This window comes from Rhodococcus sp. MS13, assembly GCF_013277835.1.
In the GTDB taxonomy this organism is placed as follows: Bacteria; Actinomycetota; Actinomycetes; order Mycobacteriales; family Mycobacteriaceae; genus Rhodococcus_F; species Rhodococcus_F erythropolis.
The window spans coordinates 1-56,622 of sequence record NZ_VBTL01000014.1; the positions used below are offsets into that span (position 1 = coordinate 1).

Here is a 56,622-nt window from a genome sequence, read left to right on the forward strand (position 1 = left end):
CGCCGATATCGGCGGGGCACTTTGCATTTCGCGGAGTTGCGCGGGGTCAGTTGCCCTTGACATTCACGATCTGACGCAGCGTGTGTCGAATCTCGACCAAGTCCTTCGCGTCGTCCATCACGACGTCGATGTCCTTGTACGCACCCGGGATCTCGTCGAGGAACGCCGCGGAACGCTTGTATTCGATGCCGACCATCGCCTTGTCGAGATCTTCGATGGTAAAGGTCTTGCGTGCCTGGTTACGTCCGTACACCCGACCCGCGCCGTGGGGGCTGGACTTGAACGACGGCACGTTTCCCTTCCCGACGACGACGTAACTCGCCGTCCCCATCGAACCGGGGATGAGCCCGGGCGTGCCCTCGTCTGCCTTGATCGCACCCTTACGGCTCAGCCACACACCCCGGCCCATATGGAACTCCTTCTGGGTGAAGTTGTGGTGGCAGTTGATCCGCTCGACTTCGTCGATGATCGCGGGCTTGCCGTCACCCATGAAGTGCGCGAAGTCGTTCACCACGCGGTCCATCATCTCTTCGCGGTTGAGCAGAGCGAAGTGTTGAGCCCAGTTGAGATCGGTGATGTACGAGTCGAATTCGGGCGTCTTCTCGACCAGGTAGGCAAGATCCGGATCGGGAAGGTTGATGTACCACCGCTCGCACAAGTCCTTGGCGATCTTGATGTGATGCTGTGCGAGCTTGTTTCCGATACCGCGGCTGCCCGAGTGCAGGAACAGCCAGACGCCGTCGCTCTCGTCGAGCGTCACCTCGATGAAGTGGTTGCCAGAACCCAGCGTTCCGAGCTGAAACCTCCAGTTGTTCTTGAACTTGTCGTAGAAGGCCAGGCGATCGCCCGCAATTGCCTCGAGTTCTGCGATGCGGATTTGCGCCGTGTCGCTCAGCGTCTTGTTGTAGACACCTGCCGAGAGCGGAACGGAGCGTTCGATGCTGTGGCGAAGAACGCTCAGGTCGCGGCCTTGAAGGTCGCGTGCGCTGAACTGGGTTTTGACCGCAATCATTCCGCAGCCGATATCGACTCCGACGGCGGCGGGCATGATTGCGCCTTCCGTCGGAATGACCGAACCCACCGTCGCTCCCGCACCGAGGTGCGCATCCGGCATAAGCGCCAGATGTGGACGGACAAAAGGCATCTGGGACGTACGCAGCGCTTGCTCGCGAGTGTTCTCGTCGAGTATCGATGCCCAGTTCCACAGCTTCTTGGTGATCTTCTCCATCAGATTTCTCCCACATAGTTCACAGCCGAACCGATCGGTCCGGTGTGTCGTGCAGGAATGACCATGCGCTCCGTCAGTGGTTGTGTGCAACCTCTTTTCAGGTGCGCAGACCGTCTGCGAGTTCGTAGATCCGTCCGACGTACTTTTCCTGGAAGGCTTTTCGAGCAGCATCTGCCTGTTGCCGTGCGCCCATCCTGGCGTAGAGGTACTCGAGTTGAACCAAGCTCTCGCCGATGTCGACGCGTCGCTGGTCGAGAACCGTCAACTCGTCGACCAGCCGAGCCAGATCGAGTCGTGCAAGATCTAGCGCTGTCTCCGGTACCTCGTCCATGGTGATCCTCGATGTCCGTGAGTGCTTCCTGAGTTTGAGGCTAGCATCATTCGAACATATTTTCGATACCTGGAATTGTTGGTTACTTCGACAATGTGGCGGTCAGTTGGTCGATGGCGTACGGAATGCTCAGGACGGTATTGCCGGACATCGCCGCGCCGACGGGTGGATCTGCGGTGTATCGCACGACTATCGCATTTCCGTTTTTCACGGCAGGTAGCCGCTGGTAGAGAGTGTTTCCGGCGAGGGCCTTGTCTCCCTCCGGATCGGCCATCACGATCAAACGATCAACGGGTTCGAGGATGTCGTATCGCTCGTTCGGCAGCCAGTTGCCGAACTGGTCGCCGACGAATGCGTCGACCGTCAGGGGGAGGGTGAACCCGAGTGACGAGAGGAAGATGCCGCGTGGGTCGTGCGAAGAGAACACGTATCCCTCGGGAGTGTCGAGGTTGACGATCGTTGCGGTTTGCCCGGAAAACTCCGGGTGTGCAGCGCGAGCGGTGGCAAACGCGTTTTCGGTATCCGTAATCAGTTGCTGAGCTTGTGGTTCTTTGCCGAGGGCGCGCCCGGCTGTGAGTGTCATGTCGGTCCACGGCGTTGTGTATGCGTCGTAGTCCTTGCTCTGCGCGACAGTCGGCGCAATCGAGGTCAGCTTCTTGTAGGTCTCCGCGTCGATGTCGGCGTACAGCGCTAGGATCAGATCTGGTGCGAGGGAGGCGATTTGCTCGAAGTTGAATTCTCCGCCGCTGTTGATGTAGGTCGGAGTTTTCCCCTTCCAGTAGTCCTTCGTCCACGGCCAGCTTTCATCCATGCCGGACCCCCACCATTCGGCCATGCCGACGGGTTCGACTCCCAAGGCGAGCAGTGGTTCGTGATCGGTGTATCCGAGTGTCACTACCCGCCGCGGTTCGGCATCGATGGTCGTCGAACCCTGTGCGTGCTCGATCGTCACGGGGAATGCGTCGTTGCTCTGGGTCGCTGATGCGGTGTCGACGCCTTGCGAGGTTCCACAGGCGGTCGAGAACCCGATGATCGCGGCCGTCGTGAATAAGGCGGCGAGGATTCGGGTGCTACGTGAGGGCACGTGCATGCTCCTTCGAAGTGGTGGGCGAAGTGATCTGAGTTCCGCGTGAAGTGCTGAACTGGTCGCGTCAGCAATAAAGTGAGGCTAACCTTTGCAGGATCGTCGGTCCATCCTTCAGGATGGACTCGGATACGCCCAGAAAGACGCAAAATGTCCACTATCGAGTACTCGACTCGTCCAAAGTCCTTGCTAGCGCTGCCCGATAGTCGCGGACGGACATTCAAAGATTTTCAGGTCTACACCAACGTCGTCGACGGAGTGACTGCGTACGGAGCTCATCGACACCCCGAGCATCAGATCGCCTGGATGAGTGAAGGGACGATGCAGATCGCTGCCGGAGGCAATGTGTGGCACCTGCACAGCGAGCACTTGGTCTGGTTGCCGGGCACCGTTCTCCACGACATGACACTTCTGACGGAGGGGTGCATGATTGCGGCCTATGCGCGTCCGGATCTACGCCCTGCCGGGCCGCGGTGGACTCAGCCACTTGTTCTCGAAGTCGATGCTCTGTCCGCTCAATTGCTGCGTCATCTCGCCGACCGGATCATCGACGATGCTCGGCGGTTGATGAGTCAGGAGTTGCTCTACGACATTCTTGCTGCCGCGCCCGAACGGCACGACGTCCTCGCGGTTCCTCGCAATGCTGCGGCGAGTTCGGTTTCTGCCCGCATCCTTGCCGATCCGGCAGACTCACGGACGCTGGGGGAGTGGGCGGGCGAACTCGGGGTCAGTTCCAAGACCTTGATGCGAGCCTTTGTCGCCGATACCGGGATTACCTTCGGGCAGTGGAGAACTCGAGCACGCATGTACGCATCACTCGAGATGCTCGCGCGGGGTGAGGGTGTCAATGACGTTGCCCCGCAGGTTGGTTACCGCACCAGCAGTGGGTTCATCGCCGCATTTCGGGAAACCTTCGGTACGACGCCGGCCCGGTACGGAGGAAAGCTGATGCGGTGATTTGCTGATGATTTCTTGAACTCGGTTGACGGCAAAGCTTTGTTCGGCAACGTAGAAATGGGCCGAGCTACCAGCATCTGCTGGTAGCTCGGCCGACTTACTAATCTGAACTGAGTCAGCTCATGTTGCCGAGCACATTGCCCAAGACACCGCTGATGACATTGGTCATCGACCCCTGCGGGTCGGTCAGTGAGCCGAATACCTGGCCTGATCCGGAGTTGAGTGAGCCGAAGCCCATGTCCTCGAGGCTTCCGGCGCCTGCCTCGACGGGGTTCGGCTGCCGGATGGTGACGCAGACGCCCATCGGATTGATGTTCCAGTCGCCCGCCGCCAGCACAATGTTGGTGCCGGCGCCGCTGTCGAGCTGCGTGCCTACAACTGCGTTATCGGGAACTTTGTAGGTGGTTTCCAAAGCGATGACGCCGCCGCCCGCAGTGGTCCATCCGCCGCCCTTTGCCACCACGGAGTTGTTGCCGACAACGACGGTCTTGGTGACGTCGTCCCACTTCTGGTCGCCGATAAGCCATTTGACGTTCAGGCGAGCCTTGACCAGCTGGAATCCTGCCGGGTGGAAATCGCGGATCTGATTGACGAGGGCTCCGGAACCGGAAACCTTGGTGATGTAGGTGACCGTCTGACCCGCGGCGACCTTGCCATCGCCGACAACCTCCTTGCTGACGGTGTACGGCGTCCCGAGGGAACCGGCCCAACTGTCGGTGACCGACTGGTTGAGCGCGCATGCCGGTGCTGCTTGCGCCACCGAGGCTCCAAGTCCAACAGTGACGCCGGCGGCGATGAGAACGAGGGATGTAGTGGTTGCTACTGCGTGGCGAAGTGAGCGGCGGGCCATGTAGAACTCCATTCAGCGGGGTGCGTGACGGTTTGAGCAAAACTGTAACTAGTTCTACTGGACTTTCGTCCAAATTGTGGGGATTTCAGAAAATTGTCACGGTTCGGGTCGCCGTTGGTGTGTCGCGCTGCCGAATTCCACAGCTTCTGAGTTGTCAACAGGTTGTTTTCGGGTGGCTTGGTTTTGTGGTGGTGGGTCGAGGGTGGTGGTTGGGACGCGTTTCGTATCGGCGGGCGCGCGGTCGTGTGAGTGGTGGGGGCTGCGATGGCGAGGAATATGGCGTTGGGGGCTCGGGGCGAGGATGTGGCTGTCGAGTTCCTGATCGATTCTGGTTTGGAGATTGTCCAGCGCAATTGGCGTTGTCGGTACGGCGAGTTGGATGTTGTTGCGACGTCCGGTGATCGGATTGTGTTCGTGGAGGTGAAGACTCGGTCGGGTGTCGGGTACGGGAGTCCGGCGGAGTCGGTGACGTTCGCGAAGCAGCGTCGGATTCGGGTGCTGGCGATGCAGTGGCTCACTGATTCGGGTCGGTCGTGGTCGAGGGTGCGTTTCGATGTGGTGGCGGTGTTGATCGGCCGCGACGGCGTGCCTTCGGTCGAGCATTTTGTGGATGCGTTCTGATGGCGTTGGGGCGGGCGCATTCTGTTGCGGTCAGTGGCGTGGACGGGCAGATCGTGGAGATCGAGGCGGATATCGGGCGCGGGTTGCCTGCGGTGCATTTGGTGGGGCTGCCGGATACTGCGTTGCACGAGTCGCGTGATCGGATTCGGGCCGCGGTGACCAATTCTGGTGAGGAGTGGCCGGACAGCAAGGTGATTTTGGCGTTGTCGCCGGCGACGTTGCCGAAGGTGGGCAGCGTTTACGATTTGGCTCTGTCGTTGTCGGTTCTCGACGCGGCGAAGAAATTACCGCGGAAGTTGTTGCGGGAGACTGTCTTTTTGGGGGAGTTGGCACTCGACGGTCGTTTGCGGACGGTGCGTGGTGTGTTGCCTGCGGTGCTTGCGGCGAAGCGGGCGGGGTGGGGGACTGTGGTGGTTCCAGCTCGGGCGTTGGCTGAGGCGGGCCTGGTGAAGGGGATCGAAGTGCTGGGCGCTGACGATCTGTCCGCGGTGATCGGGTGGTTGCGTGGTGAGTTGGCGCTGGCTGTTCCTGATGTTTTCGAGCGCGCTGATGTGGTGACGGTGCGGGATCTGAGTGAGGTTGTCGGGCAGACGGATGCTCGGTGGGCGATCGAGGTTGCTGCGGCGGGTGCGCATCATTTGATGTTGACGGGTCCGCCGGGGATCGGGAAAACGATGTTGGCGCAGAGGCTTCCGGGGATTCTTCCGCCGTTGACGGAGGGGGAGTCGTTGGAGGTGACGGCGATTCATTCGGTGGCGGGGGTGTTGCCGGAGGATCGGCCGTTGATCGATATGCCGCCTTTCATTGCGCCGCATCACAGTTCGTCGGTCAGTTCGCTGGTGGGTGGTGGTAGTGGGATGGCTCGTCCTGGTGCGGTCAGCCGGGCTCATCGCGGCGTGCTGTTTCTCGACGAATGTGCCGAGATCGGGGTGAAGGTGCTCGAAGCGCTACGCACGCCACTCGAAGACGGGGAAGTACGAATCGCCCGGCGGGACGGAGTTGCGCGGTACCCGGCGCGGTTCCAGCTGATCCTGGCCGCCAATCCCTGCCCATGCGCGCCGCCGCGAGACGCGGATTGTGTCTGTGCACCCGCGGCGCGTCGCCGTTACCTGGGGAAATTGTCCGGCCCGCTCTTGGACCGAGTCGACATCAGGGTTCGGATGCAGGCCGTTGCAACCGGAGCGCTGATCGACGAAGTAGGGGAAAGTACCGGCGATGTTCGTGCGCGCGTGGCGGCGGCTCGAGACACTGCAGCCCAGCGGTGGAGTGAGTACGGGTGGCGGACCAATGCGGAAGTACCAGGGCCCGCGTTGAGACAGAAGTTCAGACTCTCGCGTGCGGCGCTGGCGCCGGTGGAACGGGCGCTGCGTAAAGGTGTGATCACTGCTCGTGGGGCGGACCGAGCGTTGCGGGTTGCCTGGAGTGTCGCCGATCTGGCAGGTGAGGCGATGCCCGGACCAGACCAAGTTGTCACCGCACTCGACTTCCGAGACAGGGGATTCCAATGACTGCACACGATCCGCGACTACTCGCTTGGGCATATCTGTCCCGCGTCGTGCAGGGCCCAAGCGCGTATATGTCCATGTTGATCGACGAGCTCGGGGTCGAAGAAACTGCGAGGGCGGTCCGCAACGGCGATCTGCCACCCGCGATCGAGGAGAAGACACGAGCCCGCGCTCACATCGACACAGCCCAACGAGACCTCGACCTGATGGAGGCGATGGGTGGCAGGCTCGTAACACCGAACTGCGCCGATTGGCCGGCGTGGCGAATGCTTTCCTTCGACGGACTCGATGCCTCCGGGGGTGAGACGGCGCCATTTGTGTTGTGGGTGTTGGGGTCCGGGGATTTGGTTGATCTGACCGAGAGATCGGTTGGGATTGTCGGCACGCGAGCATCTACTGCGTACGGCGAACACGTGACGGCAGAGATTGCCGGTGACCTCGCTGTCGACGGATGGACCGTGATTTCCGGGGCGGCCTTCGGTATCGACGGGGCCGCGCACCGCGCTGCATTGGGCGTAGGTGGAAACACACTGGCTGTCTTGGCCTGTGGGGTCGATCGAGCGTATCCGTCAGGGCATGCGCGACTACTCAAACAGATAGCGAGTTCGGGTGCAGTGATAAGTGAATATCCACCGGGCACAACACCTGCAAAGTTCCGGTTTCTGGCAAGGAATCGACTGGTAGCTGCGTTGTCGGACGGAGTAGTGGTGGTCGAGGCGGGTTGGCGCAGTGGTGCACGCAATACCGCCAATTGGGCCCGGAAATTGGGCCGCCCGGTAATGGCGGTGCCCGGGCCGGTTACTTCGGCATCGTCGACCGGATGTCACCGGATGATCCGCGAAGGTGAAGCGCAACTCGTTTCCAATGCCGTGGATGTAGTCGAAGCGTCAGGTCCATTTGGTGTCGGGGATTCCGCGGAGGATGCAGCCGCTACACGTGACATCGACGCATTGCGGGGCAATTCTCGATTGGTATACGAAGCATTGCCGGGAACAGGTTCACGTAGTACGCGTGAGCTGTCCGAGGAATCGGGATTGCTCATAACGCAGGTTCGTGCAACTCTTCCTCTGCTCGAACTCGAGGGGTTTGCGAGTTCTGATTCGAGTGGATGGTTTCGGACGCGGTAGCGCGTGAACTTGATTGTGCTCGTCCGGTGGGCGGGTGGCGATGCCCACTAACCGTTTCGGCGAGAACGAAACTCGAATACCCTCGCGATGCGGGTAATTGCACGTCAGGACTGCTTTTCGTGAACTCGATCGGCCTGTGTGCAGCGTTATTCTCGACCCAGCTTTGCAGACCTGGCCGTGAATTTAACGGGCCTCAGGAAAGTCTCAGGTCAATGTGCTTTGAAGTCTGATTAGTCTGGATCCCCTGAGTGCGGGTATTGATTGGTGCGTCGTTAACCCGCTGCTAATTCGGACCATTGAGTCTGTTCGGAAATGGCACAGGTTTCCGGACTTCTTTTGTTCATCAACGCTCTATCTGTGTATTGTGAAGGAGAATTGAATCGATCATTGAAAGAGGAGTGCAATGGCTGAGAAGCTGATTCGGCAACTCATCGACGACCTTGACGGCAAGCCGATTGACGATGGATTCGGTGATCGAATTGAGTTCTCTTACCAGGGAACGGATTACGTGATCGATCTGCGCGCCACCAATGCAGAGAAGTTCGACGCTGCGGTGAAGCCGTTCGTCGAGGCGGCGGCGAAGGTGAGCGGGAAGCGTGGCAAGAAGGCGCAGGCTGCATCTCCGCAGGCCACGTCGGGTTCTGGCCGCTCCAAGGAGACGCTCCAGGCCATTCGTGATTGGGCGGGTAAGAACGGTTACGAAGTTGCTCCGCGCGGGCGTATCAAAGCGGAAATCATCGACGCTTTCGACGCTGCACACTAGGTTGAATTAATATCTCCTCTGGCCCCTGGCGAACCTCGCCGGGGGCCAGAGGCGTATTTTACTATTGCTTTGCTGAATTTCTCCGATAGCGATGTGCTGCCTGATCATGCACGAGTCCTGATTCGGAAATTTGGCTGCCACCGACGAATTTACCCGGCAGAGTGGTCGGTTTATTTCGTTGAGCACCGTGGTCTGTCGCGCGCGGGGCGGATGTACCGGGGGAGGCATTTTGTCCATGCGCTGCAATTGTCGTGTACCTTAGTTAGGTAACACTAACTTTTGGAAGGATCTTTCTGTGGCCAAGCCGACAACTGCATTGACGGTTCTGCGGACCGAACAATTGACTCCCCATATGGTGCGAGTGTTTCTCGGGGGACCGGGCTTCGAGTCCTTCACTCCCAGCGAATACAGCGATTCCTATGTAAAGATCGAATTCGGCACTCCTGATCAGCCGATACTGCGCACCTACACGATTCGTTCGTACGATCTTGATGCCAAAGAGATTGCAATCGATTTTGTCGTCCACGGCGACATGGGAGTTGCAGGTCCGTGGGCCGCGTCCGTTCAGCCGGGCGCTGAGATTACCCTGCGTGGACCGGGTGGCGCGTTTTCGCCGTCACCATCCGCTGATTGGTATCTCTTCGTCGGAGACGAGACCGCAATACCTGCTATTACTGCTTCGATAGCGAGATTGGCGCCGGATGCGGTCGGCTACGCCGTCGTCGAAGTCGGGGGGCCGGAAGACGAAATCGCGCTCGATGCCCCAGAAGGTATTGCCGTGACCTGGCTGCATCGCGGAGCATCGTCCGATGCTGTCGGCGAAGAATTAGCTGGCGACAACGCTCCGGTTGTCGCCGCGGTCAAGGCACTCGAATGGTTGCCGGGCGAACCGCACGTGTTCATTCACGGTGAAGCACAAGCCGTCATGCACAACCTCCGGCCGTACATTCGCAAGGAACGAAATGTCCCGGCGTCAGCTGCTTCTATTTCCGGCTATTGGCGTCGTGGTCGCACCGAAGAAGGCTTCCGGGTCTGGAAGTCCGAACTCGCCGCGGCCGAAAACTAACTCGCGGTGGCCTTGCCGCGAGTCAGCAACACGAGCGCAACGGCCGCGAGAACTCCGAAGGTGGGAATTGCGATTGCCATCGGCACGGCAGTGTCTTCTCCCGCAATTCCCACCAACGGCGAAACCAGCGCTGCCAAGCCGAACTGGCCCGCTCCCATCAGGGCTGAACCAGTTCCGGCCGCGTTGGTGACCTCTCCTTGGGCGAGAGCGGTTGCATTGCCCATGATGAACCCGATGCTCGAAATCGCCACGAACAGCGGGACCAAGATCAACCACGTATTCGTGGAACTGAAAACCACGCTGGTACAGAACAATACGGCGCCGCCAATGAGGAGCAGGCACACCCCGAAACGCAGCAGCGTGCGAGCTCCGACGCGACCGAGCAGGCGAGTGGTGATCATCGCTGCCGTGACCATTCCGGTGGCGTTCACTGCGAACACGATCGAGAATTGTGACGGACTCAGCCCGAGAACATTCTGAACGACGAACGGTGACGCGGAGATGTACGCGAACAAGGCGCCGAATCCGAAGACGAATGCGAGCGCATATCCGAGGTAGTGCCGGTTTCGGACCACGTACTGCAGATTCGAGATCAGGGCCTTCAAACCACCGCCATGGCGTCGCTCGGGTGGAAGTGTCTCGGGAACGAGCAAAACGACACCAGCCACCATCACGGCGCCCGCGACAGCCAGGACCCAGAAGATTCCGCGCCATCCGACGGGGCCGAGAAGTGCGCCGCCGATCAGTGGCGCGACCACGGGAGCGATACCGCCGATGATCATCATGATGCTGAAGAGCTTCGCTGCGTCGTCGCCACGCGCTCGGTCGGCAATACAAGCGCGGGCAAGAACGATGGCAGCGCCTCCACTCAAGCCTTGGACGAGTCGTGCACCGATGAGAAACTCGATGTTCGGCGCCACAGCGCATGCCGCGCCGCTCAGTGCCGTGACGATTGTCGCGGCCAGCAGTATTCGTCGCCTGCCAAGTCCGTCGGAGATGGGACCGATGATCAGCTGGCCGATTCCGAGGCCTGCCATGAAGGTGGTCAGCGTGAGCTGAACGCTGGCCGCAGTAGTGTCGAGTGCATCCGCCATCAAAGGTAGGCCGGGCAGGTACATGTCGATGGACAGTGGAGCGATTGCGGAAATCAGTGCCAGTACACATAACATCTTCAGAGGAATTGCTCGATTCACCGATCAACCCTATCGGCGAGGGAGCTTGCGGTTTCAATCGCGGCGAGCGAGCGTGTGTTCATGACTGACGCATTGCCGGCGAGCTTGAGCGTTCACCTCGATGCGTATGCCGAGCACCTCCGACTGAGCCGAGGCCGGTCGGAACACACGATCCGCGCCTACGTCGGTGACGCGCGGGCATTGCTGGCCCATTTCTCCGCGGGTTCGGAGAATGCAGATCTCGACCGCCTCGACCTAAGTGTCATGCGTTCGTGGTTGGCCGCCCAGAATGCCGTAGGAACAGCCCGTACGACGGTAGCTCGACGGGCTTCTTCGGCGCGTGGTTTCACTGCGTGGCTCGCGCAGACCGGACGTATTTCCGTCGACCCGGGCACGCGCCTGGCGGCTCCACCTGCTCGTCGCACGCTGCCGACGGTGCTGCGTCAGAGCCAGGCCCTCGACGCAATGGATGCAGCGGAAAGCGGTGCGCAGCAACAAGAGCCGCTCGCCCTGCGAGACCGACTCATCGTGGAATTGTTGTACTCCACCGGAATTCGCGTCGGCGAGTTGTGTGGACTGGACGTCGAGTCCGTCGATGCTGATCGACGTTTGCTTCGTGTCCTCGGCAAGGGGAACAAGGAGCGATCGGTGCCATACGGCCTGCCTGCAGAATCGGCACTGAACGGGTGGCTGGAGCACGGACGACCCGCGCTGAGTTCGGATAGGTCCGGGCGAGCATTGCTCCTCGGAGTTCGAGGCGGCCGGCTCGATCAGCGTCAGGCGCGTTCGGTGGTCCACGAAACCATGGCTGCAATTCCAGGGGCTCCCGACATGGGTCCGCACGGGCTTCGGCACTCGGCTGCGACACATTTGCTGGAGGGTGGTGCAGACCTTCGTGTGGTCCAAGAACTCCTCGGGCATGCGAGTTTGGCGACCACTCAGCTGTACACGCACGTGTCGGTCGAACGCCTTCGATCGGTCCACGATCAGGCCCATCCACGCGCCTAGATTGTGAAGCGACGCGAGTTCTCGGCCGGTATTTGGTAGCGTCGCAGCTCAGAAGAGTGAACAATCGGCAAGTTCGATCGTCGTGTCGAGACACTCGATGACATGCGAAATCCGGGGGATTCGTGAACCGCCAAGATGTGAAGCACCTGCCGAACAGCGGCCAACCGGCCTGGCTGTCCGAAGCGCCGCAACCGGCTCCCGAGCCGGCGCCGACGCCGGAGCCTGTGGCACGACTGCAAGAGGTCTGGACCACGCCACCGCCACCGTCGAGCCAACAGCAGGTGACAAACCAGGATCTGGTTGCCGAAGCTTTACTGAAACGCCCTAAACGGACGCCGCGTGGCGGATGGCGTAGGGGATTGCATCGTGCGACCGGAGGTGTAGTCAATCTGGGGGATTCGACCAACGAACAGCGCAACCGTGCACTGGCCGCCCGAATCGAGCAGCCGATCCGTAACGACTACCGAGTCGCTTTGCTCTCGCTCAAAGGGGGCGTGGGCAAGACGACGGTCACGGTCGGACTCGGTGCGACATTTGCTTCGCTTCGTGGTGACTGCGTCGTGGCGGTTGACGCCAATCCCGATTTCGGAACTTTGGCGCAACGTGTTCCGCTGCAGACCAATTCGACGGTACGCGATCTGATTGCTGCTAGACCGGACATAAAGAGCTATTCGGACGTTCGAGTGCACACATCCCAGTCGTCGAGTCGTCTCGAGGTCCTGGCGAGTGAGCAGGATCCGGCGATTTCGGAGGCGTTCAGCGAGGCTGACTATCGCCAGGTCATCGACATCTTGCAGGTCTACTACAACATCATCCTCACTGATTGCGGTACCGGGATCATGCACTCGGCGATGAACGGCGTTCTCGATCTTGCCAATTCGTTGGTTCTCGTCAGTTCGCCGGCAATCGACGGAGCGAGCAGCGCAGCGGCAACGCTCGATTGGCTTCAGTTGCACGGATACGGCCATCTGGTCGAACGGACCGTCGTCGTCATCAGCGCCGCCCGACCAGGGTCGAGCGTGATCGACATGGACGCTTTGGTGGACTATTTCATGCGTCGATGCCGCGCCGTCGAGGTCATTCCTTTCGACGAGCATCTCGCGGAGGGGTCGGTGATGGACCTCGAGTTGATGCGACCGGCCACCAGACGAGCGTTCATGGAACTGGCAGCGATGGTGGCCGACGACTTCGCGGACGCTGTGGGTCGGCACGCCGTTTCCGAGTGGCACTGATTCTGCGACCGATTTCTGCGACCGATCAGCCTCCTTTCAATGGCTTGAGCCTGAGCGGTTGCGTCCGAACGAGTCCGAGTGGATCGAGATACTCGCGTCCACGGCGCAAGCCCCAGTGCAGACATGCTTCGACAGCACACCCTTCGTGCCCGGTTTCGAGGGTTCCGATCACGGACCTGGCGGCGACGCGTTCACCTGCGCGAACGACTGCCAAGACGGGTTCGTAGGTCGTGCGTAGGCCGCCGGAGTGATCTATCGACACCGTCGGCTTTCCGGCGACCACTCCCGCGAACACCACAATGCCGTCGCCGGCCGCGAGGACGGATTGGCCGGCACTGCCGCCGAGATCGACCCCGCGATGACCCGGCAGCCAATTCTTGGCCGGTTTGTCGAAAGCGCGTTCCACGTGCGGCCGGGGAGCGAGCGGCCAGTCGAAACGCGCGTCTGCCGACGCCGTGCCTACGGCCACACAGCAGGAGATCACGGCAACGACCACTCCTCGTCGAGCTCCGCGAAACATCGTCATTCCTTGATCTTGCGTGGAGTCGCACGCGCTTCAATGCAGATCAGACGGGTAATCCACAGGATGACCGCCGATCCACAACCGCCGGTTCGGTCTGTTGCTTCCGGGGTGGTTATGGCATCGGCGGACGAGGACGTACACTTGTCGAGCGGTCTGTGCTCGCACAGTCCGACTTCGCGCGCCCGCGCACGTTTTCCGGCCTCGGCTGGTCCTGGTTCTCACGAAACAGGTCCGACGGCCGTGCGGGTGCCAGGGCAGGGATCACCCGATCGCCTGCATCAACCGGATTGAAAGTTTGAGGTACACAGCCATGGCTGTCGTAACCATGAAGCAGATGCTCGATAGTGGAACCCACTTCGGACATCAGACCCGTCGCTGGAACCCGAAGATGAAGCGATTCATCTTGACCGACCGCAACGGCATCTACATCATCGACCTCCAGCAGACGCTGACGTACATCGACAAGGCGTACGAGTTCGTCAAGGAGACCGTTGCCCACGGCGGCACCGTCCTCTTCGTCGGCACCAAGAAGCAGGCGCAGGAGTCCATCGCTTCCGAAGCGACTCGCGTCGGAATGCCCTACGTCAACCAGCGTTGGCTCGGCGGCATGCTCACCAACTTCACTACCGTTCACAAGCGTCTGCTTCGCCTCAAGGAGCTCGAGGCAATGGAGCAGACCGGTGGATTCGAAGGTCGCACCAAGAAGGAAATCCTCATGCTCACGCGTGAGATGACCAAGCTGGATCGCACCCTCGGTGGTATCCGCGACATGGCCAAGGTTCCTTCCGCGGTGTGGATCGTCGACACCAACAAGGAGCACCTGGCAGTTGCCGAGGCTCGCAAGCTGAACATCCCGGTCATCGCGATCCTGGACACCAACTGCGACCCCGACCTCGTCGACTACCCGATCCCGGGCAACGACGACGCCATCCGTTCCGCAGCACTGCTGACCAAGGTTGTCGCTTCCGCGGTTGCCGAAGGTGTGCAGGCACGTGCAGGACTGAGCGCCGACAAGGACGCGAAGCCCGAAGCCGGCGCAGGCGAGCCCCTCGCCGAGTGGGAGCAGGAACTGCTCTCGCAGGCAGCTCCGGCTGCAGAGGCTGAGGCAGCTCCGGCTGCAGAGGCTGAGGCAGCCCCCGCCGCAGAGGCACCGGCCACCGAGGCCTGATTCGTTGAAACCGGCCCTGACCAAGAGTTCTTTTGGTCAGGGCCGTTTCACCGTTAGGCCCGAGCACCACCGTCAGGCCGTGCTTCACCGTTAGTCCTAGGTCCGAAACAGACACATGAGGAGGCTCGCTAATCATGGCGAACTACACCGCCGCTGACGTCAAGCGGCTCCGTGAGCTCACCGGCTCCGGAATGATGGCATGTAAGAACGCACTCGCAGATGCAGACGGCGATTTCGACAAGGCCGTCGAGCAGCTGCGCATCAAGGGCGCGAAGGATGTCGGAAAGCGCGCAGAGCGCACCACCGCTGAGGGTCTCGTCGTCGCCAAGGACGGCGTCATGATCGAGATCAACTGCGAGACCGACTTCGTCGCCAAGAACGACGAGTTCATCAAGCTGGCCGACGAGATCGTGACCGTCGCTGCTGCTGGCAAGCCTGCGGACCTCGACGCTCTCAAGGCGCTCGAGCTCGACGGCAAGACCATCGACACCGTCATTGCGGAGCAGTCCGCGAAGATCGGCGAGAAGCTCGAACTGAGCCGCGTCGCTTCCTTCGACGGCCCCGTTGCCGTTTACCTGCACAAGCGCAGCTCCGACTTGCCGCCCGCTGTCGGCGTTCTCATCGAGTACACCGGCGAAGGCGATGCTGCTGCTGAGGCCGCTCGCGGCGCTGCAATGCAGGTCGCAGCACTCAAGGCAAAGTACGTCACGCGTGACGAGGTTCCCGCTGAAATCGTCGCTTCCGAGCGTCACATCGCCGAGGAGACCGCCCGCGCAGAAGGCAAGCCCGAGCAGGCTCTGCCGAAGATCATCGAAGGCCGCGTCAACGGTTTCTTCAAGGACGTCGTTCTGACCGAGCAGTCTTCGGTCACGGACTCCAAGAAGACCGTCAAGGCGATCCTCGACGAGGCAGGCGTGACCATCAAGCGCTTCGTGCGTTTCGAGGTCGGCGCCTCCGCTTAATTCGGAGCCCGTACACATGGACCCCGCCTGAAGAGCATTGCTCTACCGGCGGGGTCTACGTGTACCTGGGGCCTCCGATGAGGCAGGATAAGAGTGCTTCGGGACGAGTCCCGGGGGCTTTCCTATGTCGCGGTGTCCGATTCGGCGGCAGAAGAAGAATGAAGGACCTACAAGGTCTTGTATCGAACTGAGGAGAACAATGTCCGAACCAGCCAACGAACGTCCAGGATTCAAGCGGGTCCTGCTCAAACTCGGCGGCGAAATGTTCGGAGGCGGCAAAGTCGGTCTCGATCCCGACGTGGTCACCAAGGTGGCTGAGCAGATCGCAGAGGTCGTTCGATCGGGCGTACAGGTTGCAGTGGTCATCGGCGGCGGAAACTTCTTCCGCGGAGCGGAACTGCAGCAGCGTGGCCTCGATCGCGCGCGCTCCGACTACATGGGCATGCTCGGCACCGTCATGAACTGCCTCGCTCTGCAGGATTTCCTGGAGAAGGCCGGCGTCGATTCTCGAGTGCAGACGGCAATCACCATGGGACAGGTCGCCGAGCCGTACCTTCCGCTTCGCGCACGTAGGCACCTCGAGAAGGGGCGCGTAGTCATCTTCGGTGCCGGGATGGGTATGCCCTACTTCTCCACCGACACCACTGCTGCGCAGCGCGCGCTGGAGATCGGTGCCGAGGTAGTGCTGATGGCCAAGGCCGTCGACGGCGTCTACTCGGCCGACCCGCGTATCGACCCGGACGCGACGATGTACGAACAGATCACGCACCGCGAGGTCATCGAACGTGAGCTCAAGGTCGCGGACGCGACGGCGTTCAGCCTGTGCATGGACAACTCGATGCCGATGATGGTGTTCAACCTCCTCACCGAAGGAAACATCGCTCGCGCGGTGTCCGGTGAGAAGATCGGCACCCTGATCAAGTCGTGAGTGACACCCAAAAAATGATGCAGAACAACATGGAGGAACAGCCGTGATCGATGAAGCGCTCTTCGAGGCAGAAGAGAAGATGGAAAAGGCTGTCACGGTAGCCAAGGACGATCTCGGCTCGGTTCGCACCGGACGCGCGAACCCCGGTATGTTCTCGCGCATCGTGATCGACTACTACGGTTCGATCACGCCGATCACGCAGCTCGCGAGCATCAACGTCCCCGAGGCCCGCATGGTCATCGTCAAGCCGTACGAGGCTTCGCAGCTCAACGCGATCGAGACGGCGATCCGCAACTCGGATCTCGGTGTGAACCCGTCCAACGACGGCAGCATCATCCGCATCTCGGTTCCGCAGCTCACTGAAGAGCGTCGTCGTGAACTGGTGAAGCAGGCCAAGTCCAAGGGCGAGGATTCGAAGGTCACGCTGCGCAACATCCGCCGCAAGGCGATGGACGAACTCGGCCGGATCCAGAAGGACGGTGAAGCCGGCGAGGACGAGGTCGGTCGCGCAGAGAAAGAACTCGACAAGACCACGGCGAAGTACGTGCACACGGTCGAGGAACTCGTCAAGCACAAGGAAGCAGAGTTGATGGAGGTATAGCCTCCTCATTTGCAGTGTTTGTCGTCGGGAGTAGATCAGGGAGTTTGGGTGCACGCACAAGAGGGAACCGCCGGTGGTCCCGTCACGGACGGGCCTACGGGCGGCGCTGAGGGCGCGCAACCGCCGAAGTCGAAGGCGGGCAGGAACCTACCTGCCGCCATCGGCGTCGGAGCTGGTCTCGGAGCCTTGGTCATCGGCACTTTGATCTTCCTGCCCCCGGGATGGATCGCTGTCGTCGCGATCGCGATGTTCATCGCGACGTGGGAGGTCACAACGCGGCTTCGTGAAGCCGACATCGAGGTGCCGCGAATTCCCCTTCTCGTCGGAGGGCAAGCCACGATCTGGCTCGGCTGGCCGTGGGGACCGGTCGGGGTGCTCAGCGGATTCACCGCAACCGTCCTGGTGTGCATGGTGTGGCGGTTGTTCGACCACGGGCTCAAGGCGACCCCGAAGAACTTCCTAAGAGACACCTCCATCACGGTGTTCGTTCTGGCGTGGATCCCGCTGTTGGCGTCATTCGGTGCGTTGATGGTGCTCGAAGACGACGGCCCGGGTCGCGTTTTCGTCCTGATGATCGGTGTCGTGTGCTCCGACATCGGCGGTTACGCGGCCGGAGTGCTGTTCGGGAAGCACCCGATGGTGCCGGCTGTGAGTCCGAAGAAGTCCTGGGAAGGATTCGTCGGCTCCCTCATTTTCTGCGTCATCGGCAGTCTGCTTTCGGTGACGTTGATCCTCGACGCGAACTCGATGATCGGCGTCCTGCTCGGTGTCGTCCTGGTGGTAGTCGCGACGGTCGGCGACCTGATCGAATCGCAGATCAAGCGTGAACTCGGCATCAAGGACATGGGAACCCTGCTTCCCGGCCACGGCGGAATCATGGATCGCCTGGATTCACTCCTGCCGTCGGCATTTGTCACCTGGCTGATTCTGTACGCACTCGTCTGATTTCGCGTGCGTGATTTCTTCTCCGGCCGTTCCAAGCCGATCCCCAGCCCGAACATCTGGCATTGGCCGGACGTGTACGAAATCGAGAACCGCGCGCAGGACGTCGACGGTTCCATTTGGGCCGCGATGCGAGCCCAGGTCGACTGGTCTGGACGCGACGTCGTCGATGTCGGCTGTGGGGCGGCGTTCCATCTACCGGAGTTCGCTCGTACTGCCCGTCGTGTTGTCGGAGTGGAGCCGCACGCACCGCTGGTGAAGGCCGCGCGGGAACGAACCCGCGATTCGGCGTCGATCGACGTAGTCCAGGGTTCAGCAGAGTCCACGGGTCTGGTGGATGCTTCAGTCGATCTCGTTCATGCCCGTACGGCGTACTTTTTCGGCAAAGGCTGCGGCCCGGGAATTCGTGAAGCCATGCGCATCCTGAGGCCCGGGGGAGCCCTGCTGATCGTGGATCTCGATGTGAGCGCCGGCCCGTATGGAGAGTGGATGAGGGCGGATCTGCCCAAATACGATCCCGCGGCGGTCGAAGGATTCTTCGAGGCTCAAGGGTTCTCGCTCACGCGTGTCGACGCCCGGTGGGAGTTCGAGAATCGAGACGACTTGCGGCGGGTACTCGGAATCGAGTTCACCGAGAAGACTGCCGAGCGTGCGTTCTCGCAAGTAACGGGATTGGGCTTCACGGTGAGATACCGGATCCATGTTCGGTCCAAACCACGATCACTCGAACTTGCGTGAAAGCGGACTCAAAAGACGAACGTCAGGCGCTCCGACTTGAGCGCCTGACGTTTTCTGCACCGATTCAGTAGTAAAAAAATCAGTGATCGGTGGGGATGTGGAACAGGGTGGCGAGCTTGTGAATCTTCTTCGCCTTGGCGAGCTTGGGCAGGTCGCTGCCATCGCGCACGCGTGAGCCGTCTTCGCCGAGATCGTCGATGACATTCTGAGCCCAGATCGCGTCGGCCACGGAGGGACTCAGTCCCGCGTTGACGGGGGCAGTCTGCGCGGTGGTCATGCAGAGTTTGCCGGCCATACCGAGTGACAAGGTGATCGCACAGTCTCGGGCGAGCAGATCCAGATCGGGGCCGAGCGTGGGACCGTCGATCGGCGGAGCGATGCGTGCCGCGCGGCTGGCGATGGTGAGCCGCGAACGCGGGTACGACATCGACGTGGGGGAGTCGTCCATCCCAGTGTCGCGCCGGAAGTCGCCGCTGCCGAATGCGAGACGGAAGATGCCGTCAGTGCGTGCGATCTCGGGCGCAGCCTCGAGTCCTACCGCGGATTCGACGAGAGCAAGAATCTTGGTGCCTTCGGGAAGTCGCTCGGCCGTGGCGTCGGCCTGCTGACCGCTTTCGGTCTTTGCGAGCATGACACCCTCGAGTCCGGGGAGGCCCGCGAGTGCGGCCAGATCCTCTTCCCAGAACGGTGTCGTGGCGTCGTTGATCCGAACCCAGGCGTGATTGTGTTCGCTCAGGAATGCGGCGACATCGCGGCGGGCCGCCGGTTTGTTGGGTGCGGTGACGGCATCCTCGAGGTCGAGAATGACGGCGTCGGCCGCACTCGCGAGTGCGGCGTCGAAGGTGTCCGGTTTGGACGCGGGGACGAGGAGCCAGGATCTTGCCTGCTGTGGGGCAATTCGCGAGGTCACAGGTCTCTCCATGTGAGTAGTCACATCAGGGCCTTTCCGGTGATTTCCACGACATCAATGATGCCTGCTGGCCCATCGATCGACCCAATTGCGTAACTAGATTTCAGTCACATCTGCCGCTTCGCTGCGCGCCGGATCTGAATGATGCGAACCCCGCCTGCCAACGCCATGATCAATGCGCCCGCGATCGCGGAGAGCAGGATCGTGATTCCGAGCGGAAAGTCGATCTGCCAGGCGAGGATCTTGACGGAGACGCTCTCGAGGTTCTGCAGGATGAACACCAGAAGTAAGATCAGCACAATTGCGCCTATGACCAGGCCAACCCAGGTCGTCGCAGCTCTGGTTCGGTCGGTGACCGACGTTCCGGTCGGCACCGGTTCAGGCGTCGGTGTCGGTTCCGGATCGTGTTTTTCCACTGCCTTGTCCTCGCCCACCTTCGGAAGTTCCGGATCGGGACCGAAACCGTCGGCGGGGCCGTACACGGGGGAGTTCGACGGATCCTCTGGTGTGGTTGACATGACATGATCATCACGCAACCTGCGCAAAGTTGCACGGGTAATCCGGCCACAATCGGGTGGCAGTGGGGTAGCACCCCAAAACAATGGGACAATGGTGTAACTATGGCTGCCTCTCTTCCCCTCGTTTTCACTGCACCCAAGCGCGGAATGCCTCCACGGCACCTCGCCGATCTCGATTCCGCCGAGCGCAAAGAAGCGGTGAAAGAGCTCGGCCTTCCGGCTTTCCGGGCCGATCAGCTCGCGCGTCAGTACTACGCGCGGCTCGAAGCCGATCCGGAGAAGATGACCGATCTCCCCGCATCGGTGCGCGAGAAGGTGGGGGAGTCGCTGTTCCCGACCTTGTTGACCCCGATCAAGCACCTCGCGTGCGATTCGGGCGACACTCGCAAGACCCTGTGGAAGGCGCATGACGGAACGCTGCTCGAAAGCGTCCTGATGCGCTATCCCGATCGGGCGACGCTCTGTATCTCGAGTCAGGCAGGCTGCGGAATGGCCTGCCCGTTCTGTGCGACGGGTCAGGGCGGCCTCGACCGCAACCTTTCGACCGCCGAGATCGTCGATCAGGTTCGCGAGGCAGCGGCCGCAATGCGCGACGGTGATGTTGCCGGCGGACCCGGGCGCCTCTCGAACGTCGTGTTCATGGGTATGGGCGAGCCTTTGGCGAACTACAAGCGCGTGGTGGCAGCGGTACGACGCATCACTTCGCCCGCACCCGACGGGCTCGGCCTGTCTCAGCGGTCCGTGACGGTCTCGACCGTCGGCCTAGCTCCCGCTATCCGCAAGCTCGCTGACGAAGGCCTGAGCGTCACGCTGGCGGTGTCGCTGCACACACCGGACGACGAACTGCGTGACACTCTTGTCCCGGTCAACAATCGCTGGTCAGTGTCGGAGGTACTTCAGGCTGCCCGGTACTACGCAGACAAGACCGGTCGTCGTGTGTCAATCGAGTACGCGATGATCAAGAACGTCAACGATCAGCCGTGGCGTGCGGACATGCTGGGCAAGAAGCTGAAGAAAGCACTCGGCGGGTTGGTGCACGTCAACCTGATTCCGCTCAACCCGACTCCGGGCAGCGAGTGGGACGCGAGCCCCAAGGACGTCGAGCGTGAGTTCGTGCGTCGGGTCATCGCCCAGGGCGTCTCGTGCACGGTGCGCGATACGCGCGGTCAGGAAATCGCCGCAGCCTGTGGCCAGCTGGCAGCCGAGAACTGAAGCGTTCCAGGCCTGAAACACGTAAAGAGAAGGCCTCCACGAACTTTCGTTCGTGGAGGCCTTCTCTTTGTCAGGTTTCTAGCGCGGGCGGCGACGGATGACGATGTCGCGGACCAGAATGAAGATCATCAATCCGGCGGTGCCGATGAGCCACAGATCCTCGACCTTGCCGTGATGGTTTCCGATCATCATCAGAAGCAGGAATATTGCGAAGAACCATCCGAGGAAACGGAAAAACTTGAGTCCTTCACCACTCCACCCCCATGCGGCAGAGGGAACCTCGGCCTCATCGACGTGCGAGACCACGACGGGGGCGCTGGACTTGACGTCCAACTGGGTATCGGCCACGGTCGATCCTCCTGCTCATTCGGTTGCACTACTGCCCAATATGGTGACATACGACTGCCTGTCGTACGTAGTTGGGCGTCGATAAGGTTGTTCTCAGGTGTTATCAGGAACAATGGGCGAGTGCAGGAAACCACACGTACCCGCGTCCTCCTCCTCGGCAGTACCGGTTCGATCGGTACCCAAGCGCTGGAGGTCATCGCTGCCAACCCCGACCGTTTCGAAGTAGTCGGTCTTGCAGCGGGCGGCAACAACGTCGAGTTGTTGGCCGAACAGATTCGTGCAACCGGCGTCACGGACGTCGCCGTCGCCGATCCTGCAGCGGCGTCGGCGCTGGAATCGGTAACCGCCCGTTCGGGACCGAGCGCCGTGACGGAACTGGTTCGGGACAGCGGTGCCGATGTTGTCCTCAATGCGCTCGTCGGTTCGTTGGGACTCGAACCGACACTGGCGGCTTTGAACTCGGGAGCGCGCCTGGCGCTGGCGAACAAGGAATCGCTTGTCGCCGGCGGAGCTCTGGTGACGAAAGCCGCCGCCCCCGGTCAGATCGTGCCGGTCGACTCGGAGCATTCGGCGCTTGCCCAGTGCCTACGTGGTGGAACAGGCGACGAGGTGGCCCGGTTGGTTCTCACCGCTTCGGGTGGGCCGTTCCGTGGCTGGAGCGCCGAGGATCTCGAAAGTGTGAATCCGGCTCAGGCAGGTGCGCACCCCACCTGGTCGATGGGCCCCATGAACACCCTCAACTCGGCAACTCTGGTCAACAAGGGCCTCGAGTTGATCGAGACGAACCTGCTGTTCGGGATCGACTACGACCGCATCGACGTCACCGTGCATCCGCAGTCGATCGTGCATTCCATGGTGACCTTCTTCGACGGATCGACGCTGGCACAGGCGAGTCCACCGGACATGAAGCTCCCGATTGCTCTCGCTCTCGGCTGGCCGGACCGCATCGAAGGTGCGGCGTCGGCATGCGACTTCACCACCGCCTCCACCTGGGAATTCGAGCCGCTCGATTCGTCGGTGTTCCCCGCCGTCGATCTGGCGCGAAGCGCAGGCAAATCCGGAGGTTGCTTCACCGCGATCTACAACGCGGCCAACGAAGTGGCGGCTCAGACATTCCTCGACGGTGTCATTTCCTTCCCGGCGATCGTCCGCACGGTGGCTGCTGTTCTCGACGATGCAGGTCAATGGTCCGCAGAACCGGTTACCGTGGACGACGTTCTGGCCGCAGACGGCTGGGCACGCACACGAGCGCGTCAGCTCGTGAAGCAGGAGGGCTAGAGCTTTCATGGTTTTTGCACTGGGCGTAGTGCTGTTTGCCCTCGGCATCGGCGTGTCCATCGCCCTGCACGAAGCCGGTCACATGTGGACGGCCAAGGCTTTGGGAATGAAGGTTCGCCGCTACTACATCGGCTTCGGACCGAAGATCTTCTCGTTCCGTCGAGGTGAGACCGAGTACGGCCTCAAGGCGCTGCCGCTGGGCGGATTCTGCGACATCGCGGGCATGACGGCCCTCGACGAGATGACGCCTGAAGAAGAGCCGCACGCGATGTACAAGAAGGCGGCGTGGAAGCGCGTCGTCGTCATGTCCGGCGGTATCGCGATGAACTTCATTCTCGGGTTCCTCCTGATCTACGCATTGCTTCTCGGCTGGGGCCGAACTGAGCCCGCTCAGCCAGTGGTCCAAGAGGTCACCTGTGTGGCCCCCGATCAGCTGGGCCAGGACGGCAACTTCGAGCTGACAGAGTGCTCGGGTGGGGGCCCCGCGGGAGATGCGGGCCTGCAATCGGGAGATCGGATCACCGCAGTCGACGGAAAGTCGACGAGCACCTTCCCTGAGGTGGCAGCAGCTATTCGAGGTGTGGATGGTCCGATCGTGTTGTCGGTTGATCGCGACGGAGAGGCCTTGTCGATCACGGTCGTGCCCGAACGAGTCCAGCGATATGTGAACTCGGCCAGTGGCGTTCCCGTGAAGCAGGAAGTATCCGCTGTCGGAATCGGTGGACCGGGCTCGGCGCTGGTCGAGTACAACGCTCTCACGGCTGTTCCGGCAGCCTTCGACTACACCGGCCAGATCATGGTCGACTCGGTGAAGGCATTGGCTGACATTCCGTCGAAGGTGGGGGCACTGTGGGAGTCGATCACGGGCGGCGAACGCGCCCAGGACACACCGATCAGCGTGGTCGGTGCCAGCGTGATCGGTGGCGAGGCCGCAGATCGAGCCGAGTGGCCGATGTTCGTCGGACTGCTCGCATCGATCAACTTCTTCCTCGGTGTTTTCAACATCCTGCCGCTGTTGCCGCTCGACGGCGGTCACATCGCGGTGGTCTTCTACGAGAAGATCCGTGATTGGTTCCGCGCCCGCCGAGGCTTGATTCCCGGCGGCCCGGTCGACTACACGCGACTCCTTCCGATTACTTACGTATTCATCGTGATCGGTGGCGCGTTCATGTTGCTGACACTCACGGCTGACATCGTCAATCCGATCAAGATCTTCTGACCGTGTGAGAAGGGTGACGGTTGCCGCGCGGTAGTGCGGCGATCGCCCGGCTAAACTTGCAGTGAAGCTATGAAAGAAGGCACAGACGTGACCATCCCTATCGGACTGGGAATGCCCTCGGCACCCGCAGCGATTCTTGCTCCTCGACGCAAGACACGGCAGCTGCAGGTCGGCACGGTAGGTGTGGGCAGCGATTTCCCCATCTCGGTGCAGTCCATGTGCACCACGAAGACGCACGACGTCAATGCAACGCTGCAGCAGATCGCGGAACTGACCGCGTCCGGTTGCGACATCGTCCGTGTCGCCTGCCCGCGTCAGGAAGACGCGGACGCGTTGTCGATCATTGCGAAGAAGAGCCAGATCCCGGTTATCGCCGACATCCACTTCCAGCCGCGCTACATCTTCGCGGCAATCGATGCGGGATGCGCTGCGGTGCGCGTCAATCCGGGCAACATCAAGGAATTCGACGGCCGTGTCAAAGAGGTGGCCAAGGCTGCCGGTGACGCAGGCATTCCGATCCGTATCGGTGTCAACGCGGGATCGCTCGATCCTCGGTTGATGGAGAAGTACGGCAAGGCGACGCCCGAAGCGTTGGTCGAGTCCGCGCTGTGGGAGGCCGGGTTGTTCGAAGAGCACGGCTTCGGTGACATCAAGATCTCCGTCAAGCACAACGATCCGGTGATCATGGTCGAGGCTTACCGCCAACTCGCCGCCAAATGCGATTACCCGTTGCACCTCGGCGTCACGGAGGCAGGGCCGGCGTTTCAGGGCACGATCAAGTCCGCGGTCGCCTTCGGTGCGCTGCTCGCGGAGGGTATCGGCGACACGATCCGGGTTTCGCTCTCGGCCCCGCCGGCCGAGGAAATCAAGGTCGGTAACCAGATTCTGCAGTCTCTGAACCTGCGTCCCCGCAAGCTCGAGATCGTCTCATGCCCCTCGTGTGGCCGTGCACAGGTCGATGTCTACACACTCGCCGACGAGGTCTCCGCCGGCCTCGAAGGCATGGAGATCCCGCTGCGCGTGGCAGTCATGGGTTGCGTCGTGAACGGACCGGGCGAAGCGCGTGAGGCCGACCTCGGTGTGGCGTCCGGCAACGGCAAGGGCCAGATCTTCGTCAAGGGCAAGGTCATCAAGACGGTGCCCGAGGCGCAGATCGTCGAGACGTTGATCGAAGAGGCGATGAAAATTGCCGAAAGCATGGAGGGTGACGCCTCGGAGGGTGCGCCGGTTGTCACCGTGAGTTGAGTGATTGCCGGATGAATCTTCCCCGTCGGTGTCAGGTTCGTGGCAATCTGAGTGCATCATGATCGGGTAGTGATATTCGTGGACGCGCAGTCGAGTCGAGGGGGTTGACGGATGCTCAAACTCCTCGGAGCCAAGCAGGTCGGAAGTCGAGATCTCGAAGACGTCCGACGGGTACTCGACGCCGATCCGGTGGCGGCCTGCATGATTGCCGCGCGCGTCGAAGAATGCGGCGTCGACCCACGAATGATTCACGGCGAGCTGTGGAGTCGAGGCGGGCCGTTGTCCTCACTGTGCTTTGCCGGGGCGAACCTGGTTCCGCTTCGAGGCGATCCGGATGACATTCGGGCATTCGCCGACCGTGCCTGTCGGATTCCGCGCATGTGCTCGTCGGTGGTCGGCCGCGCCGAATTGGCGTTGCCGCTGTGGGAGATGCTCGAGCTCGACTGGGGAACTGCGCGGGAGGTTCGCCCCGAACAGCCGTTGCTCGCGGTTTCCGAGCCGCTGGCGTGCCCGTCGGATCCACTGGTCCGGCAGGTTCGCTCGGACGAACTTGAGATCTATCTGCCTGCCGCGATCGCGATGTTCATCGAAGAGGTCGGAGTCGACCCGCGTGCCAACGACGGTGGGCGCGGATACCGGCACCGTGTCGCTAGCCTGATCGCCGCAGGTCGAGCGTGGGCGCACATCGAGGACGGCCAGGTCGTTTTCAAGGCGGAGGTCGGTTCGATGTCTGCTCGCTGTGGCCAGATCCAGGGTGTGTGGGTCAACCCGGAATTTCGTGGGCAGGGCTTCGGCGTGACCGGTACAGCGGCTGTAGCGGAGTCGATCATGGCGACCGGTCGCATTGCGAGCCTGTACGTCAACAGCTTCAATACGATTGCGCGGTCGACCTATTCGCGGGTGGGGTTCCGACAGGTCGCGACCTTCTCGACGGTGCTGCTCGACTGACCGTACAAGCTGCGTGCAATGGTCGCGCCTACGCTGGGTGGAGCATTTGTCGCCCTACTATGGGGCTCGATGAACACTCGGCATTTCTCTCGTAGTCGCTCGGCCCAACTGTTGGCCTCCTGCACCGTGATTTTCTTGGCGGTGGGGATCAGTTCGTGTACTCCGAAACCCGCCGGCCCCGAGCCCGTCGCGCAGCAGTTCCTGAGTGCGTTCGGTGACAGGGATATCGACGAGGCAGCAAAACTGACGGACCGGCCTGATTCCGCGGGTCCTGTATTGAGTGACACCTGGGATGCGCTCCAGGCCGAGTCGATGACTGCCGAGACCACGTCGGTGAAGATGAACGGTGACACTGCGACGGTCGGCTACACCTACGAGTGGCACCTTCCGAAAGACCGTGTGTGGACGTACGACGGCGAGCTGCAGATGGGACGCAAGGACGGCGACTGGTCCGTCCGGTGGAGTTCGACGGACGTTCACCCGCGCCTCGGTGACAAGCAGACGATGTCGTTGCGGGCAACCGCGGCGCCGCGAGCGCGGGTCAACGAGCATTCGGGCACGGATGTCCTGGTGCCGGGAATTGTCTACCGAGTGAAGTTCGATCGCTCCAAGAGCAACGACATCATTGGTTCCGCAAACAATCTCGCAAGTGTTCTCGGTCGGTTCGATTCTTCGCTGACGGGTCAATCGATCGCCGAATCCTCGACGGCCGTCAAGGGCGACTATCTGGTGACCCGCCTGCGCAGTGACGACTACGACCAGGTATCGGCGCAACTGGGAGCCATCTCGGGAGTCTCTGTCTCGGACGAATCGGATCTCGTCTCGACGGACCCGGAGTTCGCGCCCGACCTTCTCGGGCAGATCAAGAAGACGATCATCGACGAGGTCGACGGCAAAGCCGGCTGGAGTGTCGTCACGGTCAACCAGAACGGCGTCGACACCGATGTGCTGACCGAGACTGCGCCGCAACCTGTTCCGTCGTTCAGTATCAGTTTGGATCGCAACATTCAGATCGCTGCTCAGCGTGCCGTGAACGTGAACAAGGATCAGGCGATGATGGTGGTCATCGAACCGTCGAGTGGGGCGATCCTGGCTGTCGCACAGAACAAGGCAGCAGACCGCGACGGACCGGTCGCGACGATGGGTCAGTACCCGCCCGGTTCGACGTTCAAGATCATCACGGCAGGCGCCGCAATTTCGACCGGTCAGGCGACCCCCGACACGATGGTGCCCTGCCCGGGCCGGATCGAGATCGGTGAGCGCAGCGTCCCCAACTACAACGAGTTCTCACTCGGCACGGTGCCGATGGCAACGGCCTTCGCGCGTTCGTGCAACACGTCCTTCGCCAAGCTGGCCAGCGAGATGCAACCAGACACGTTGACCACTGCCGCAGCGCAGTTCGGCATCGGCCAGGACTACAACGTGGTGGGATTGCCGATCGATTCCGGTTCGGTGCCGCCGGCGTCGGACCTGGTGCAGCGGACCGAAGACGGGTTCGGTCAGGGAAAGGTCGTGGTCAGTCCGTTCGGAATGGCGATGGCAGCGGCGACGGTCGCGAACGGTTCGACTCCGGTGCCGCAACTGATTTCAGGGCGCGAAACCACCATCGACGGTGAGCGCCCGGCGATCTCGCCCGCCATGGTCGACGGCCTGCGCGGCATGATGCGACTCGTGGTCACCAGCGGTACTGCAGAACGCGTCGAAGATCAGGGTGAGGTGTACGGCAAGACCGGTGAAGCCGAGGTCGACGGGGGATCGCATGCGTGGTTCGTCGGCTATCGCGGCAACCTGGCCTTCGCCACTCTGGTTGTGCGGGGCGGAAGTTCGGACAACGCCGTCGCAGTCACCCGCGACATGCTCACCGCTCTGCCGGAGGGCTACTGACCCGTCAGGGGAGCAGTCCCAACCTGCGGGCGGTCACCACGGCTTCGTGGCGTGAGCTCGCGTCCAGCTTTCCCATCGCGCTTCGCAGATAGCTCTTGACTGTTTCAGGTCGAAGGGAAAGCCTTTGGCCGGCTTCGATGTTGGTGCAGCCGAGTGCGACTTGCGAGAGAACATCCACTTCACGTGGGGTGAGTGCGACGGCGGATTCGGCGTCGGTGGTAGGGCGCAGCAGGTTGGCCAAACGCTGGGAAAGTCCGCGGAGCTTGGTCTGCAAGTCGGTGTCGGTCACGGTCTGGGCGACACTGCGTAGTTCGGCGTGGACTCCGCGGATCTCTTCCGAAGACATACCGTCGGCGGTGGTCGCGGCGGCGGCCTGAAGTAGTTGCAGGCGACGATCGACCTCGTCGCGGATGGCGAACTCCATCCCGAGACGCCGGGATGCGCTGACCATGACGTCTGCTGTGCGATCGCCGAGGGGAGCGGAGTCGCGGATCGCGGCGTAGAGGACCGCGCGCGATTTGCCGGACACCATGACCGGAACGGCGATGATCGAATGCAGGCCCTCGCTCAGAACAGGCCGGTCGAAGTGATGAGTGATGGACTGCGAATTGCCGTAATCGTTGACGGTGATCGGTGAACCCTGGGCGACGACGCGTCCGCCCATACCCGAGCGCGGCGGGATGGCCAAGCCCTTGAGATTGTTGGTGCGGGTGCCGACGAATTCGCTCAGGTGCAGGGTTCCGTCCTGGACCTCGCCTCCGAACAGCACGGGAACAACGCCCTGAGCTGCAATTGTTCGGAGTTCACCTCGCATAGCGTCCCCGTCGCGGGGACGCAGAAGTGACGAAGCATGTCGATTCACGCAGGTACCCCTTTCTGGGGGTAGTGAAGTTCTCTTGTGAGCTAGATCATAGGGGGTGAACAGTACGTATGACGAGCCGCCAACGTAACCGGTCGGGCCAACCATACGACGATCGAGAAGGAGCAAGTTGATGAGCACCGATCCCACCGCACGGGTGCGCGAGCTGCTGGACCAGTACGACACCCCGCATGCCAGCGCCGCAGAATTGCTCTGCGATCGGCATCCCGCGGATGGCGTTGCATTCACCGTCGTCGAGGCAGACCTTAGCTCGGTGGACCTCACTTACGGTCATCTACGTGAGCAGTCCGCGCGTTTCGCGGCAGCTCTGACGGACCTCGGAGTCGAGCCGGGTGACAACGTCGCGACCTTGATGGGCAAGTCTGCGGACCTCGTGGTCGCGCTCCTCGGAATCTGGCGCCGCGGCGCGGTCCACGTGCCCTTGTTCACGGCGTTCGCTTCGCCGGCCATCGCTTTCCGCTTGACGGCCAGTGGCGCGAAGGTGGTCGTTTCCGACGCCAATCAGCTCGACAAGCTCGCGCCGGGCGAGGACATCCCCGCCGACGCAGCGTGGCAGGTCATCGTCGCGGGCGGCGCGGCCGGTGACGAGTTGGACTTCGATGCACTTGTCGCAGCTCAGGATGCAGGAGACCCGAAGGGCGCTGCTCAGGCAGTCGGCGGCAACGCACCGATGGTGCAGTTGTTCACCAGTGGCACCACGGGGACACCCAAGGGCGTGCCGGTTCCGGTGCGCGCGCTCGCGTCGTTCCACGCCTACCAGGAGTTCGGCCTCGACGTCCGTCAGGACGACGTGTTCTGGAACGCCGCAGACCCGGGCTGGGCGTACGGGCTGTACTACGCGTTGCTCGGTCCGCTTGCCGCGGGAACGCGAAGCATTCTGCTGCACGCCGGATTCTCCGCGCCGCTGACGTGGCAGATCATCGAGAAGTTCGGTGTCACCAATTTTGCCGCTGCTCCGACCGTGTACCGCAGTCTGCGTGCCGACAAGGCACCCGTTCCGGAAGGCATCTCGCTTCGCCGCGCGTCCTCGGCCGGTGAGCCCTTGACTCCGGATGTTGTTGCGTGGTCGAAGAACTCGTTGGGCGTCGAGGTTCGTGATCACTACGGCCAGACCGAGCACGGCATGTTCATCGTCAACGCCTGGGCCGACGGACTCCGCGAGGACGTCCGTCCAGGATCCATGGGTCGTCCGTTGCCGGGCTGGTCTGCCGCTGTGCTGGAGGACAATTCGGATGACATCGCACCGGCTCGCACTCAGGGACGCGTGGCGATCGATACTCACAACAGCCCGTTGATGTGGTTCACCGGATACGTCGATGCGCCGGAGAAGACGAAGCAGCGATTCAGCGAAGACGGTCGCTGGTACATCACCGGTGACGCCGGAATGACGGACGAGGACGGATTCTTCTTCTTCTCCTCGCGCGACGACGACGTCATCATCATGGCGGGCTACCGCATCGGTCCCTTCGACGTCGAGAGCGTGCTGGTCATGCACGAGCACGTCATCGAGGCGGCAGTGGTGGGCATGCCCGACGAGTTGCGCGGTGAGGTCCTCGAGGCGTTCGTCGTACTTCGCGAAGGTGTCGACGGCGACGACGAACTCGAGAAGGAACTGCAAACCCTGGTGAAGAAGAAGTTTGCAGCGCACGCGTACCCGCGCACAGTGCACTTTGTTCCGAACCTGCCCAAGACCCCGAGTGGCAAGGTTCAGCGGTACATCTTGCGGAAGGGATAAACCCCTTGCTGTGCGCCTTTATTAACCGCGGGCGGTTAATAAAGGCGCACAGCAAGGTCAGCGCCGACGGATTCTGCCAACCACCATGAGGGCGATCAGGGTAACTGCAAGCAGCAGTGTCGTATTTGCTGCGGCAAGAAATACCTGGCCGCGGTCGGTGAGTCCGAAGATACTGACCGGCAAGGTCTTCCATGTCGCCGGGTAGACCATGACCGTTGCGCCCAGCTCACCCATCGACAGTGCGATGGAAAGCCCGGCGGCCGCACCCAACGCTGGGAGCAGCAGCGGTAGCGTCACCCGCGTCAGCACCCGCACTGGGCCGGCGCCGAGTGATTCGGCAGCTTGACGGTAGGCGGGATCGAGCCGTTCGAGCGCGGCCGATACGGAACTGAAGGCAAAGGCAAGCACCAAAACCGTGTGAGCGAGAATCACGATCCATTTGGTGCCGCCGAGCAGTAATGGGCGCTCGTTGAAAGTGATGAGCAGACCCAAGCCGATCGCGACCGACGGAACCGCAATCGGTAAATGGAATACGGCATCGGTGATGCGCCGCAGCCACATCGGTGCCTCACGAGAGGCCAGCGCGGCCCACGTTCCGACGATCAATGCCAGTGCTCCCGAGATGAATGCAGTCTGCAAACTGACGATCAGGCTGGCGAAGTTCTCGTCGGACAGCGCCGTGGAGAAGTTCTTGCCGCCGAGATTCGACGGAAGTGGACCGGTCCACGATCCGGCCAAGGCAGCCGCGACGACGGTGGCGATGGGCGCGACAAAAACCACCGCGACGACCAGGGTGAAGAATCCGAGTACGAGAGCCCTAGAGCTTCGTGTCCACAGCAGCACGGCTGCCTCCCATCAATCTGTTGAAGGTGAATCGGTAGAGGCAGTACAGGCCGAGTGAGAGTGCGACCTGGACCGTCGCGATCACTGCCGCGCCGGGCAAGTCGAAGGTGACAATGCCGCGGGTGTAGATGAGGACCGGAAGAGTTACGACGTCTTTTGCTCCGGTGAAGAGCACAATGCCGAATTCATTCAGTGTCATCAGAAGTACGAGTGATCCACCGGCCAGGAGGGCTGGCCACGCTTCCGGCATCACCACCTGCCGCAGAACTCGGACGGGTGACGCGCCGAGACTGGCTGCAACGTCGAGCTGTTCACGCGGAATCTGGGTGAACGCGGCCAACAGCGGACGCACGACAAAGGGTGTGAAGAAGGTGATTTCGGCCGCGATGACTCCGAACGGAGTGTTCAGGAAGTTCAGCGGGCCGCTCGCGTCGCCGGTGATGCTGATGATCAAGGCGTTGACGGCGCCGGCCGTGCCGTACAGAAACGTGAACGCCAGCGTGATCAGGAATGACGGCAGGGCGAGCACGGTGTCGATCAATCGCCCCACCACCTTGGATCCGGCGAATGGAACGAAGGCAAGCACCAAGGCGAGGAAGGTTCCCAGGATCAGGCACCCCAGAGTCGACGCCACGGCGATCTGGATGGTCCGCCAGAGTGCGGTCCTGAACAGTTCCGAACCGAGCACGGAGGACCACGTGGACAACCCGGTGCCGCTTCCGGTGCTCAGCGATTCCGTGAGGACACGCGCAGTGGGGTAGACAGCAAACACGAGGACTAGAAGCAGTGGCGGTAGCGTCCACCCGATCCGGCGCCACGGGATCGGGTCTTTGTGCTGGGGCACAGCGGTTTCGGGGCGTTCCAAGGTTGTCGTCATGGGTGGCGATCCGCCGGAACCAGGACACTGCCGTCCGTGGGCAAGACGACGCCCACTTCGGTGTCGACCGGTCGTTCGTCGTGCCCTGGAACATCCGCGTCGACGCGGACGTCGTCGAGGCCACGGACAGCCAGCGTCAGACGCGTCGTGGAACCGCGCCAGACGCTCGAGACGATGCGCGCCGGGAATGATCCTCGTGCGCCGACGCCGGTTACGCCTACCGCGTGTGGACGAACACACAGGTAGGCGTCCATGTCGGACTCCCATTCGATGTGCCCGATCTCGGGCTGCGGGGCGTGAGCGGTGAACGGCGTGCCACCGATCGAGACCAGTGCGGAGGTGCCGATGACGCGTGTGACGGTGCAGGGCAGCAGGTTCGCACCCCCGAGGAAGGCCGCGGTGAAGCTGGACGGCGGGCGTTTCCACAAGGCCTCGGCGGTGTCGATGTCCGCGAGTCTGGCGTTGCGCATCACTGCGATTCGGTCTGCGAGCGCCAGGGCTTCACTCTGATCGTGCGTCACATAGAGCATGGCTGTGTCAGGTAGTGCGGCGCGCAGTCTCGCCAGTTCGCCGAGCATGCTCTCGCGAAGTTGCGCATCCAGGGCGGCCAGTGGTTCGTCGAGGAGGAGTACTCCAGGGCGAATTGCCAAGGCTCGGGCGATTGCGATTCGCTGCTGTTGACCGCCGGAAAGCTCACGGGGAAGGCGCTTTCCGTACGCCGACATCCCGACCATGTCGAGGGCTTCGGCTACGCGAGGGCCGATCTCCGAGCGCGGCACGCGATGGGCTCGGAGTCCGAAGGCTACGTTCTCGGAAACTCGCATGTGCGGGAAAAGAGCGTACGACTGAACGACGACGCCGATACCGCGTTGTGCGGGAGGCAGATTGGTGACGTCTCGGGTGCCGAGCTTGACGGAACCGGACGTGGGGCGGACAAATCCCGCGAGGGCCTTCAGGGCGGTCGACTTGCCGGATCCACTGGGCCCCAGCAGTGCCACAGTTTCACCCGGTGCCACTCGCAGATTGAAATCGACGAGTGCATGGGTTGCGGTCTTCCCGCGGCCGTAGGCGACGTTGACGCGATCGAAGGTGATGGCCGGAGCGGAATGTTCGATCGCTCCGTGAACACCGACGGTCTCGGGGAGCGTCCGCCCCAGTCTGGTTCTTGCCATGATCAGCTCCCGGTGGCTTTCTGGTAAGCGGCGATGTCGGCGTCGAGCGAGCTGAGGACGTCGTTCCAGTTCGGGGTCCACACGTTGACGCCCTGCAGAACTCCCGAAGGCGTGTTCTTGTCGGTCGATTCACCGGCACTGCTTCGGACGTCCTCGCGGACCGATACGCCGAGTGCATCGGTGGCGACGGTCTTCTGGGATTCTTCGGAGAGCAGGAACTCCATCAACTTCTTGGCTTGTTCGCTGCTCGGTGCGCTCTTGGCGAGGCCCATCACGTAGGGCAGTGCAATGGTGGTGCGAGTGCCGTCGGCTCCCGCGGGGAAGAAGATGTCGAACTTCGAGCCGTCGTCGGCGATGGAGGCGAGGTTCATCTGGACGTCACCGTTGGCGACCAGGAGTTCCCCGTTGCTGACCTTGGGCTGGAGCTTTCCGGTGGAGGACGAGGGACCGACGTTGTTGGCCTGGAGCTTTCCGAGGTAGTCGAGTGCGCCTTCCTTGCCCATCAGATGCTGGAGCAGCAACAACACCGCGGTACCGTCGCCGGCCTGGCCGGGCGTGGAGTACTGCAACTTGCCCTTGAACTGATCAGTGAGCAGGTCGTCCCAAGATTGTGGGGCGGGTGACGCAGTCGGATTGGCGATGAACGAGAGGTAATTCTCGACGACGGGTACGTATTTGCCGGCGTCGTCCTTCTCGTCCGCGGGAACGGCGGAGGTGTCGATTCCGCTGGGCTCGAGCAGACCTTGGGCGTCGGCCTTCTGGATGAACGGCGGCAGCGTGATGATCACGTCCGCCTGTGGGTTGGACTGTTCTTTCTCGACCCGCGAGACGACCTCGCCGGATCCGGCTTCCACGAGGTTGACGGCGATACCGGTCTGCGCGGTGAAGGCGTCGAATCTTCCCTTGTACCAACCGGACAGACCGTCGGCGCTGTAGACGGTGACGGTTTCGGTGTCTGATCCGGCAGCAGTGCCGGTGCCACCGCAGGCGGTGGTGAACGAAAGGACGGACACGGCGAGAGCGGCCGCAGCGATGCTCGGGCGTAGACGCATGACGATTCCTTTTTCGGAGGTGAGATCAGGAGTGGGTGAGGAGTTCGGCGAACTCCGTCACCGACGGGACGATGTGGGTGGCTCCGGCGTCGCGAAGCTGTTGCTCGTCGTGTGCGCCGGTCAGAGTTCCGGCGACGATGGATGCGCCGGAACGAATGCCGCTGAGCACGTCGTTGGACGTGTCGCCGAGTACGGCGATCTGGTGGACGTCGTCGATCGAAAGTTTGAGCAGGGCAGTCAGAATCAGGTCCGGGTACGGTCGACCGCGACCGGCCTCGGCGGGGGAGAGGGTGAGATCGGCGAGGGTTTCCCAGCCGAGCGCGACGAGGAGTTTGTCCTGCGTCGATCGGCTGAACCCGGTGGTCAAGGCAACTTTGATGCCGGCCTCGCGCAGTGTGGTGATCGCCTTCTCCGCGCCAGGGATCGGCTCGGCCAGCCCCTGGTCGATGAGGGAATCGTAAGTGGTTTCGAATGCGGCGTTCGCGGCCTGGGCGCGGTTCTCGTCACCGAAGATCGCCCGGAACACGACGATCTTCGACTGGCCCATGGTGTCGAGGACGTACTGGCGAGCGGCGTCGGCTTCCGGGCCTTCGGCAGGCAGTCCGCCGGCTTCGGCAGCGGCGGCGAACGCGCGAAGAACCAGTCCGTCGTCGGCGACGGTGGTGCCGGCCATGTCGAGAACGGCAAGGGTGATGGGAGACATGAGAAGTCTTTCTTGTCGGAAGGATTCAGAGACCGAGCTGGTCGGCGGTTTGTTCCGCCAGTGCCGGGCCGAGCGTCATGCCGCGGCCACCGGGACCGGCAACCACCCAGACGTTGTCGGCGGCTTGTGCGCGGTGAACAAGTTGTGAGGGGTCGAGGCACTGGCTGTAGACGCCCGCCCATCGCTTGACGATGGGCGGAAGATCGCGCCCCAGAAGTGTTTCCACCACTCCGGACAGATGGCGATAGGGCGCCTCGTCGACGTCGAAGTCGAAGGGCTCCTCGTATTCGTGGGTGTCACCGATGGTCAGACCGCCGTGCAAGCGCTGCACGCACAGGAGTTGCATGCGGTGCTCCTCGGCAGTCGGTTCCTGTGGCTGCACCGTGCGAAGGTGATCGAGGGCAGATCCGGCGAAACCGGGGTAGTAGCGGAAGCTGTCACCGTCAGCGATTGCGGTGGTGAGCTTTTCGCCGAGTGGGGCGGTCTGCATCATCTGCAGGCGCACACGTCGCAACGGGAGATCGCCGGCGAGATCGCGGGCCAATCCGCCGAGTGTTGCTCCGGGGCAGACGATCACGAGATCGGCGTCGAAGTTGCGACCGCGATCGTCGCGGATGTGTACGCCGGGGGTGTTCGTCGTGATCTCGCGGGCTTCCGTTCCGGCGTGGAAGGTGTAACGGCCGGTGGATTCGAGGTAAGAACGGATGGCGGGGAGCGCTTGCCGTGACTCGACAGCGGCGTCCAGGGTGCAGTGCAGTCCGCCGAGAAACTTGCCCCGGAGCGCGGGGTTGACGACGCGAACGGCGTCGGGATCGAGAAGTGCGAACCCTCGGTTGTCGGCGTCCGGCCGAGCGAATGCTTCCTGCGCGACTGCGACCTCCTCCTCGGTGCGCATGAGGGTGATGGAGCCGGCCGGGCGGTATCCGACGCCGGGGACACGGGCGGCAAGGTCCGCCCACAGCTCGCGCGAACGCAGCGCGGCTTCGAGTTCGTGCGGAGCGCGCCCGGATACCCAGACCAATCCGAAGTTCCGTACCGTTGCACCGCGGGCTTCGGGCTCGCGTTCGAGATGGATGACGTCGTGTCCCCGGCGGATTGCCTCGTCGGCGTGCGCCGTTCCGAGGATTCCTCCGCCCACAATCAAAATTCGCATGTAGAGATAGTGACGTTTGGTCTAGACCAATAGGGGGAATCGAGACGAACTCCAGGTTAACAATTGGTATAGACCGAATTCTTGTACGCTTGCGCCATGAATCAGCAGACGTCCACCGGGCCGGGGACCTCGAGCGTCGTGATCGAACCGGAGCTGAAGTACTACCGGGTGCGCACCGAGATCGAGACCATTCTCAGTGGGCTCGAGGAGGGCGACGCAGTCCCGTCCGAGCGGGAATTGGCGGCACGTTTCACTGTCGCTCGCGAGACGGTCCGTCAAGCGCTTCGTGATCTGCTTGTCGAAGGACGGATCGAGCGGCGGGGGCGGGGCACTGTCGTCGCGAGTCCGAAGTTGGTTCAGCCGCTCTCGATTCGTTCTTATACCGAAGGCGCACTGAGTGCTGGGCGAGTGCCCAGTCGTAAGGTTGTGACGTTCGAACGAATGTCGGCCGACGACGGTCTCGCCACGGAGTTGGGTATCGAGTTGGGCGACAGCGTCGTTCATCTCGAGCGTGTCCTCTTCGCCGACGGTGAGAAGATCGGACTCGAATCAACCTTCCTGCCGGACAGCAGGTTCGGTGAAATGCTCGACGCTTTCGACGCGACGACATCGCTCTACGCGGCCATTCGCTCGATCGGCGTGGTCTTCGCCTCCGCAACCGAACGGATCGAGACGGTACTTGCCTCACCGCGGGAGGCAACCCTCGTCGAGTCCACCACCTCGATGCCGATGCTTCTACTGCACCGCACGTCTGTCGACCCGGATGGTGTGCCGATCGAGCGGGTTCGCTCGCTCTACCGTGGTGACCGTATTGCCTTCTTGACGACTCTTCGCGAGTAGGAGGGGCGCCGAGGGGGTCTGCTGTTACCGGGAACGATAGGCACTCCCAGGCCCGTGGAATCTGTTCTGTACTGGACTCCATCAAACGGGAGGACAGTGAACATGGGTGACAAGAAAGTCTGGTTCGTAACCGGCGCAGGCCGGGGCATGGGAGTCGACATTGCTCAGGCGGCTCTTGCCGGCGGGCACGCGGTGGTGGCAACGGGGCGTGATGCGGACCGTGTTTCTGCAGCGATCGGTGAGCATGACGACCTGTTGGTGATTGCCTTGGACATCACCGACGAACAAGCCGCACATGCTGCGGTGGACACGGCAGTTGCGCGATTCGGTGGAATCGATGTGCTGGTGAACAACGCCGGAAACTTCTACGCCGGGTTCTTCGAGGTTGTCAGTCCGGCGCAACTTCGCGCTCAGATGGAGACCAACTTTTTCGGGCCGATCAATGTGACACGGGCGGTGTTGCCGGTGATGCGTAGGCAACGGAGTGGACATGTCGTGACTGTCAGTTCGCTTGCGGGCCTGGTTGGTCAGGAGTTTTGCGCAGCCTACGCCGCGTCGAAATTTGCGCTGGAGGGCTGGATGGAATCATTGCGATTCGACGTCGAACCGTACGGAATCGGGACGACGATCGTGGAGCCGGGATTCTTCCGGACCGAACTGCTTGTCGAGGGTGCGTCGTCGATCTGGCCTGAATTGTCGATAGACGATTACGACGCCCGGACTGGCAAGACCGTCGAAGCGTGGAAGAGCATGAACGGTGCCCAGGGTGGGGATCCGGTGAAACTTGCCGCGGCACTTGTGGCACTTGTCGATTCGCCGCTACCCCCGCGTCGGTGGGTCGCCGGCGCCGATGCACTGTCCGTGGTCGAGCAGAAAGCCCACCAACTGCTCGATGAAGTCGAAGCCCACCGTGGTTTGTCTTCGTCGCTTGCCCTCGAGGCATGACGACCTGATCCGAATTCGTCAGGTCACGGTTGTGAGTTGAACATGTCCAGGAGCCCCTGGGGTGCGTTCTCGCCGAAGCACATGTCCAGACCGTCAGCCGACTGTTGTGCCGATGCGGCGCTGCGTGGGAAGAGTCGTTCTTCGTAGGCAGCAAGTCCTTCCTCCGTGCCGCTATGTGACGCGATCGCCTGGCCGAGTTCGGCGCCGTCGAGCATTGCCAGGTTCGCGCCCTCTCCGGCAAACGGCGACATGACATGCGCTGCGTCCCCGAGCAGAGTGACCCCGGGAGTACGGCTCCAACTGTGCCCGATGGGAAGAGCATGGATGGGGCGAGGGGTCAGCGAGCTGTCCGCTTCGACGATCAGTGACCGCAGCGACTCGTCCCAGTCCGAGAAGTGTTCCAGCAGAATCTTCTTCGCAATATGATCGTCGGAGAAGTCGACACTCGCTGACCAGTTCTCGGGAACCCGCAGGGCGGCGTAGATGTGCAGACTGTTGTCGGTCTCACGGTGGGCAAGGAAGCCCTTGTCGGCACTGAGCGCGAACATCATTCCGCCGCCGACTGTTTCAGCGGCCTTCGCGTGCTGGTTGTCGGCGTCGTGAAGGTCGAACTCCACGAAAGATACTCCGGTATAGGCAGGAGTGGCGTTTGAAACCAGTGGGCGAATTTTCGACCACGCGCCGTCGGCGCCGACCAGGAGATCGGTGGTGAAGTGGGTGCCATCCACGAGGTGGACTTCATGCCGACCGTCCGGCAACGGATGGGCACTGCGGACCTTTGCTCCCCAGCGGATTGTTTCTTTCGGAATTGAGCTGAGCAGTAGGTCACGCAGCTGGCCGCGGTCGATTTCCGGGCGGTCGCCGTCTCCGGTGTCCTGCTCGCTCAGGTGCACGACGGCATTTCGATCGAGGACGCGTGTCTCTTCGCCGCCTTGATGAACGAGTGCGCGGAACTCGTCGTAGAGGCCTGCGGCACGAAGCGCGATCTGGCCCGAGTCTTCGTGGATGTCGAGCATCCCGCCTTGGGTCCGAGCTGTTGGTCCGGATTCGAAATCGAATACCGCCGAATCGATTCCGCGGAGATGGAGGACTCGGGCGAGGGTGAGGCCGCCGAGGCCGGCGCCGATGATTGCGATGGGGTAGTGGTTCATGGTGGGTTCCTAAGAAGTGAGTGGAGTGTTCTCGATGCCCGTGATGAGCGTGCGGAATCCCCAGGAGAGGCGCGCGGTGGGTTCACCGGCAAGTAGAGCTGTTGCATGGCCTGCGACGAGTGGGTGCGTCTGCGGGTTTGCGTTCCGGATTGCGTCGGTCAACGCGCTCCATTGGGCATCCGAGTCGGCAGAATTGTTCGGCGCCGAGTGTTCGGCAGCAGTGGACGTCGCGTACTGCAGCAGCAAGTCCACGCCCCACGCGGCTTGACCCGAAGGGACTTCGCCTTCGTCGAGCAATGCCAGCAGGCGCTCGAGCAGGCGTACGTAGTGAACTCCGCTGGGCCGGGAAACGAGAGCCGACTGGGCAAGGCCGGGATGATCGAACAGTATGGCCGTGTAGGACGTCAGCACCCGTTCGAGGCGCGCTTGCCAAGTGCCGGAGGAATTTTCGGCGAGGTCCACGACTCCGAGCAGTTCGTCCAGAACGGCGGCGTGCAATTCGGCGGTATTTTGAACGTACACGTACAGCGACGCCGGCCCGGTGTCGAGTTCGAGGGCGAGTCGACGCATGGTCAACTTCTGCAACCCCTCCGACCGCAAGATTTCCACCGCGGTACTGACGATGCCCTCGCGTGTCAGAGCGGGTTTGGCCGGACGATTGCGTCGGCTCGATGGACTTGCTGGCTGATTGGGCATATTTTCACGGTACACGAACATGTTCGTAACGAACATGTTCGTAACGAACATGTTCGTTGAGTCACGTGAAGATGTCACGAATCACATGCTGATGTGAATGGGCTACATGCCCGTACCGCCGGAGAGCATTGCGATCGTCAGCAGGATGCCGCCGACTATGCCCACGAGCGGGCTGTCGCTGTTGAGTAGCCAGTCGTTCAACGATCCCATGAGCGCCTCTTTCGGGTTTCGATCTGCCGACGGTCGAGCTTATCGACAGATCGAACCCGATATGTCACGTTTGTCGGAATTGTCGATCGGACCTGAAGTGATCAGCCGTAGACGTTGTCGGGGCTGATCAACTTGGTGATCGGTACCATCAACGCGCTGGTCAGATCAGTCTCGCCGTCGATGTCGGTGTTGATGAAGACAACCAGGGTGGTGTCCTTCTCGGGCAAGTAGACCGAGACTGTCTTGTAGCCGGGCAGGCTTCCGTTGTGACCGATCCAGCCACCGCTGTTGAACAATCCGAGTCCGTAGCCGGAGCTGTCGTCCCCTTCGCTCAAGTTCACGGTTTGCAGGCGCTGCTTCTGAGTGTCGTCGGTGAGGAGATCGCCCTTGGCCAGCGCCGGGACCCAGATGCGCATGTCGTCCAACGACGAGATCATTGCACCCGCGGCGCCGCCCCACGACGGATTCCAGTCCGTCGCCGCGGTCACGGATTCGTCGAGCGTTTGGTTGGTGTACCCCTGTGCGTGTGGTGTCGGGAACGCGTTGGTCGTGGGAAAGCTGGTGTGCTCCATGCCGAGTGGTGTCATGATCTTGGTGTCGATGACGTCCGACAGTTTTGAGCCGGAGACCTTTTCGATCACCATTCCCAGCAGAATAGTGTTGGTGTTCGAGTAGTCGACGGTGGTCCCTGGTCGAAGTTGGAGTGGGAGGTCCTTGACGTATCCGACGAGTTCCTCCGGTGTGAAAGTTCGGCGAGGATCCGAAAGATATTCCATCACAAACTGTTCAGACGTCGTGTAGTCCACGAGGCCGCTGCGCATCCCTGCCAGATGACGCAAGCTGATCGCATCACCTTCCATGACCCCGTCGACGTACTGGGAGATCGGATCGTCGAGACCGATCTTTCCCTCGTCGACCAATTGCAGCAGGGCGGTGACGGTAAATGTCTTGGTGACGCTACCGATCCGGTGGTAGAAGTCGGTCTCCATCGGTGCCTTGGTTGCAGTGTCGGCGACTCCTGCAACCTTCACATAGTTGCCGTCGGGTCCCCAAATGCCCACCATCGCACCGGGAATCCCCGTCGAATTCACCGCAGCGTCGATGATCGAATCGAGCTGGCCGGTGATGGCAGAGTCCATGACCTTGTCAGTGGTGGATGTGGGATTGTCTGCGGATTTGTCCGTGCTGCAGCTGATTACAGCGCCGGCAACCATGGCGCTGCACAGGCCGACAAGCATGATGCGTCTTGCTCCGGTTTTCATGAGTCGAACTCTGCCTGTCCGAGGGCACTCACACATCGACCCCGGGTACGGCAGACGCAGTCCCCAGGTACCTCCTCAGCCGGTACCGGGGGACTACGGAACCCTGGCCTGAACCCTTGACTTGGGTCAGAGCCCGCCGTCGAAGAACGCCGCCAGCGCCGGTGCGGGGTCTGCCGCGGTGCCCATATTTGCTACGCCGACAACGATCAATCCCAGCGTGAACAGTGCAGTGAGAAGGCCTATCGACCCCGACATGAATCTCGTCCGTCGCTCGGATCGTGCCGTTCTCGCGAAGCGTGCCCACACGACCACAGTCACGGCCAGTGATATTGCTGCCGCGATCAGCGCGATCACCGCCATGGCCAAGTGATACCGCGCGAAGTCGCTGATCATCAGTTCGAGGGCGGGACTTTGCTGATTTCCGGTGCCCGTCGACTGAGCGAGCTGTTGTCGGACCTGCCCGACAGTTTCGGAGAGTGCCCCATCCGTCTGGGCCACGGGCAACATCGAGATCAGCGAAGAGAAGGGTGCGACAACACCTTGGACATTTGCCATCACGAGTACCGAAGAGAACAGCGCGAGGAGCGTGACCAGGCCTCCCGCCGAGACGAATGCGAGTTTCTTTCCAGTCGTCAGAGGGCCGGCGTTCACGAACGACGCCTTGACCATGCGGCCGAGTGCGAGCAGAACCGTCAGCAGGATTACCGCAATCACAGCCTTGGCCACGTGGTAGCGCAGCCAGTAGTCGACAGCGGACTCCAAGCTCGGAGAGAAGGCTTGGACACCGGAACTCCAGTATTCGACGAACGCGGCGCGGACCGTCTCGACGAGTTCCCCCTGGCCTGCGTACCCATCGCCCGGCCTACTCGTCAGCATGCCCGGGGCGAGAACGAAGGCAGCGGAGAAACCGGCGACCAACGCGATCAACGCGGCGATCTTGCGACCGGAGTGCTGCGTCGAGCGCGACGGCCCCGCGGTGTTGTGCAGTGGAGAGTTGTGCAGTGGGATTCCTCCAGCGTGATGAGCGATCATCTGGTCACCGTCCACAAAGTCATGTCAACGAGTGTAGAAATCGGTACACCGGACTTCATCGTTCGAGAGGATGATATTTCCGGCGATGGCGTCCGCCCGCCGTCGCCGCTGCCGTCGACATCCCCTCAGCACTCGACGACATTGACGGCGAGTCCGCCTTCACTGGTTTCCTTGTAACGCACGGACATGTCGTTTCCGGTTTGGCGCATGGTTTCGATGACGGTATCGAGGCTCACCACATGCGTCCCGTCACCCAGGTATGCGAGCTGAGCTGCGGTGACTGCAGTCGAGGCGGCTACGGCATTTCGTTCGATGCAGGGGATTTGGACCAGGCCACCAACCGGATCGCAGGTCAGCCCCAGATGGTGTTCCATGGCAATCTCAGCTGCATTCTCGATTTGTCGTGGTGATCCGCCCATGACAGCGCACAAGCCGGCTGCCGCCATCGCGCAGGCAGCTCCGACTTCGCCTTGGCACCCCGCCTCCGCGCCCGAGATCGAGGCATTCGCCTTGATGATCGATCCGATTGCGGCAGCGGTGAGGAGAAAGGTTCGAACGTCGTGAGCGCCGGCGCCCGTCGCACGTATGTGGTGGTAGAGCACCGCCGGCACGATGCCTGCGGCACCGTTCGTCGGAGCCGTTACCACGCGGCCACCTGCTGCATTTTCTTCGTTGACCGCCATGGCGTAGACGGTCAACCACTCGCGTGAGGATGGTGCGCAGTTACGTTGTTCCAGTTGAATGTTCGCAGACCGTGCTCTTCGGCGAACTCCGAGACGCCCGGGCAATACACCTTCGGTCTGGGTGCCGCGTTCGATGCATGCGCGCATCGCGGACCAGATCGCGTCGATGCCGGCGAATGCCCGATCCTGGCCGTGTATCGCGATTTCGTCCGACAGTGCCAGCTCGGCGATAGTTCCGGAGTCGCATTCCGCCAGTAGTTCTTTCGCGGTTCGATAGTGTGAGTTGATCGAATGCGTGCTTGCTTGCGTCTCCGTTCCGGCGCGCAGTACGAATCCGCCACCGATCGACAGATATGTACTCGTACAGACGATTTCGTTACCCTTGAAGGCTGTCAGTGTCATCGAGTTGGGGTGCCCGTGACGGCGAACGAGTGGCTCGAACACCATGTCCTCGCGAGTGAACACAACATGTCCGAGTGAACCGCCGACTAGCATCACCGATCCGCCGTCCGACAGTTCGGCCCATCGCCCGTGAACGTCGGTCGGCTCGCACGTTTCAGGATCCAACCCACGAAGTCCCGCAATCACCGCGTCGGGAGTGCAGTGACCTATTCCGGTGGCGGCGAGAGAGCCGTGCAGGTTGCAGCGAATTCGGTCGACCGACGCGGTCAAGCCGGCGGCGGAGAGCTCGCCGCCGAAAGTGCGAGCGGCGCGCATCGGACCGACCGTGTGTGAACTGGAGGGTCCGATGCCGATGGAGAAGAATTCGAGAGCGGAAACATAGACGCCGGTGGTGCTCATTCGGCGCTCGTGACGGTGGTCGCTCCTGACTCGCGCTGGGCCGCAATCGTCAGGAGATTGGAGCGCGAGTCCGCGGTGGCGGCTCGGATCACTGTGCGCGCCATTGCGATTGCTCCGTGCAGAACAGCTTCGTCGCCCGCTGCGGAGCGGGCATCAGCGGCAAACTCGATAGTGTGAGGAACTCCGGTGACGCCGCGCAACGCGATCATCGGGTGGATCGAGGGGACCACCTTCGACACGTTGCCCATGTCCGTCGAGCCGCCGGTCAGGGGAGTTCGGGCGGCCGCGGTGCGGCCCAGGCTCGCGATCTCCTCGTCCCAGATCGTCGCCAGCACGCGATGTTGAACAAGCTCCTCGTAGCGCGGTTCGGCGCGTTCGGTCGACCAGGAGCAGTCGCTGGCCACAGCTGCGCCCTCGAAGCAGGAGAGCATGCGACGCTTGGCGTCCAACAGCACGTCGAGTTCTGCGGCCCGAACTTCCGCTCGCACCAACGTCGAGGCCGGAATGATGTTTGTTGCTTCGCCGCCGTGCTCGACATAGGCGTTGAGCCTGACGTCGGACGGAAGTTGTTGACGGAGAAGTCCGATGGCGACCAAGGCGATCGTGGCGGCGTCACCTGCGTTGATGCCCTTGTGTGGCGCAGCGGCCGCGTGTGCGGCTCGTCCGGTGTAGGTCACGTCGAACCGATCGACTGCCTGCGTTCCGGTGACTGTGCAACTGACGTCTTCACCTGCAGCGCCGTGGACCATGATCGACATCGCCGCGCCCTCCCATGCGCCACGTTCGAGCAGCAAGACTTTCCCGCCGCCATGTTCTTCGGCCGGCGTACCGAGAAGGACGACGGTCAGGCCGTGTTCCTCCGCGACCTCTCCGAGCGCGATAGCTGCTCCCAGTCCGGCAGCGGCGATGACATTGTGTCCACACGCATGACCGATGTCGGGAAGGGCGTCGTACTCGGCGCAGACTACGACGCGGAAGGGGCCGGAGCCTCGCACAGCTTCGAATGCCGTCTCGAGGCCGTAGGCGGCGCGAGTAACCGTGAAGCCGGCTTCCTGTGCGGCGTCCGCCAAGAGGGCGGACGCCCGATGCTCTTCGAATGCCAGCTCTGGGTGAGCATGGATCGTGTGGCTGACATCGATGAGGCGTGATGCCCACTTCTCGATCGTGCTCGAAACCGAGTCTGTGTGGGTGAGGGTGTCAGCGATGGACATGGGTATTGCTTCCTTTCAACATCTTTGGTTCTCTGTGTCTTCGGATCGCGGTGTCTTCAGTTCTCAGCGTCTTCGGGTGCAGTTCTAGTGCCAGAGGCCCAGCGCGAACTCCGCGACGACCACGGAAAGTAGGTAAGAGGCGAGGATCGCGACGATTCCGACGGGCACGATCTTCCAGCCGATCGTCTTGAGCAAGGGAAGGTCCTTGCCGAGGCTGAGACCTGCGACAGTCAAGGTGAGGGTGCAGATCGAGAGAAAGTCGACAGTCCCGACGGTGCTCGAGACGAAATCACCGATGGGGGACCACGGTGTTGTCGCCAAGGCGCCGATGGTGATGATTGCGATCATCGCCGCGATCTTGCCGCGCGTCAGGCGGGCCACGCCGACGCCCAGGAGCAACAATCCGGTGAGGATCAGGTAACCGACGATGATCGATCGAGATACGCCACCCGCTGCGATCGAGGAGACGATGACCCCACCGACGAACAGAATCGGAACGATGGTGGTCAGCGGCACGGTGACGCTCGGCGCAACCGCTCGTGGGGCAGTGTCGGCTTTCCGTTCGCTGGTCGTCTTCGAGCGCTTGGTGAGTGCGCCGTAGATTCGATCGGCAAGGGGGAGTGCGACATACATGCCGACATACACGCCGAGGAGGCCGGTGATGATGTTGGATGTTGCCGCTACGGCGAGTACCTGGTCGGCCATCTCGGGGTGCGCCGAAACGACGCTGGCGGCAGCGGCAGCCATCATCGAGCCGGATCCGACCCCAGCACCCATCGCCAATGCAAGGGGGTCGAAGATGTTGAAGGATGTCGCCAGCGACGCAATCAGGCTGATCAGCACGGCACCGAACAGAGTGCCGAAGACGTACATCGACAGGACACCACGGTACTGGTCGGAATCGGGACCGTAGCGTTCACTGACCATCGCGAAGGACCCCTCGCGGTCGATGGAGAAGGTGGCTCCGACGGTGGCCGGTCCCATCCGAAGGAGTACCGCCAACGGGAGTGCGAGAGCGATAGTGCCGAACAAGTGCCCCAGTTCCTGCAGTAGCAGGGCGGGGCCCGCCTCGAACAACAGTTGGATGTTCGGGCCGATGGTGAAAGACAGTCTCGCGCAAAGCAAGAGAACAGCCAACCCCATGATTGCCGAGGCTGCGGCCTGAAGATCGAGGCCGAGAGGTTTCCACTTCTGACTCGAGACGGCACCGCCGGCAATCAGTCCCCACACCATGGGCAAGATCGTGATGGCGGCAGCGCCGACAGGAATCACTGCGGGGCCGATCAGTTGGGCGCCTGCCGCAAGCGCGAGGAGCAGAATCGCCACGATCCACAGCCGTGGCGACCTCAAGGCGAAAACGATCTTTTGCGTCGGGGTTTGATCGCTGACCGGAGAATCGTCATGCGAGACAGGGAATGCTTCGGTCATGTCGGTGTCTTTCTCGAGGGGGCGAACGAACGCAAGAAGCAAGCGTTCTCGAGGTTCAGGATTTGGTGGACTATTGATGTGATGAAGTTAGGATCGATGCGTTTCGATCCTGTTTCGGTGCAGCATTCTTTTGAAAGTGAGGTCCTCGGTGCAGGATCAGGTGCTCAAGGACGAAGATCTTCGGCTGTTGAACGCACTGCAGATCAGGCCGCGAGCCTCGTGGTCCGAGCTTTCACGCGCGATCGGTTCCGACCCGGTCACCCTGACCAGGCGTTGGGAGCGTCTGCACTCGCAAGGGATAGCGTGGATCGCTGCGTACCGTGGGGGTCCCATCGTGTCGGCGACCGCACTGCTCGAGATCGAATGCGCACCGGCACAGACCTTGAGCGTGGCCGAACAGATCGCGCACGATCCCGAAGTTCTCACAGTCGATCTCACAACCGGCAATCGGGATCTACTCGTCACGCTCACCTGCACTGACCTCGATCAATTGTCCAGGTATGTCTTGGAACGAACACGATCGCTGCCGATGGTCACTGCGATGCGAACTCAGATCGTGTCCTCGGCGAATTCCGACGCACGAAACTGGCGTCTACGTGCTCTCGATGCGGAAGAAATTGCCGCGCTCGAGTCGGCCCCGGCGGCGAAGAGTCGTGGGGTACGCGCCAGCGAAGAGGAACAGTCGAAGCTGTTCGACATCCTTTCTCGCGAACCACGAATTACCGTCTCGGCCCTCGCTGCAGCCCTCGGCGTCACGCCGGCTCGCGCCGGGGCGCTCCTTTCTCACGAGCTGTCGACGGGGCGCCTGGTCGTCCGCACGGAGATTGCTCGGCCCTACTCCGGCTGGCCGGTCTACGCCTGGTATTTCTTACGTCTCGAGGGGCGAAAGGAAGCCATTGCTCAGCGCCTTTCCCTCCTGCGTGAGGCGAGGCTTGTTGCTTCGACGATCGGCAGCTACGACATCGCATTGGCGGTGTGGCTGCGCTCGATCGACGACGTGCAGCGTTTGGAAGGTTATCTCGCCGAGCAGTTTCCGGGCGTATCCGTGGTGGACCGGTCGATCGTCCTGCGTACGCCGCATCATCTACATCGAACAATCGATGTGTCGGGTCGAAGCATGCCGAAGCACGGGTGATCCGTAACGCGTTCGCGCGGATCGGGTGCTCTCCGACTACTGGGGGATCGCCACGTCGACGATCAAGCCGTAGTGATCGGAACCTTCGATCTCGATGCGCTCGAGAGACTTCGCCTGTGCACCCCGCAGAAGTACATGGTCGATGCCGACGATCGCGGGAAATTTTTTGTCCGCCGGGTAGGTGCGAACGATGCCGACTCCCAATTGGTCTGCGGTATCGGAGTAGCCGACGTCGAGAAGGTCACGGAATTGCTTGTGCGTGAAGGTCGTGTTGAAATCGCCACTGACGACGACGGTTCCCTCCGCGGCAGCGGCGTCGAGCGCGTTTCGCAAAGTGCTCAGCTCGGCAGTCCACACGTCGGGCGGGGTCACGTACGCCGGTCCGGGGTGAACCGCCAGAAGGGTGAACGGGGTTGAGAATCCCACTTCGGCAACAAGATTGGTAGGTCCGAAGCCGTTCAATTCCCGAGTTTCCGTCAGCGGATAACGACTGTAAATACCTGCGCCACCCCCGCCGGCCTCGTCCGGTACCAAGTAGTGATGCGGCAGCAGTTGCTCGAGCCCTTGATCTCTCAGAGAGCCTTCGAGTGATGTGGTCAGTTCCTGAACCGTCAGGACATCGACTGCCTTCTCACGCACCGTCGCAGTCAAACTGACGGGGTCTGCCTGCCCGAAGAGAAGGTTCGCTTGCATTACACGCAGAGACGGCCCGTCGATTTCGGAACTGTTTGCTACATACAATGGACTGATCACCGACGCGCCCACCGCTGTCAGTACCACCGAAATCGCCAGCAGGATCCAGCGGCGAAAAACCAGGCATATCAGGGACGCTGCGAGTGTGACTGCAAGCAGCATCGGGACAAAGGAGGCCACGGCGATCAACGGGTTGATCGGCTTGGTGGAGTACAACGAGATCAGCGCAATGACACCGACGGCAATCCCACCCACCCCGGCGACCTGAGCGATACGGCGAGCCGGAACGTTGTCCGTCGTGAATCCCATACCAAACGGTACCTAATGCAGCTTAGGCTCCCGATTGCCTGGCGTTGTCAGTCGCCGGTTCGGGTGCGGAATGCGTTCACGGCCGCTTCGATGGTCGGGTAGAAGTGCGTCGAATCGAACCTGTCGCCGACCCCGAATCGGATGAGTCGATCCTTGATCGGACCTTTCATCTCCGCGAATGCCAATCGAATTCCTTTGCCCTCCAAAAATGTATCCAGATCGACGAGTTCGTCGACGGCGGTCGTGTCGAGCCCGGTGATCGGCTCGGCGGCAATGACCACCCATTCGACCGGGTCGGGTGCCTTGGCGACGACGGAGCGAACGTACTCGTCGAAGATCTCGCCGTTCGCGAAAAACAGTGGTGCGTCAAATCTCACCAACACGAGGCCGGGGATGCGATGTCCGTCCGGGTGGCGTTCGACGTCGTGGAATCCCGCGGGTTCGCCCGTCTCGACGAGTTCGGTTCGATGTGGCTGCCATACCTGCGCGATGACCGCTACGAAGGAGAGTCCGATCGCAACAAGGATGCCTTGAAGCACCCCGACCAGGGCAACGCCCAGAAACGCCGCGACGGCGAGGCCGAATTCCACGGTGCTCATGCGCCACATGCGGACCATGCCGCCCACGTCGATCAGTGCACACGCGGCGACGATGACGACGGCGGCCAGTGTTGCATCGGGCAGATATGCCGTCAGTCCGGGAGCGACGAGGACAAACACCAGGACGGCGAGTGCTCCGACGACACCGGCCAATTGTGTATGCGCCCCACTCTGTTCGGCTACCGGCGTCCGTGATCCGCTCGCCGATATCGGAAATCCGCCGAACAGTCCGCCGGCCACGTTCGCGACACCGATCGCCTTCATCTCGGTACTGCCGTTCACGTCCTCGCCGTGGCGGGCGGCGAAGGTGCGCGAGAGAACGCCGGTGTCGGCGAAGGCAATCAGCGCGATACCGGCCGCCGGTCCGATCAGGTGCCCGACGTCCTGCCAGGTGACTCCACCGAGAGAGGGGAGGGGAAGTCCTTCCGGCAGTGCGCCGACCATGCCGATGTCATCGGTGAGACCGGCGGCGGCGGACAAGACTATTGCCGCGACGACGGCGACCAGCACACCGGGTACAACAGGTACCCAGAGCCGGAAGACCACAATGACAATGAGCGAACCCACGCCGATGACGGCAGCGAGGGGATCGACATCTCCACCGGCCAGAGCCTTTCCGATCTCACCGATTTCACCGAGGAGGCCGGACGCGTCGACGGAGAAACCGAGCAGCTTGGGAATCTGACCGATTACGACGACGAGCGCGATGGCGTTGAGGTAGCCGAGGCGGATCGGTTTCGAGAGGAGTTCGGTCACGAAACCCAGACGCAGGAATCCGCCGATCACCAGGATGAGCCCGACAAGAACGGCGAGAACTCCGGCTAGTGCAAGCGCGTTCTCCGAATCGCCGACCACCGCCAGCGGTATGACTGCGGCGGCGATGAGCGGTGCCAGCGACGAATCAGGCCCGAGTACAAGAATCTTCGACGGTCCGACTACCGCGTACGCGAGCAACGGCACGATGGTTGCGTACAGACCGGCGTACGCGGGCAATCCGGCGGCCTCGGCGTAGCCCATCCCCGCCGGGATCAGCAGGGCCGTCAAGACGAGCCCTGCTGTGATGTCGGTTCGCAGCCATTCGCGGCGGTACCCGCGGGCAGTCGCGATCCCCGGTAGCCGACCTAGACCCTCCGTCCACGTCATCGTGTGATTGTCCCTCCCTCTGCGGAGTGACGGGCGCGCTCGGGGGCAACTGCAGTGGTCGCGGTGATGGCGACAGGTGTCGGTGAGAGGCGGCGGCGTCGGATCGCCTTTTCCAACTCGACGACAACCGGGATGATCAGCGACCAGCCTAGGCAGACGAGCCACTGGGCGCCGGTCAGTGAGGTTGTCATGAGGAGATCCTGGAGAACACCCGCCTCGACGGCAAATACGGTCACGACCGTGGGGATGGTCAAGATCTTGATGGCACCGAGAACCGGCGGAACAAGGCCGGACTCGGGATCACGCCGCATGGTCAACCCAGCGAATATCGAACCGAGAGAGAGCACTACGAATGCGGTGGTCATGGGGACATTCGCCTCAGTAGTACTCATTTCGCCGGGCGCGAGAAGCATCGCTGCGAGTGTCACGGCAAATTGCAAGACGCCGTACGCGAGCCACTGAGCGACTGCGCTTCGATGTGCGATCGGCATCTTGGGATCGCGTGGCGGCTTGTTCATCAGATCCGGTGGCGGCGGGTCGAGCATGATCACGGCGACGGGGAACAGTGTGATGAAGAAGTGCTGGAACAGCACCATCAGCGGTGTCAGTGCCACACCCTCGTTGATGTTGAAGATGCTCGCGGCGAGGAAGAGGAGAACCAACGAAAAGAGTTTCGACATTTGGTAGCGGATGTACGAGACGATCTTCCCGTAGATGTTGCGGCCCAGGGTGATCGCGGTGATGAGGGTTCCGAAGTTGTCGTCGGTGAGCACCATCTTGCCCGCCTGTTTGGTTACCTCACTGCCCGAGCCCATGGCGACGCCGATATCGGCCTTCTTCAACGCGGCGGCGTCGTTGACAGCATCTCCGGTCATCGCGACCACGGCGCCACCGCTCTGCATGACATCGACCAAGCGAAGTTTGTCCTGCGGAGTGACTCGGCCGAACACGTGCAGGTTCGGCAACGCGGCCGAGAGTTCGTCATCGGTCATCGCTTGCAATGCGGCTCCGCCGACCGCGCCCGGGCCGAGTCCGAGTTCGGCACCGATCGCGGCGGCGGTGATGGCATGGTCGCCGGTGATCATGCGGACCTCGATACCGGCCCGGTGTGCGGTTCGCACCGAATCGACCGCCTCCGGACGCAGCGGGTCGATGATGCCTGCCATACCGACAAACGTCAGGTCCTCGACAAAAGACATAGGGTCCGCCACGACAGCGTCTTCCCGTCCGTCGAGGCGTCTGATCGCGAATGCCAGCACCCGAAGACCCTTCTCGGACATGGACTGATTTGCTGCCGTGAGTTCGTCTCGGACTTCCTCGATCGGTACCTGCCGGCGGCCGGGGAGAAAGGCCGAAGAACAACGAGCGAGGACGACATCGGGTCCGCCCTTGACCAATCCGACGAACTGACTTACGCCGTCGACTTCGAGATGGTGGTACGTGGCCATGAACTTGTACGCGGAATCGAACGGAACCGTCGCCACCCGCTGGTAGGTCCGTCTGGTGAGTGGGGCGTCGGCACCGATCTTTGCCGCGAGCACCACGAGTGCGGCCTCGGTCGGGTCGCCGACAACTTCCCCGGAATCGGAAACCGTTGCATCGCTGTCGAGACACAGTCCGTATGCGAGAAGGGTGAAGTCGGGCGGTGCCTCGCCGGCAACCTGCGTGATCCTTCCCGCTTTGGCGTAGCCTTCGCCGTCGACCGTGTACCAACGGCCGTGGACGTACAGCGATCGGACGGTCATCTGGTTCATGGTCAGCGTGCCGGTCTTGTCCGAGTTGATTGCACTGGTCGCGCCGAGAGTTTCGACGTCGGTCAGGTTCTTCACGACGGCCTTGGCGTCGGCCAGTTGACGGGCCCCGTAGGCCAGCATTGCCTGGACGAAGGTTGGCAAGCCGGTCGGAATCGCGGACACTCCCATCGCGATACCAAGCAGCAGAAGTGTTGTCAGGTCCTGACCACGAATGAGTCCGATGACGACGATGACGATCACTGCCGTCCACGCGATGATGCCGAGAAGTTTGGTGAGAGAGTCCAATTCTCGTTGCAGTGGCGACTTGCCAGGGGCGACGGCCGACAACATCGACGCGATCTGGCCGATCTGCGTCTGCATTCCGGTCTCGGTGACCACCATGGTCGCTGTGCCGCGGGTGACCGAGGTGTTCTGGAACACCAGATTGCTGCGGTCTCCGAGTGGAATATCCTCATTGCTCAGCGTTTTCGGGTCCTTCGGGATCGGCGCGCTCTCCCCGGTCAATGCGGCTTCCTGTGTCTCCAGGGTGGTCGAGGCGAGCAACCGCCCGTCGGCAGCGATGATGTCTCCTGCCTCGACTTGGACGACGTCACCCGGCACCAGTTCGGTAGCGTCGAGCTGAATCAGGTTCCCGTCACGAATGACACGTGCTTGGGGTGTCTGCATCTTGGCGAGCGCGTCGACGCTGGCCCGTGCCTTCAACTCCTGTCGAGTTCCGAGGACGATGTTGAGCACGACGAGCACCGCCACCACGATCGCTGTCGGCACTTCACCGATGGCGATGCTGACCGCGGCCACGGCGACGAGCATCAAGTTCATCGGATCTTTCAGTTGCAGCAGTGCGATCGACCACGTCGACGGCGGTGGCGTCGAGGTGATTTCGTTCGACCCGTAGCGTTGTCGACGTTGGTCGGCCTCACTCGATTGCAGTCCGCGCTGCTGGTCCGACTGCAGTACGGACACGACTGATTCGCCACTCTGCGCATGCCACGGCGTGGGGCTCATGACCGCACGTCCTTTCCTTGGCGATCGTCAATACCGGGTCGGAATCCAGTGAAGCGGTTGTTTGGGCGTCTGGTAGCCGTGGGCCTTCTGCCGTTTCGGCAGGGTGATGTCAGTGGACTGCACGGGCTCGTAGGGGATCTGACTCAAAATGTGACTGATGATGTTGAGTCGTCCGCGTTTCTTGTCGTCGTTGTTCGCGACATACCAGGGCGCCCAGCCGGTGTCGGTGAAGCGAAACATCTCATCGCGAGCACGCGAGTAGTCGTACCAATGACTGAACGACTTCAGATCGAGATTCGACAGCTTCCAGATCTTTCGAGGATCGTCGATCCGGCTTTGCAGACGTAAGAGCTGCTGTTCTTCGCTGACCTCGAGCCAGTACTTGAGCAGAATGACTCCCGATTCCACGATCGCGCGTTCGACGGTCGGAATGAGCTGGAGAAATTGATGAGCCTGTTCTTCGGTGCAAAAGCCCATCACTCGTTCGACTCCGGCACGGTTGTACCAACTTCGGTCGAAGATGACGATCTCGCCCGCCGCCGGGAGATGTGGGACGTAGCGCTGGACATACATCTGCGAATGCTCTCGCTCGGTCGGCGCCGGTAGAGCAACCACCCGGAACACTCGTGGACTCACGCGTTCGGTGATGGCTTTGATTACTCCGCCCTTCCCCGCGGTATCTCGGCCTTCGAACACGATGCAGACCTTGGCGCCAGACGATTTGACCCACTCCTGCAAAGCCACGAGCTCACCGTGCATCGGCTTGAGTTCGTGGCGGTATACCTTGTTCTTCATCGGTTTTTCTGCGACGAGTGCCGCGTCGTCGTGAAGAATCCGAGCGTTCTTTCCCACTTCCACTCCTTGGAGACGTGAGCGCGCGGGGCATCGTCCGCTCGTATGTGTATGCCCCGTATTCGGTCAACCTATTCTCTCCGGGAGCGACTCGAATCGTGTTGTTTTCGAGCCCGTTTCGAGTCTTGACGGTGTCAGCGATCGGCGCGAGTATTAATTGATGACTGGCGACGAAGAGTTGCTCCACGTCGAGCGGGTGATCACTCGCCTGATTTCCCGGTATCCGAATGTTCCTCCACCGGAGATCGAAAACAGAGTGCGAACAATTCACCAACGTTTTGCGGGGTGTCGGATACGTGATTTCGTGCCTCTCCTTGTCGAAAAGGCGGCCAGACACGAGATCTCGAACCGGATGATCGTGATTCCGATAATGGATGAACGGTCCGCAGTGCTGAACCCTCTCGAACTGTAGCCGGAACGGACGTCGTCGGCGCATACTGAAATGACCTTGGACCAGGGAGTTTTGGCCGACTGCAGATTTCAGGCGCGGAATGTCAGCCTCCCGAACTCCTTATGTGTAAACCGAGTACAGGGAGCGTTGACATGGAAGGTTTCTGGGAATTCTTCTGGTTCATCTTCGTCTGCTTTGCCTTTGTGGCGTATTTGAGCGTGTTGTTCTCGATCATCACCGACTTGTTCCGTGATCACGAGACTTCGGGTTGGGCCAAGGCGTTGTGGATGATTTTCCTCTTCGTCATTCCATTCTTGTCCGCGATGATCTACGTGGTTGTCAAGAATGACGGAATGACTCGGCGGTCGATGGAGGCCGCTCAACAGCACATACACGCGCAGAGTGACTACATTCGAACCGTCGCCGGCAGGTCTCCGACTCAGCAGATTGCCGACGCCAGAGAGCTTCTCGACTCCGGCGCGATCAACGAAGAGGAATTCCAGGCAATCAAGGCAAAGGCGCTGGCGTAGTTTTCGTATCTTCTGCCCCAGGCCTGGCGTCGTCGGTTCCGGCGTCGTCAGGCCGGGCGTCCTGCGCGGCGGCGCGTGCGGGACGAACCAGCACTTCGAGAGCTACGAGTGCAACCAGCGCAATGATGACGATCCAACCCACGACCAGACCGGTGGGGTAGCGCCAGAAGAGCAGCAACAGTGCGGCGATGCCGATGATGGCGCAGCGCAGCGGAACACGAAGCTGATTGGCCCACCGCTCCACCTGATTCGGCGTACGGCCGCTTGAAGAATGCCGGACGAAGTCCAATGCCTGCCCGTAGCCTCGTCGAACGGCGATCGCCGACGACGACCCACCGACCAGGTAGGCCCCGAGCCCTATCACCACGCCGAGGACCGCGACCGCTCGCAGGCTCGTGCGCAGTGGTACCAGAACTGTGTCGATGACGGCAGTCGCGGCGTCTGGCGAGAGGATATCGGTGGGCACACTGTCGAGGTAGATTGCGCGTCCGATGAGAATTCCGATCGCGAGAACCAGCATTCCCAACGCAATCGACAGGCCGACCAGGGACAGTGCGCGGAGCCTGCGACCGGTTGGCGCAACGGCGACAGCGGCTGCCGCGCAAGCGATTCCCAACCACGGCAGCACCGCTGAGACCTTGTCGAGTGCCGAGACGGCTCGCTGAGCCTTCACCAGCTCGGGGGACTGGAAGAGAACAAATTCCTTGTCCACGGAGGGGATTTTGTCTGCGAAGGCGAAGCCGCGGTCGATCAAAGCTGCTTTGACCCTGTCGATGATCGTACTGAGCGAAATGCTGACGGTTCCGCTCTGATCGACTTCGACGGAATTGGGGCCGTAATCTCCGGTCATGACCGAGACCAGTGCGTTGTGCGCCGATCGGTTCGCTTGAATCCACAAGTCCTCGAACTGTTGTGACCGAACGAGCGAGCCCACCGTGTCATGAACAAAGCTCTTTGCCTGGCCGGCGATCACCGGTGCCAACCCCACTACGGCTTGATCCAGACGCGGCGCGTTGGCCGCAAGATTCGACACGTCGGTCAGTGCGGTGAGTGCGTCGGTGGTGAGCCCCTCGACGTCGACACGATCGAAGATCTCGTCGGTGATCTGATTCGTGATCTCGGCCTGAACGGCGGGGTTCTCGCCCAGTGGCGCGACCGTACTGACGTAG

At 61.7% G+C, this 56,622-nt stretch carries 54 protein-coding genes (1 of these 54 only partly in view); 26 read left to right on the forward strand and 28 right to left on the reverse strand.

Annotated elements, in window-relative coordinates; genetic code table 11:
* Positions 1 to 46: 46 nt before the first annotated feature.
* The 3 genes from FEZ59_RS28345 to FEZ59_RS28355 form a co-directional block, all read right to left on the reverse strand.
* Positions 47 to 1,228: an RtcB family protein gene (locus tag FEZ59_RS28345; protein WP_134998819.1), complete on the reverse strand. Its 1,182-nt coding sequence runs from the start codon at positions 1,226 to 1,228 to the stop codon at positions 47 to 49.
* A gap of 97 nt (positions 1,229 to 1,325) precedes the next feature.
* A complete protein-coding gene (locus FEZ59_RS28350) occupies positions 1,326 to 1,559 on the reverse strand; it encodes a hypothetical protein (protein ID WP_019747974.1) in 234 nt (77 codons plus the stop codon).
* An 82-nt stretch (positions 1,560 to 1,641) separates the two neighbouring features.
* Positions 1,642 to 2,649, reverse strand: a complete 1,008-nt coding sequence (locus FEZ59_RS28355; protein ID WP_202023238.1) for an iron-siderophore ABC transporter substrate-binding protein — start codon at positions 2,647 to 2,649, stop codon at positions 1,642 to 1,644.
* Positions 2,650 to 2,793: 144 nt separating this feature from the next.
* On the opposite strand from FEZ59_RS28355, the gene FEZ59_RS28360 reads away from it, so the two are divergent.
* Entirely contained in the window at positions 2,794 to 3,600 is an 807-nt protein-coding gene (locus tag FEZ59_RS28360; RefSeq protein ID WP_134998820.1) for an AraC family transcriptional regulator, read from the forward strand.
* Positions 3,601 to 3,715: 115 nt separating this feature from the next.
* Here FEZ59_RS28360 and FEZ59_RS28365 read toward each other — a convergent pair whose 3' ends face one another.
* The gene (locus tag FEZ59_RS28365) at positions 3,716 to 4,450 is read right to left on the reverse strand and encodes a hypothetical protein (protein ID WP_003942731.1); all 735 of its coding nucleotides are present in this window, start codon (positions 4,448 to 4,450) and stop codon (positions 3,716 to 3,718) included.
* Positions 4,451 to 4,714: 264 nt separating this feature from the next.
* On the opposite strand from FEZ59_RS28365, the gene FEZ59_RS28370 reads away from it, so the two are divergent.
* The 5 genes from FEZ59_RS28370 (at position 4,715) to FEZ59_RS28390 (ending at position 9,532) form a co-directional block, all read left to right on the forward strand.
* On the forward strand, positions 4,715 to 5,071 hold the full coding sequence (locus FEZ59_RS28370) for a YraN family protein (RefSeq protein WP_134998821.1): 357 nt from the start codon (positions 4,715 to 4,717) through the stop codon (positions 5,069 to 5,071).
* Positions 5,071 to 6,579: a YifB family Mg chelatase-like AAA ATPase gene (locus FEZ59_RS28375; RefSeq protein ID WP_021333044.1), complete on the forward strand. Its 1,509-nt coding sequence runs from the start codon at positions 5,071 to 5,073 to the stop codon at positions 6,577 to 6,579. The genes FEZ59_RS28370 and FEZ59_RS28375 overlap by 1 nt, the downstream gene beginning before the upstream one ends.
* On the forward strand, positions 6,576 to 7,703 hold the full coding sequence (gene dprA, locus FEZ59_RS28380) for a DNA-processing protein DprA (RefSeq protein WP_020907367.1): 1,128 nt from the start codon (positions 6,576 to 6,578) through the stop codon (positions 7,701 to 7,703). Before FEZ59_RS28375 ends, dprA begins: the two co-directional genes overlap by 4 nt.
* 403 nt (positions 7,704 to 8,106) lie before the next feature.
* Positions 8,107 to 8,466 (forward strand): Lsr2 family protein, encoded by a 360-nt coding sequence (locus tag FEZ59_RS28385; RefSeq protein WP_003942721.1) that lies wholly within the window; start codon positions 8,107 to 8,109, stop codon positions 8,464 to 8,466.
* 295 nt (positions 8,467 to 8,761) lie between these two features.
* Positions 8,762 to 9,532, forward strand: coding sequence for a siderophore-interacting protein (locus tag FEZ59_RS28390; protein WP_020969344.1), 771 nt, complete (start codon positions 8,762 to 8,764; stop codon positions 9,530 to 9,532).
* Here the strand turns inward: FEZ59_RS28390 and FEZ59_RS28395 are convergent.
* A complete protein-coding gene (locus tag FEZ59_RS28395; RefSeq protein WP_080910458.1) occupies positions 9,529 to 10,701 on the reverse strand; it encodes a multidrug effflux MFS transporter in 1,173 nt (390 codons plus the stop codon). The genes FEZ59_RS28390 and FEZ59_RS28395 overlap by 4 nt on opposite strands.
* An 84-nt stretch (positions 10,702 to 10,785) precedes the next feature.
* Here FEZ59_RS28395 and FEZ59_RS28400 point away from each other — a divergent pair, with 84 nt between their 5' ends.
* Positions 10,786 to 11,712, forward strand: a complete 927-nt coding sequence (locus FEZ59_RS28400; RefSeq protein WP_020969346.1) for a tyrosine recombinase XerC — start codon at positions 10,786 to 10,788, stop codon at positions 11,710 to 11,712.
* A 122-nt stretch (positions 11,713 to 11,834) separates the two neighbouring features.
* Positions 11,835 to 12,944, forward strand: coding sequence for a MinD/ParA family protein (locus tag FEZ59_RS28405; protein ID WP_134998822.1), 1,110 nt, complete (start codon positions 11,835 to 11,837; stop codon positions 12,942 to 12,944).
* A 25-nt stretch (positions 12,945 to 12,969) separates the two neighbouring features.
* Here FEZ59_RS28405 and FEZ59_RS28410 read toward each other — a convergent pair whose 3' ends face one another.
* Positions 12,970 to 13,470: a M23 family metallopeptidase gene (locus FEZ59_RS28410; protein ID WP_134998823.1), complete on the reverse strand. Its 501-nt coding sequence runs from the start codon at positions 13,468 to 13,470 to the stop codon at positions 12,970 to 12,972.
* A 307-nt stretch (positions 13,471 to 13,777) separates the two neighbouring features.
* Between FEZ59_RS28410 and rpsB the strand changes: the two genes are divergently transcribed.
* From rpsB to FEZ59_RS28440, 6 genes are all read left to right on the forward strand, one after another.
* Positions 13,778 to 14,635, forward strand: a complete 858-nt coding sequence (gene rpsB / locus FEZ59_RS28415) for a 30S ribosomal protein S2 (RefSeq protein ID WP_003942709.1) — start codon at positions 13,778 to 13,780, stop codon at positions 14,633 to 14,635.
* A gap of 134 nt (positions 14,636 to 14,769) precedes the next feature.
* Positions 14,770 to 15,597, forward strand: a complete 828-nt coding sequence (tsf, locus tag FEZ59_RS28420; RefSeq protein ID WP_019747987.1) for a translation elongation factor Ts — start codon at positions 14,770 to 14,772, stop codon at positions 15,595 to 15,597.
* A gap of 199 nt (positions 15,598 to 15,796) precedes the next feature.
* Positions 15,797 to 16,525: a UMP kinase gene (gene pyrH, locus FEZ59_RS28425; RefSeq protein WP_019747988.1), complete on the forward strand. Its 729-nt coding sequence runs from the start codon at positions 15,797 to 15,799 to the stop codon at positions 16,523 to 16,525.
* Between the two features lie 43 nt (positions 16,526 to 16,568).
* Positions 16,569 to 17,126, forward strand: coding sequence for a ribosome recycling factor (frr, locus tag FEZ59_RS28430; protein WP_003942777.1), 558 nt, complete (start codon positions 16,569 to 16,571; stop codon positions 17,124 to 17,126).
* Positions 17,127 to 17,174: 48 nt separating this feature from the next.
* Positions 17,175 to 18,071 carry a phosphatidate cytidylyltransferase gene (locus tag FEZ59_RS28435; protein WP_003942673.1) on the forward strand — a complete coding sequence of 299 codons (897 nt, stop codon included), beginning with the start codon at positions 17,175 to 17,177 and terminating at the stop codon, positions 18,069 to 18,071.
* A 6-nt stretch (positions 18,072 to 18,077) separates the two neighbouring features.
* On the forward strand, positions 18,078 to 18,806 hold the full coding sequence (locus FEZ59_RS28440) for a class I SAM-dependent methyltransferase (RefSeq protein WP_029255139.1): 729 nt from the start codon (positions 18,078 to 18,080) through the stop codon (positions 18,804 to 18,806).
* 79 nt (positions 18,807 to 18,885) lie between these two features.
* Here FEZ59_RS28440 and FEZ59_RS28445 read toward each other — a convergent pair whose 3' ends face one another.
* Both FEZ59_RS28445 and FEZ59_RS28450 read right to left on the reverse strand, forming a co-directional pair.
* The gene (locus FEZ59_RS28445) at positions 18,886 to 19,728 is read right to left on the reverse strand and encodes a CoA ester lyase (protein ID WP_030244636.1); all 843 of its coding nucleotides are present in this window, start codon (positions 19,726 to 19,728) and stop codon (positions 18,886 to 18,888) included.
* 95 nt (positions 19,729 to 19,823) lie between these two features.
* Positions 19,824 to 20,234: a lipopolysaccharide assembly protein LapA domain-containing protein gene (locus tag FEZ59_RS28450; protein ID WP_020969349.1), complete on the reverse strand. Its 411-nt coding sequence runs from the start codon at positions 20,232 to 20,234 to the stop codon at positions 19,824 to 19,826.
* A gap of 102 nt (positions 20,235 to 20,336) precedes the next feature.
* On the opposite strand from FEZ59_RS28450, the gene rlmN reads away from it, so the two are divergent.
* Entirely contained in the window at positions 20,337 to 21,446 is a 1,110-nt protein-coding gene (gene rlmN, locus FEZ59_RS28455; RefSeq protein ID WP_019747992.1) for a 23S rRNA (adenine(2503)-C(2))-methyltransferase RlmN, read from the forward strand.
* A gap of 78 nt (positions 21,447 to 21,524) precedes the next feature.
* On the opposite strand, the gene FEZ59_RS28460 is transcribed toward rlmN, so the two are convergent.
* Complete coding sequence (locus FEZ59_RS28460; RefSeq protein ID WP_003942762.1) at positions 21,525 to 21,794, reverse strand: DUF2631 domain-containing protein; 270 nt, start codon at positions 21,792 to 21,794, stop codon at positions 21,525 to 21,527.
* 120 nt (positions 21,795 to 21,914) lie between these two features.
* Between FEZ59_RS28460 and dxr the strand changes: the two genes are divergently transcribed.
* From dxr to FEZ59_RS28485, 5 genes are all read left to right on the forward strand, one after another.
* Entirely contained in the window at positions 21,915 to 23,072 is a 1,158-nt protein-coding gene (gene dxr / locus FEZ59_RS28465; protein ID WP_172933501.1) for a 1-deoxy-D-xylulose-5-phosphate reductoisomerase, read from the forward strand.
* A 7-nt stretch (positions 23,073 to 23,079) separates the two neighbouring features.
* Positions 23,080 to 24,291 (forward strand): M50 family metallopeptidase, encoded by a 1,212-nt coding sequence (locus FEZ59_RS28470; RefSeq protein ID WP_030535658.1) that lies wholly within the window; start codon positions 23,080 to 23,082, stop codon positions 24,289 to 24,291.
* An 87-nt stretch (positions 24,292 to 24,378) separates the two neighbouring features.
* The gene (gene ispG, locus FEZ59_RS28475) at positions 24,379 to 25,536 is read left to right on the forward strand and encodes a flavodoxin-dependent (E)-4-hydroxy-3-methylbut-2-enyl-diphosphate synthase (protein ID WP_007734888.1); all 1,158 of its coding nucleotides are present in this window, start codon (positions 24,379 to 24,381) and stop codon (positions 25,534 to 25,536) included.
* Positions 25,537 to 25,647: 111 nt separating this feature from the next.
* On the forward strand, positions 25,648 to 26,484 hold the full coding sequence (locus tag FEZ59_RS28480; protein ID WP_003942692.1) for a GNAT family N-acetyltransferase: 837 nt from the start codon (positions 25,648 to 25,650) through the stop codon (positions 26,482 to 26,484).
* Positions 26,485 to 26,553: 69 nt separating this feature from the next.
* Positions 26,554 to 28,368 carry a penicillin-binding transpeptidase domain-containing protein gene (locus tag FEZ59_RS28485; RefSeq protein ID WP_172933502.1) on the forward strand — a complete coding sequence of 605 codons (1,815 nt, stop codon included), beginning with the start codon at positions 26,554 to 26,556 and terminating at the stop codon, positions 28,366 to 28,368.
* Positions 28,369 to 28,372: 4 nt separating this feature from the next.
* On the opposite strand, the gene FEZ59_RS28490 is transcribed toward FEZ59_RS28485, so the two are convergent.
* Entirely contained in the window at positions 28,373 to 29,182 is an 810-nt protein-coding gene (locus FEZ59_RS28490) for a LuxR C-terminal-related transcriptional regulator (protein WP_069145988.1), read from the reverse strand.
* 178 nt (positions 29,183 to 29,360) lie between these two features.
* Between FEZ59_RS28490 and FEZ59_RS28495 the strand changes: the two genes are divergently transcribed.
* Complete coding sequence (locus FEZ59_RS28495; RefSeq protein WP_172933503.1) at positions 29,361 to 30,983, forward strand: AMP-binding protein; 1,623 nt, start codon at positions 29,361 to 29,363, stop codon at positions 30,981 to 30,983.
* Positions 30,984 to 31,040: 57 nt separating this feature from the next.
* Here FEZ59_RS28495 and FEZ59_RS28500 read toward each other — a convergent pair whose 3' ends face one another.
* From FEZ59_RS28500 to FEZ59_RS28525, 6 genes are read right to left on the reverse strand one after another with little or no spacing between them, the layout of a single operon-like run.
* Positions 31,041 to 31,826: an ABC transporter permease subunit gene (locus FEZ59_RS28500; protein ID WP_019747999.1), complete on the reverse strand. Its 786-nt coding sequence runs from the start codon at positions 31,824 to 31,826 to the stop codon at positions 31,041 to 31,043.
* The gene (locus FEZ59_RS28505; RefSeq protein WP_019748000.1) at positions 31,801 to 32,703 is read right to left on the reverse strand and encodes a 2-aminoethylphosphonate ABC transporter permease subunit; all 903 of its coding nucleotides are present in this window, start codon (positions 32,701 to 32,703) and stop codon (positions 31,801 to 31,803) included. The genes FEZ59_RS28500 and FEZ59_RS28505 overlap by 26 nt, the downstream gene beginning before the upstream one ends.
* Positions 32,700 to 33,875 (reverse strand): ABC transporter ATP-binding protein, encoded by a 1,176-nt coding sequence (locus FEZ59_RS28510; RefSeq protein ID WP_020907382.1) that lies wholly within the window; start codon positions 33,873 to 33,875, stop codon positions 32,700 to 32,702. The genes FEZ59_RS28505 and FEZ59_RS28510 overlap by 4 nt, the downstream gene beginning before the upstream one ends.
* Positions 33,876 to 33,877: 2 nt before the next feature.
* A complete protein-coding gene (locus tag FEZ59_RS28515; protein ID WP_020969356.1) occupies positions 33,878 to 34,927 on the reverse strand; it encodes a 2-aminoethylphosphonate ABC transporter substrate-binding protein in 1,050 nt (349 codons plus the stop codon).
* A 25-nt stretch (positions 34,928 to 34,952) separates the two neighbouring features.
* Entirely contained in the window at positions 34,953 to 35,630 is a 678-nt protein-coding gene (locus FEZ59_RS28520) for a phosphonatase-like hydrolase (protein WP_019748003.1), read from the reverse strand.
* Positions 35,631 to 35,655: 25 nt separating this feature from the next.
* Complete coding sequence (locus tag FEZ59_RS28525) at positions 35,656 to 36,783, reverse strand: TIGR03364 family FAD-dependent oxidoreductase (RefSeq protein ID WP_019748004.1); 1,128 nt, start codon at positions 36,781 to 36,783, stop codon at positions 35,656 to 35,658.
* 96 nt (positions 36,784 to 36,879) lie between these two features.
* Between FEZ59_RS28525 and FEZ59_RS28530 the strand changes: the two genes are divergently transcribed.
* Positions 36,880 to 37,623 carry a GntR family transcriptional regulator gene (locus FEZ59_RS28530; protein WP_019748005.1) on the forward strand — a complete coding sequence of 248 codons (744 nt, stop codon included), beginning with the start codon at positions 36,880 to 36,882 and terminating at the stop codon, positions 37,621 to 37,623.
* A gap of 102 nt (positions 37,624 to 37,725) precedes the next feature.
* Positions 37,726 to 38,568, forward strand: a complete 843-nt coding sequence (locus FEZ59_RS28535; RefSeq protein ID WP_134998828.1) for an SDR family NAD(P)-dependent oxidoreductase — start codon at positions 37,726 to 37,728, stop codon at positions 38,566 to 38,568.
* Positions 38,569 to 38,591: 23 nt separating this feature from the next.
* Here FEZ59_RS28535 and FEZ59_RS28540 read toward each other — a convergent pair whose 3' ends face one another.
* The 7 genes from FEZ59_RS28540 to FEZ59_RS28570 form a co-directional block, all read right to left on the reverse strand.
* Complete coding sequence (locus FEZ59_RS28540) at positions 38,592 to 39,719, reverse strand: NAD(P)/FAD-dependent oxidoreductase (protein ID WP_060939584.1); 1,128 nt, start codon at positions 39,717 to 39,719, stop codon at positions 38,592 to 38,594.
* Positions 39,720 to 39,728: 9 nt separating this feature from the next.
* Positions 39,729 to 40,415: a TetR/AcrR family transcriptional regulator C-terminal domain-containing protein gene (locus tag FEZ59_RS28545; RefSeq protein ID WP_020969360.1), complete on the reverse strand. Its 687-nt coding sequence runs from the start codon at positions 40,413 to 40,415 to the stop codon at positions 39,729 to 39,731.
* Between the two features lie 311 nt (positions 40,416 to 40,726).
* Positions 40,727 to 41,887, reverse strand: coding sequence for a serine hydrolase domain-containing protein (locus tag FEZ59_RS28550; RefSeq protein WP_134998829.1), 1,161 nt, complete (start codon positions 41,885 to 41,887; stop codon positions 40,727 to 40,729).
* Between the two features lie 126 nt (positions 41,888 to 42,013).
* Positions 42,014 to 42,919: a hypothetical protein gene (locus FEZ59_RS28555; RefSeq protein ID WP_202023240.1), complete on the reverse strand. Its 906-nt coding sequence runs from the start codon at positions 42,917 to 42,919 to the stop codon at positions 42,014 to 42,016.
* Between the two features lie 125 nt (positions 42,920 to 43,044).
* A complete protein-coding gene (locus tag FEZ59_RS28560) occupies positions 43,045 to 44,403 on the reverse strand; it encodes an L-serine ammonia-lyase (RefSeq protein ID WP_080910464.1) in 1,359 nt (452 codons plus the stop codon).
* Positions 44,400 to 45,614: an amidohydrolase gene (locus FEZ59_RS28565; RefSeq protein WP_080910465.1), complete on the reverse strand. Its 1,215-nt coding sequence runs from the start codon at positions 45,612 to 45,614 to the stop codon at positions 44,400 to 44,402. Before FEZ59_RS28565 ends, FEZ59_RS28560 begins: the two co-directional genes overlap by 4 nt.
* Before the next feature lie 84 nt (positions 45,615 to 45,698).
* On the reverse strand, positions 45,699 to 47,042 hold the full coding sequence (locus FEZ59_RS28570; protein WP_020969365.1) for a DUF3100 domain-containing protein: 1,344 nt from the start codon (positions 47,040 to 47,042) through the stop codon (positions 45,699 to 45,701).
* 136 nt (positions 47,043 to 47,178) lie between these two features.
* On the opposite strand from FEZ59_RS28570, the gene FEZ59_RS28575 reads away from it, so the two are divergent.
* Positions 47,179 to 48,177 carry an Lrp/AsnC family transcriptional regulator gene (locus FEZ59_RS28575; RefSeq protein ID WP_223257884.1) on the forward strand — a complete coding sequence of 333 codons (999 nt, stop codon included), beginning with the start codon at positions 47,179 to 47,181 and terminating at the stop codon, positions 48,175 to 48,177.
* A 36-nt stretch (positions 48,178 to 48,213) separates the two neighbouring features.
* On the opposite strand, the gene FEZ59_RS28580 is transcribed toward FEZ59_RS28575, so the two are convergent.
* From FEZ59_RS28580 to ppk2, 4 genes are read right to left on the reverse strand one after another with little or no spacing between them, the layout of a single operon-like run.
* A complete protein-coding gene (locus tag FEZ59_RS28580) occupies positions 48,214 to 49,179 on the reverse strand; it encodes an endonuclease/exonuclease/phosphatase family protein (protein ID WP_020969367.1) in 966 nt (321 codons plus the stop codon).
* Positions 49,180 to 49,226: 47 nt separating this feature from the next.
* Positions 49,227 to 50,921 (reverse strand): SulP family inorganic anion transporter, encoded by a 1,695-nt coding sequence (locus tag FEZ59_RS28585; protein ID WP_019748017.1) that lies wholly within the window; start codon positions 50,919 to 50,921, stop codon positions 49,227 to 49,229.
* Positions 50,918 to 53,680 carry a cation-transporting P-type ATPase gene (locus tag FEZ59_RS28590; RefSeq protein ID WP_134998832.1) on the reverse strand — a complete coding sequence of 921 codons (2,763 nt, stop codon included), beginning with the start codon at positions 53,678 to 53,680 and terminating at the stop codon, positions 50,918 to 50,920. The genes FEZ59_RS28585 and FEZ59_RS28590 overlap by 4 nt, the downstream gene beginning before the upstream one ends.
* A 27-nt stretch (positions 53,681 to 53,707) precedes the next feature.
* Entirely contained in the window at positions 53,708 to 54,532 is an 825-nt protein-coding gene (gene ppk2, locus FEZ59_RS28595) for a polyphosphate kinase 2 (RefSeq protein ID WP_020969369.1), read from the reverse strand.
* 160 nt (positions 54,533 to 54,692) lie between these two features.
* On the opposite strand from ppk2, the gene FEZ59_RS30180 reads away from it, so the two are divergent.
* Together FEZ59_RS30180 and FEZ59_RS28600 are read left to right on the forward strand one after the other, a co-directional pair.
* Positions 54,693 to 54,944, forward strand: a complete 252-nt coding sequence (locus FEZ59_RS30180; protein WP_019748020.1) for a hypothetical protein — start codon at positions 54,693 to 54,695, stop codon at positions 54,942 to 54,944.
* Between the two features lie 131 nt (positions 54,945 to 55,075).
* A complete protein-coding gene (locus FEZ59_RS28600) occupies positions 55,076 to 55,453 on the forward strand; it encodes an SHOCT domain-containing protein (RefSeq protein ID WP_020969370.1) in 378 nt (125 codons plus the stop codon).
* Here FEZ59_RS28600 and FEZ59_RS28605 read toward each other — a convergent pair.
* Positions 55,431 to 56,622, reverse strand: the 3' portion of a protein-coding gene (locus tag FEZ59_RS28605; RefSeq protein ID WP_172933505.1) for an ABC transporter ATP-binding protein. Its footprint extends 254 nt past the window's final position; the window shows 1,192 of its 1,446 coding nt (coding positions 255-1,446); the start codon falls outside the window, past its right edge; it ends in the stop codon at positions 55,431 to 55,433. The genes FEZ59_RS28600 and FEZ59_RS28605 overlap by 23 nt on opposite strands.

Bases quoted from the DNA above. Each gene is read 5' to 3' on its own strand.
- FEZ59_RS28510 (WP_020907382.1), bottom strand. From the start codon at position 33,875: ATGGCAAGAACCAGACTGGGGCGGACGCTCCCCGAGACCGTCGGTGTT.
- FEZ59_RS28480 (WP_003942692.1), top strand. From the start codon at position 25,648: ATGCTCAAACTCCTCGGAGCCAAGCAGGTCGGAAGTCGAGATCTCGAA.
- FEZ59_RS28585 (WP_019748017.1), bottom strand. From the start codon at position 50,921: ATGACGTGGACGGAGGGTCTAGGTCGGCTACCGGGGATCGCGACTGCC.
- rlmN (WP_019747992.1), top strand. From the start codon at position 20,337: ATGGCTGCCTCTCTTCCCCTCGTTTTCACTGCACCCAAGCGCGGAATG.
- FEZ59_RS28565 (WP_080910465.1), bottom strand. From the start codon at position 45,614: ATGTCCATCGCTGACACCCTCACCCACACAGACTCGGTTTCGAGCACG.
- FEZ59_RS28560 (WP_080910464.1), bottom strand. From the start codon at position 44,403: ATGAGCACCACCGGCGTCTATGTTTCCGCTCTCGAATTCTTCTCCATC.
- FEZ59_RS30180 (WP_019748020.1), top strand. From the start codon at position 54,693: ATGACTGGCGACGAAGAGTTGCTCCACGTCGAGCGGGTGATCACTCGC.
- FEZ59_RS28580 (WP_020969367.1), bottom strand. From the start codon at position 49,179: ATGGGATTCACGACGGACAACGTTCCGGCTCGCCGTATCGCTCAGGTC.
- FEZ59_RS28570 (WP_020969365.1), bottom strand. From the start codon at position 47,042: ATGACCGAAGCATTCCCTGTCTCGCATGACGATTCTCCGGTCAGCGAT.
- FEZ59_RS28525 (WP_019748004.1), bottom strand. From the start codon at position 36,783: ATGCGAATTTTGATTGTGGGCGGAGGAATCCTCGGAACGGCGCACGCC.
- FEZ59_RS28450 (WP_020969349.1), bottom strand. From the start codon at position 20,234: ATGTCAACCACACCAGAGGATCCGTCGAACTCCCCCGTGTACGGCCCC.
- FEZ59_RS28505 (WP_019748000.1), bottom strand. From the start codon at position 32,703: ATGACGACAACCTTGGAACGCCCCGAAACCGCTGTGCCCCAGCACAAA.
- FEZ59_RS28495 (WP_172933503.1), top strand. From the start codon at position 29,361: ATGAGCACCGATCCCACCGCACGGGTGCGCGAGCTGCTGGACCAGTAC.
- FEZ59_RS28470 (WP_030535658.1), top strand. From the start codon at position 23,080: ATGGTTTTTGCACTGGGCGTAGTGCTGTTTGCCCTCGGCATCGGCGTG.
- FEZ59_RS28445 (WP_030244636.1), bottom strand. From the start codon at position 19,728: ATGGAGAGACCTGTGACCTCGCGAATTGCCCCACAGCAGGCAAGATCC.
- FEZ59_RS28410 (WP_134998823.1), bottom strand. From the start codon at position 13,470: ATGACGATGTTTCGCGGAGCTCGACGAGGAGTGGTCGTTGCCGTGATC.
- FEZ59_RS28520 (WP_019748003.1), bottom strand. From the start codon at position 35,630: ATGTCTCCCATCACCCTTGCCGTTCTCGACATGGCCGGCACCACCGTC.
- FEZ59_RS28530 (WP_019748005.1), top strand. From the start codon at position 36,880: ATGAATCAGCAGACGTCCACCGGGCCGGGGACCTCGAGCGTCGTGATC.
- FEZ59_RS28515 (WP_020969356.1), bottom strand. From the start codon at position 34,927: ATGCGTCTACGCCCGAGCATCGCTGCGGCCGCTCTCGCCGTGTCCGTC.
- FEZ59_RS28535 (WP_134998828.1), top strand. From the start codon at position 37,726: ATGGGTGACAAGAAAGTCTGGTTCGTAACCGGCGCAGGCCGGGGCATG.
- FEZ59_RS28350 (WP_019747974.1), bottom strand. From the start codon at position 1,559: ATGGACGAGGTACCGGAGACAGCGCTAGATCTTGCACGACTCGATCTG.
- FEZ59_RS28375 (WP_021333044.1), top strand. From the start codon at position 5,071: ATGGCGTTGGGGCGGGCGCATTCTGTTGCGGTCAGTGGCGTGGACGGG.
- FEZ59_RS28600 (WP_020969370.1), top strand. From the start codon at position 55,076: ATGGAAGGTTTCTGGGAATTCTTCTGGTTCATCTTCGTCTGCTTTGCC.
- FEZ59_RS28370 (WP_134998821.1), top strand. From the start codon at position 4,715: ATGGCGAGGAATATGGCGTTGGGGGCTCGGGGCGAGGATGTGGCTGTC.
- FEZ59_RS28395 (WP_080910458.1), bottom strand. From the start codon at position 10,701: ATGTTATGTGTACTGGCACTGATTTCCGCAATCGCTCCACTGTCCATC.
- FEZ59_RS28360 (WP_134998820.1), top strand. From the start codon at position 2,794: ATGTCCACTATCGAGTACTCGACTCGTCCAAAGTCCTTGCTAGCGCTG.
- FEZ59_RS28555 (WP_202023240.1), bottom strand. From the start codon at position 42,919: ATGATCGCTCATCACGCTGGAGGAATCCCACTGCACAACTCTCCACTG.
- FEZ59_RS28385 (WP_003942721.1), top strand. From the start codon at position 8,107: ATGGCTGAGAAGCTGATTCGGCAACTCATCGACGACCTTGACGGCAAG.
- FEZ59_RS28400 (WP_020969346.1), top strand. From the start codon at position 10,786: ATGACTGACGCATTGCCGGCGAGCTTGAGCGTTCACCTCGATGCGTAT.
- tsf (WP_019747987.1), top strand. From the start codon at position 14,770: ATGGCGAACTACACCGCCGCTGACGTCAAGCGGCTCCGTGAGCTCACC.
- FEZ59_RS28550 (WP_134998829.1), bottom strand. From the start codon at position 41,887: ATGAAAACCGGAGCAAGACGCATCATGCTTGTCGGCCTGTGCAGCGCC.
- pyrH (WP_019747988.1), top strand. From the start codon at position 15,797: ATGTCCGAACCAGCCAACGAACGTCCAGGATTCAAGCGGGTCCTGCTC.
- FEZ59_RS28345 (WP_134998819.1), bottom strand. From the start codon at position 1,228: ATGGAGAAGATCACCAAGAAGCTGTGGAACTGGGCATCGATACTCGAC.
- FEZ59_RS28540 (WP_060939584.1), bottom strand. From the start codon at position 39,719: ATGAACCACTACCCCATCGCAATCATCGGCGCCGGCCTCGGCGGCCTC.
- FEZ59_RS28545 (WP_020969360.1), bottom strand. From the start codon at position 40,415: ATGCCCAATCAGCCAGCAAGTCCATCGAGCCGACGCAATCGTCCGGCC.
- FEZ59_RS28355 (WP_202023238.1), bottom strand. From the start codon at position 2,649: ATGCACGTGCCCTCACGTAGCACCCGAATCCTCGCCGCCTTATTCACG.
- rpsB (WP_003942709.1), top strand. From the start codon at position 13,778: ATGGCTGTCGTAACCATGAAGCAGATGCTCGATAGTGGAACCCACTTC.
- FEZ59_RS28590 (WP_134998832.1), bottom strand. From the start codon at position 53,680: ATGAGCCCCACGCCGTGGCATGCGCAGAGTGGCGAATCAGTCGTGTCC.
- FEZ59_RS28485 (WP_172933502.1), top strand. From the start codon at position 26,554: ATGAACACTCGGCATTTCTCTCGTAGTCGCTCGGCCCAACTGTTGGCC.
- dprA (WP_020907367.1), top strand. From the start codon at position 6,576: ATGACTGCACACGATCCGCGACTACTCGCTTGGGCATATCTGTCCCGC.
- FEZ59_RS28490 (WP_069145988.1), bottom strand. From the start codon at position 29,182: ATGCGAGGTGAACTCCGAACAATTGCAGCTCAGGGCGTTGTTCCCGTG.
- FEZ59_RS28365 (WP_003942731.1), bottom strand. From the start codon at position 4,450: ATGGCCCGCCGCTCACTTCGCCACGCAGTAGCAACCACTACATCCCTC.